Source organism: Citrobacter sp. CK180, assembly GCF_030333655.1.
Classification (GTDB): domain Bacteria; phylum Pseudomonadota; class Gammaproteobacteria; order Enterobacterales; family Enterobacteriaceae; genus Citrobacter_B; species Citrobacter_B koseri.
On sequence record NZ_JAOWFM010000033.1, the window covers coordinates 55,707 to 111,230 of the forward strand.

Below are 55,524 nucleotides of genomic sequence, written 5' to 3' on the forward strand. Positions count from 1 at the left end.
AGCGCCATCCGCGACTGCTCCATCATCGTTTTTGCCGCAGCAAAATCGCCCTGCTTGGCCTGTTTCAGCGCCGCATAAGCCAGGCTGCGCGCCTGACCGGAGTTGATGATAAGCCCCATCACCACTTCTTCGAGTTCTTCAGCCTCTGACGGCGTACCCGCTACGTTTTCGAGATCCAACATACGTTTTCCTCTGGTTCAGCCCGGCATGGGAAGACCATGCCGGATTAAATTTAAAATTTCAGTGCGTTAGCGATTTCTTCTTCGCTTTCTTCTTGCTCAATTGCATTCTGCGCTTTGTTGGCGACAACCACGAAAGGCAGATAAATCAGCGTCGCGACGCCCAGGTTGAACAGTGCGACCAGCAGAGCGGCAACGCTGCCGTTGGTGTTAAAGAACGCTCCCAGACCGGTTGGCATCGTCCACGGCGCGATGTTGGTAATCGGCGGGATAATCCCCAGGTAATACGCAATCAGCGTAATGGCGGCCAGAATCGGCTGAACCAGAATGAACGGGATAAACATCACCGGGTTCATAATAATCGGCAGGCCGAACAGAATCGGTTCGTTAATCTGGAAGATACCGGACGGCAGCGCCAGTTTTGCTACCTGGCGGTAATCCGCACGACGCGAGGCCAGGAAGATAGCGATAATCAGACCCAGCGTCGCGCCACTCCCCCCGAGGAAAATATAGGAATCGAGCATCGGTTTCGCCCAGACGTGGAACGTCTTCCCGGCTTCCAGCGCCGCATCCACGGAACCAAACTGCTGATAGATGGCGATGTTTTCCAGCGCCCACGGGGTCATAATACCGCTGTCCAGCGCGGTCAATGCCAACGAGCCGTGGATACCAAAGAACCACAGTAGCGGAACAAACAGCACATAGGCCCAGCCAACCACGCTGCCCAGCGATGCCAGCGGCGTAGAAATGGTATCCATAATGATCTGGTGGAAGTTAGAACCGTAGTTCGCCAGCGCCCACGCAATGATCCCCATAATGGAGAGAATAATAAAGCCAGGAATTAACGCCGAGAATGAACGGGAAACCGACGCCGGGACGCTGTCCGGTAATCTAATGACCCAGTTGCGGCGCACAATAAAGGTAAACATTTCCGCCACGACCAGACCGATAATAATACCGGAGATAATATTCGCACCGCCCAGCCAGTTCGCGCCAACCGCATAAGCTTCGCCTACGCTATATGGCGTAACGGTCATAAAGGCCGCCACGGATAACAGCCCCGCCGCCAGCGCATCAACTTTACGCTCTTCCGCCAGCGCCATTCCGATAAAGAACGGCGCCATTAACGACATAATACCGAGCGTACCGTTATAGACGTTTCCGCCAATGCCTTTTAAGCCATTCAATGTTTCAATGGTGGAAGCATCAAGCCGAATGCCTAAAGAATAAAAAAACGACCCCTCCCCAAAGCTCAGGAAAACGTTGTTGATTAATACAAACATGGCCCCCGCAAGGGTTAACGGCATTAAGCGAATAAAGCCGTTTTTGATTGCATTAACGTGCGGCTGCTTTCCTATTTTAACAGCAAAAGGAAGGAGTACCTTTTCAAGTGAAGCAATGACGTTACTCATAGAAAAATACCCTTAAATACCGCAATAAAATATTGCGGTGAATGTTTATGAAATAACTCTTTGACGGGAAAAATTAAAACAAAAAATTAATTTGCGGCGGCTTTTTTAATTGCTGCGACAGCAGCCTTAAGCACGCCTAAACCATCGACTTTGCCGTACAGCAGCGAGTCAATCACTTCCACAGGTTTATTGGGTAACAAACGCTGAATTTCGGGTAACATATAAGCAATTTGTGGGCCTAATAACACGACATCCGCTGAAAGACCTTTTTCTCCTGCCAGCGTCTCAGGAAATGCTTCAATAATAACCGGCACTTCATATTTCTCAGCCTGAGCGCGCATCTTCGATACCAGTAAAGAAGTCGACATGCCCGCAGAACAAAACAGATAAATGTGTTTCTTTTCCATAAAAACGATCCTCATATGCGATTATCTGTTAGCCAGCCATTCCGCAAGCCTTAACCTGCATCCATGCACTGGACAACTTGCGTAACCGAATTTACTTTTTTAGGTGGCTGAAATGAGTATACGGGATCGAACTGGCGGATGGTATTTCTTTGACTAACAAAATTGTCTCTCATTGACCTGGTGTTATGACCCCTCTCACATTTCAGGCAAATATTTCGCGACAATAAATAAGATTATCCCAGGAACAAAAAAACCGGCACACAGGCCGGTTCATACATATGCTCAGGCAATATACAGTTGTTACTGCTTCGGAGCCTGCGGATCGGTGTCATACTCTGCACAGCTCTGGTAGCCGGAGTTAATCACATGACCAGTGTCATCCAGCGCGACAAAATAGGTTTCAGCTTTACCATCACGTTGACCCAGGATGTAGGTCTGGCAAGTACCGCGCGCATGAATCATGCTCACTTCAGATGAAGGCTTACCGGCAATCTGCTCAACCTGCGACCGGCTCATCCCTTTTTTCACATCTTTTACTACAGGCTGGACAAATTGGTCTTTTGTACGATCGTACGCCGTACACCCTGCCAGCATAGTCATTACCGCCGCTGCACTCAGAATTCCTGCTATATTCTTGTTCATTTTCCGTCCTCTTGTTTATCAGCGTGTTATATAAGCCTGGAATACATCAGGGCTTTTTTCAAGCCCACAATCGATGCAACAAATCTTTCAGAAAATTCCAATTAAACAAAACGATGTCGTTTTAATGCCGTAAATTGCGCCACTCAGGCCGTGGAGTCTTGTCGTTTAGAGAGCAAAGCGTTAGCTTTAACGCAGTATATTTATTCTGAAAATCTTCGGAGGGGTTAAATGACGCTACAGCAAGAGATAATCCGGGCGCTTGGCGCAAAACCGCACATTAATGCAGAAGAGGAAATTCGCCGCAGCGTAGATTTCCTGAAAGCGTACCTGAAAACATATCCCTTCCTGAAATCCCTGGTACTGGGTATCAGCGGAGGGCAGGATTCGACGCTGACGGGCAAATTGTGCCAGACCGCAATTACTGAACTGCGTGAAGAGACAGGGAACGACGCCCTGCAATTTATTGCCGTGCGTCTGCCATTCGGCGTGCAGGCCGACGAGCAGGATTGTCAGGATGCGATCGCGTTTATTCAGCCGGACAGAGTCCTGACCGTCAATATTAAAGGCGCCGTTCTGGCCAGCGAGCAGGCATTGCGTGAAGCAGGCATTGAGTTAAGCGATTTTGTTCGCGGCAACGAAAAAGCCCGCGAACGCATGAAGGCGCAGTACAGTATCGCCGGAATGACCAACGGTGTGGTGGTCGGCACCGATCATGCCGCCGAAGCGGTGACGGGTTTCTTCACTAAATATGGCGATGGCGGTACCGATATTAACCCGCTTTTCCGTCTGAACAAGCGCCAGGGAAAACAGCTGCTCGCCGCGTTGGGTTGCCCGGAACATTTATATAAGAAAGCGCCAACGGCGGATCTCGAAGACGATCGCCCTTCTCTGCCGGACGAAGCGGCGCTTGGCGTCACCTATGACAACATTGATGATTATCTGGAAGGGAAAACGCTGGATGCCAGCATCGCGAAAATCATCGAAGGTTGGTATATCCGAACGGAACACAAGCGTCGCACACCCATTACGGTGTTTGACGATTTCTGGAAGAGATCATAATCGCCGGATGGCGACGTACCGCCTTATCCGGCCTACATCACTGCATAACGCCCGTAGGCCCGATAAGCGAAGCGCCATCGGGCGCTGTCCTGTTACACTTACTGGACGGTGTCCGGCGTATAACCCGGCAACCACGTAATCTCGCTAAACAACAGCTGTCCTTCTGGCTTCAACAACCGTAACGTGTGTTTCCCGTCATGCCAGCAGGCGCCCTGATCGGCGGTCAGGAGCTTGTCTCCCAGTTGCCAGGCGCCGCTAATAACAAACACAACGCCACCGCGCGAACCGAAGGTCGTAAACGTGCGATCGGCAACCCTGACCTTCGCCTTACAGCGATCGCGTCGGGTCATGATATTGAGATCCATCGACATTTGCCCTTCCGACAGCGTGGCTTTCACGACGCTATCGCCTGCAAACGTGAACGGCTGATGTCGCTTGAGGGTATGGGTAAACGCATTCACGCCTTCCAGCATCACCTCTCCGCCTTCCAGTAACGTAATAACGCGCTCAACCCCAGGAAAAAGGGAAAACTCCCCGTTCCCGGCGATAGACGCAATACTGGCGCGCCAGTGAAAATCCCGCGTCGCCGGAGGAAAACAACAAATCTCGCGCGTTTCGCCCGCACCATTGCGCCAGAGGTTTACCGGCATTTTACGGATATCAAAGTATTCCATTATCACTCCCGAGAAGGACGCAGCGCCATAATATGGCACATTGTTGTTATCGGCAGCAGTGAAGATTTACCTTAACGAGAAGAAAAGAAAAACCGCCGATCCTGTCCACATCGAGAAGAGATGTTGTGAACAGGACCGGCGGTCTTGAATGCGTTAGCGTAACGCTGAGGGATTACTCAGCAGGTGGTGTTGGCATTTTACCTTCCGGCGCCGGACGTTCTGTCAGACGCTTCTCAAAATTGGCATTAAACTGTTTTTTCTGTTCCGGCGTCAGAATGTTGTAGATCTTATTCTGCGTTTCCATGTGCGCCAGCATATTGGCTTTGCGCTGTTCTTCCATCTTCGCAATCTGCGCTTCAGCTTTCGCCTTATCGAAGCTGTCGCTGGCGATGATATCGTGCATTGCGCGGCGCTCTTCCAGCGGCGGACGTTTCATCTGGTCACGCTGACCTTTCATGATGTCGCGGATTTGCTGTTTCTGCGCGTCGGTCAGGTTCAAATCTTTGAACATCATGTCATGATGCGGACCGAATTTTCCTTTGTGGTGCATCATCGGCTTCGCATCTGCCGGAGCAGCGGTAGTGGTATCAGCCGCGTGAGCCAGGTTCGCAGCGCCCAGCGCCAGGGTAGAGGCAACAAACAGTGCAGTTAATTTACGCATAATCTATGTCCTTCCTTTCAGTTATTCTTTCGGCGTAGCGCCGTGTTGACGAGGTAAACTTTACCGCCTTAATCGTCAATTAGTCAGAGCAACGGTAAAACAATGAAAGTGTAAAAAACAATTTTTCGTCAATTATGAAGAAAAAAAGAATAAATCGAGGAGAGTTGCAATATTTTATTGCAAGCGGATGATTTTGCAGGAAATATGAAGAACTATACCTGACCGATGACTATTAATAAAGCAGTTTACCAGGATTAATCCGTAATAAATCGCGATAGCACACAAAAATAAGACCCTCAGACGTTCGCCTGAGGGAGAAAATAATTACGCGAGCTTTTCCAGCATCAGGCCAGCGCGTAAGCCACAGGCCACATTAGGGTTAGGAAAGAGAACATATTCAACATCATGGGTAGCGATCACCCGTTCATCGCCATCCTGCGCCAGTAGCGTTCCTTCTTTGAACGGCGTGAAATTCAGCGTCTGGTTATCCATATAGAGAACAAACGCATCGCTGCGGCGTGTAATTTGCGCCACCACGCGATAGCGAACTGGCCTCGTTCCCCCTTCCATCGGCTTTTCTCCCACCAGCAACGTCGCCAGCGCCTGCGCGGTAGGGGTAAATTGCGTCAGATCGTTGTGCCCAAACGGCAGCGCTTTGCCCAGTTCCAGCGTGCAGGACAACGCGCCAAAATGCTCACAGCTAAAATGCGTAAAGGTGCCGCCCGGCGTTTGATGAAAAACCAGCGCCTCCAGCCCTGCCGCCCCCAGCCATGACAAAAAGTGTTCATCCCAGGGGATCGGCCGTTGCGGCAAGACGCCAAACCGAACGTGGCGGGAGCCGCGAATCGCAGTATGCAGATCGAGATGCCAGCGTATCCGCGTTTTGCGGCGGGAATAAAAATCCTCCAGCAGTTGTTCCAGCTCGCGGGCGCGCAGCGTTTCCCCGCTCTCCTCGAACATCTGCCAGCGCCCGCCGAACATACGGTTCATATCGCTATGGCAATAGCGTACCCCCTCGGCCAGCGCCGGAGGATTCCCCAAAATCACCAGCAATCGCCAGCGCAGGGGGATTTTCCCTTCAAACAGCGCCGAAAGGAGTGCGTCCAGCATTTCCACAGGCGCCGTTTCATTGCCGTGGATGCCCGCAGAGAGCACCAGAGCGCGGTCAACCTCAACGGCAGGCGTAAGTTCAAGCACACCAGGCATCTGCCAGCGCCAGTGAAAGCTCTCCGTTTCCCCTTGCGTAATATCGGGGGATATTCCTGCCAGCGTCTGCGCCAGAAAGTTATCCATTCCCTGCGCCCTCCTGCTGGAAGGGATACACCGACCCCAGGTTAAGCAGTTGCGTCAGCATATCAAGCGCCTCCCGCCCTTCACGCAGCAATTGCGGATCGGCCAGATCGGCGGCGGTGAGGCGGTCGCGATAATAACGATCCACCCAGTCATTGAGCGTGCTGAACAGGGTATCGTTCATCATCACCGCCGGATTCACCGCCCGCAGCTCATCCTCGGTCAATACCACGCGCAAGCGTAAACAGGCCGGGCCGCCGCCGTTCGCCATACTTTCGCGCAGGTCGAACACGCGCAGATCGCTGATGGGGTTATCAGCCGCCAGCAACGCGTTCAGATACCGCCACACACCGGCATGTTCCCGGCACTCCTGCGGCAGAACCAGCGCCATCGAGCCGTCATCGCGGCTTAAAAGCTGACTATTAAACAGGTACGTGGCGACGGCATCCTGCACAGAAACCTCCCGGGCAGGCACCTCAAGCGGCATAAATCCCGCCACGCGCGACCGGAGCTGGCGCATCAGCTCGCCCTGCTTTGCGAATGCCTGTTCATGGCAGAACAGCACCTGGCGGTTCGACACCGCAATCACATCATTGTGGAACACGCCGAGATCGATAACGTCTGGATTCTGCCGGGCAAAGATAACCTGATGCGGATTCACCTGGTTAAGACGCGCCACCGCTTCACTGGCCTCGCGGGTTTGCCGCGCCGGATAGCGCACCGGACGCGTGTCGACGCCCTCTTCACGCCCATAGACAAACAGCTGAATGCCCGGTGCGCCATAATCACCGCCGAGCCGGTTATGGTTGGCAGCGCCTTCATCCCCCAGCAGCGCCACCTGCGGCAGCGCGTCATGCACTGCGAAAAACTGCGCGTCGCGGAAGATGGCCCGCAACAAAGACGCCGTGGTCGGCGCCTCCAGCGCGCGGTGAAATTTGTTGTTCAGGTTCGCCACCGTCAGATGCACTTTGCCGTCAAGCGCGTCCGCTGAAGGACATACCGTCGCCGCATTCGCCACCCACATCGGCGAGGCGGAGCTGACGCTGGAGAGCCAGTGAGGCGCCTGGCGCGCCACTTTCTCCAGCACCTGCTCGTCCTGCCCGCTAAAACCTAGCTGACGAAGCACGGGAATAAACGGCCGCTCGTGCGGGGGGATGACCGCCTGAGGGAACCCCGCATCCGCCAGCGCTTTCATCTTGAGTAAGCCCTGCTTCGCCGCCAGGCGGGGATTCGACACCTGAAAGCGGTGCTGTATCGACGCCTCATTACCAAATGACAGCCCGGCATAGTGGTGGGTTAACCCCACCAGGCCGTCAAAATTCACTTCATGCGCTTTCATACCGGTTCCTCGCGAGAGAAGTCCAGCCCCGGACTGAGCGAATCGGGCAGTACAAGCGTCGGCGATTCCAGGCTCGCTATCGGCCAGGCGCAATAATCTGCCGCATACCAGGCGCTGGGGCGATGGTTCCCCGACGCGCCAACGCCGCCAAACGGCGCCGTGCTGGCCGCTCCGGTCAGCGGTTTGTTCCAGTTAACAATACCCGCACGCGCCTCCAGCAGTAGCTGGTCGAACTGCTTACGATCGGGAGACACCAGCCCGCACGACAAACCGAAGCGGGTGTTATTCGCCATACGAATGGCTTCATCAAAGCGCTCATAGCGCCAGACGCTCAGTAACGGGCCAAACACCTCGTCATCCGGGACCTGTTTCACGCCGGTCATTTCGATAATGCCCGGCGTCAACAAGGACGTTCCCGCTTTCAGTATACGTGGGGCCAGCAGCGTTCGCCCGCCCATCGCCTCAAGACGCTGCCAGGCCTCATACACATGACGCGCAGCCGGTTCGGAAATCAGCCCGCCGATAAACGGCTGCGGTTCATCATCCCACTCACCCGGCGTTAAACGCTGACTCACCTCCAGCAGGCGCGCCAGAAACGCGTCGCCCTGTTCCCCACGTTTCACCAGCAAACGGCGGGCGCAGGTGCAGCGCTGTCCGGCGGTGACAAACGCCGACTGAATCGTGAGGTGTACCGCCGCATCAATGTCCTCTGGATTCTCAATGATGAGCGGGTTATTCCCTCCCATTTCCAGCGCCAGGATTTTTTCCGGTTGCCCGGATAACTGACGGTGCAACTGATACCCCGTATTCGCGCTGCCGGTAAAGAGCAGGCCGTCAAGCGCGTCCAGCGCGCTGAGCGCCTGTCCCGTTTCGCGCCCTCCTTGCACCAGGTTGAGTACGCCAGGCGGCAACCCCGCCTGTTGCCACAGTTTCATCACCGCTTCGCCAGTCCACGGCGTTAGCTCGCTCGGTTTAAAAATCAGGGTATTTCCGGCCAGCAGCGCCGGAACGATATGGCCGTTGGGTAAATGGCCGGGGAAATTGTACGGGCCAAACACCGCCAGCACGCCATGCGGACGATGGCGCAATGTCGCCGCCCCGTCCGGCAATTCGCTTTGTTGTTCTCCCGTCCGGGCATGGTATGCCTTCACCGAGATAGCGATTTTATTGATCATCGCCGTCACTTCCGTCGCCGCTTCCCAGCGAGGCTTCCCGGTTTCTCGCGCAATAATTGCCGTCAACTCCGCTTTATGAACCTCCAGCAAGGCGGCAAATTTTTCCACGATGGCCTGCCGCGCGGCGAAAGGCAGCCTGGCCCAGGCCGGAAACGCTGCACGCGCCGCACGCCCTGCCTCAGCGACCTGTATCGCATCCGCGTCGCTGCCCTGCCAGAGCACTTCGCCATTCACCGGATTCGTTTTGACCCGGCGCTCCCCCTGACCAGTTACCCAGTCGCCATTTATCCATAAAGTCATGCGGTTTTCTCCTCGGCGCAAAGACGTACCAGACGAACGCGATCTCCCGCGTGGCATTTGAGCGCATCAAGTTGCGCCGCAGTCAGCACCAGACGTTGCGTATCCGGGTCGGTACGAATCAGCATGGCGCGAAAGTGATGATAATTTTCATTGGCGACCAGACACGCCGGAAACTCGCCCGCTGCGGGCTGGCCTTCCACCACGTCCAGCAGGCGGCTTTTACGGATTGCCCGAACCCGATCAATGTCGCACTCCAGCGTCGGGCCGCCGTCGAAAATGTCGATATAGTTGCGGTAGCGGAAACCTTCTTTCTCCAGTACCGTTCTGGCCGGCGCCGTTTGCGGATGTACTTCGCCAATCACCGCCTGCGCTTCTTCCGATAAGAAATGGGTGTAAATAGGGTGCTTCGGCATCAGCTCAGCAATAAACGCCTTCTGCCCGGTGCCGCATAAATAGTCTGCCCGGCTGAATTCCATAGAAAAAAAGCGTTCTCCCAGGCTTTCCCAGAACGGCGAGTAGCCGTGTTCGTCGATCACGCCGCGCATTTCCGCCACAACCTTTTCATTAAATTTGTCGCGAAACGCCGCCATAAACATAAAGCGTGATTTAGAGAGCAAATAGCCGTTGCCCTCTTTACGCCAGTCGGGATCGAGGAACAGCGTGCACAGTTCGCTGCTCCCGGTATGATCGTTACTGAGAAACAGCGTCGGCAGCGCGTTATAGACATTCAGTTCTTTAGAAGCATGCACCAGCGTGCCAACGCGATAGTTGTACCAGGGATCGTTCAACCCCACGGCCACCTCAATCGCACAAATTCCCGCAACGCTTCCCGTATCGCTGTCCTCCAGCACAAACACGTAACCCTGTTCGCTTTTCGGCAGTTCGCCACGCCACGTTTTTAGCGCGCGCTCAATACGCGACGTCAGCGTTGCTTCATCTGCTGGCAGAGAGGTCAGGCCGCCGCCGGTTTTACTGGCAAGCTGCATCAACGCACTGACATCACGTCGTTCGACGGGGCGGATCACCATCATGACGAACCTCCTGCTTTGATGCGTTCACAGGCCAGCGCAAAGCGATCCAGCCCGGTTGCCACTTCCTCTTTGCTGACGTTTAACGCAGGTGCGAAACGCACCACGTTAGCGCCCGCAATCAACACCATCACTCCGGCTTTTGCGGCTTCCTGTGAAATAAGTTTAGCTTTTCCGGCAAACTCAGCCTCCAGAACGCAGCCAATAAGCAGCCCCAGTCCACGAATTTCACTGAACAATCCGAAGCGTTCATTTATGGCGTTCAAGCGTTCGACAAACCAGTCATGGCGTTGCTTAACGCCGTTCAGCATTTCCGGCGTATTGACGATCTCCAGCAGCTTTCCCGCCACCGCAGAAGCCAGCGGGTTGCCGCCGTAGGTGGTTCCGTGAGTGCCTACCGTCATCACGCTGGCGCATTTTTCAGTGGCCAACAGAGCCCCGATGGGGAAACCGCCGCCCAGCGCTTTCGCAGTGGTAAGCAGATCGGGGGTGACGCCATAATGCATGTAGGCATACAGCTCGCCGGTACGCCCAACCCCCGTCTGTACTTCATCAAAAATCAGCAAGGCATTGTGTCGGTCGCACAATTCGCGCAGCCCCTGTAAGAATGCTTTCGTGGCCGGGAGCACTCCCCCTTCGCCCTGCATGGGTTCCACGATCACCGCGCATGTCGAGTCATCAATCAGTTCGCTGGCCGCGTTGAGATCGTTATACACGGCATGGCGGATATCCGGCGGCAGCGGAGCGAAATCCTGTGAATACGCAGGCTGCCCGCCTGCGCTGACGGTAAACAGTGTGCGGCCATGAAAGGCATTTTTGAATGCCACAATCCCGCTTTTATGCGTGCCAAAATGATCGTGCGCATACTTACGCGCCAGTTTCAGCGCCGCTTCGTTGGCCTCCGCGCCGGAGTTACAGAAGAAGACGCGTTCAGCAAAGGTGGCGTCAATCAGCATCTTCGCCAGTCGCAGCACCGGCTCGTTGGTGTAGCCATTTCCGGTATGCCAGAATTTGCTCGCCTGCTCATTCAACGCCTCGCGTAAAGCCGGGTGCGCATGGCCAAGCGCATTCACCGCAATTCCCCCGGCGAAGTCGATATACTCTTTCCCCTGCTGATCCCACAGGCGTGAGCCTTCTCCACGAACAGGAATAAAAGGTGCCGGGGCATAGACCGGCATCATCCATTCATCAAAATTTTCACGCGTAATTGACAGAGACATAGCGACCTCTTCCGGTAAATAAAAAGTTATTTATATGTTAATAAAATGAGTGTTTGCGCTGTAAATGTAGATTGCACTGTTCGTGCCAGCCAGAGGAAAAAATGCATAAACCGGTTTTGGAAACGAAAAATCAACGGGTTACAACCCGCCGGTATTCACTATTGCTGCATGAAAAGTGAATATATTTGCGAAGAAAAGAACAAATAAGAGGAAAAATCGAAATATTATTCAGTCGCCAAATATAATTCTGGAATTGTGATCGTAGACGAAATTTATCGGAAATTATTGCATCGTTATGACGCACTCCGCCCTGAAACAGTGCAGTTTTTGCTCCATCGTTAAGACCATTGGCAGTTATCGTTTGATTCCCGCGACAAGTGGCAGTCAGCCCGTCTAATTTCTGCTACCATCCTTGCACTATTCACCTTGCAAAGTGGCAGCGACTATGAAATTTGTCTCTTTTAATATCAACGGCCTGCGCGCCCGTCCTCATCAACTGTCAGCCATTGTCGACAAGCACCAGCCTGACGTGATCGGCTTGCAGGAGACAAAAGTTCACGACGATATGTTTCCTCTCGAAGAGGTAGCAAAGCTCGGCTATAACGTCTTCTATCACGGACAGAAAGGCCATTACGGCGTCGCGCTACTGACCAAAGAGACGCCTGTTTCTGTGCGCCGTGGTTTTCCCGACGACGGCGAAGAGGCGCAGCGCCGTATCATCATGGCGGAGATCCCGTCACCGCTGGGCAGTATCACCGTCATTAACGGCTATTTCCCGCAGGGCGAAAGCCGTGACCACCCGCTGAAATTTCCGGCAAAAGCGCAGTTTTATCAGAACCTGCAAAACTACCTGGACAACGAACTGAAACGCGACAATCCGGTGCTGATCATGGGGGATATGAATATCAGCCCAACCGATCTGGATATCGGCATTGGCGAAGAGAACCGCAAACGCTGGCTGCGTACCGGTAAGTGCTCCTTCCTGCCGGAAGAGCGCGAGTGGATGGATCGCCTGATTAACTGGGGGCTGGTGGATACCTTCCGTCACGCGCACCCGGAAACGGTCGATAAATTTTCATGGTTTGATTACCGCTCAAAAGGTTTCGACGACAACCGGGGGCTGCGCATCGACCTGCTGCTGGCGAGCAATCCGCTGGCCGAACACTGCGTTGAAACCGGCATTGACTATGAAATCCGCAGCATGGAAAAACCGTCCGACCATGCGCCCGTCTGGGCAAAATTCCGGGTCTGATAAACGCAGGTGAACGCGAAAAAACGACTGCTCTCAGGTTTTTTAATCATCTGTATCGCCGGGGTGGTGTGGGCTTTGCCCCCCGGTTTTCTCTCCCTTGATACCCTGAAACGCTATCACACGATGCTGGCGGCCTGGCAGCAACAGTCGCCATTCCTGAGCGCCGGTCTCTATTTTCTGGTCTATACGCTGGTGGCGGCCTTATCGATTCCCGGCGCTGCGCTGCTGACGCTGCTCGGCGGCGCGCTATTCGGACTCTGGCAAGGAACGCTGCTGGTCTCCTTCGCGTCAACCCTCGGCGCTACGCTCGCCATGCTGGCCAGCCGCTACCTGTTGCGGGAGTGGATCTCCCGCCGGTTCGCACGCCAGATGCAAACCGTAAATCATGGTATGGCACGCGACGGCGCCTTTTATCTGTTTGCGCTACGCGTAATGCCGCTGTTCCCCTTTGTTCTCGTTAATTTACTCGCCGGGTTGACGTCAATCCGCGTACGTCAATACTGGTGGATCAGTCAGGCGGGCATGTTTCCGGCAACGGTGATTTATCTCAACGCCGGACGCCAGCTCAGCCAGTTGACATCAATACGCGACATCATTTCCCCCGGTATGCTGGCGGCCTTTGCCCTGCTGGGGCTGTTACCACTGGCCTCCCGTTGGCTGGTTAAGCGTTTTTTACGATCCTAATTTCAGGAGCGATCATGCGTCGTACTCTATTACTGGCGGGTCTGCTGTTGACGGGCCATGTGCAAGCCGTCGAAAACTGGCAGGCGGTGAAAGATGAAGCCAAAGGTCAGACCGTCTGGTTTAACGCCTGGGGCGGCGACAATGCCGTTAATCAGTATCTCGACTGGGTCAGCGGCGAGATGAAAACGCATTACGCCATTAACCTCAGGATTGTCCGGCTTGCGGATGCCACCGATGCCGTGAAACGCATTCAGACAGAGTCCGCCGCCGGGCGTAAAACCGATGGTTCCGTCGATCTGCTGTGGGTAAATGGCGAGAACTTCCGCACGCTGAAAGAAGCCGGACTGCTGCAAACCCACTGGGCGGAAACGCTGCCAAACTGGCGCTATGTCGATACGCGCAAACCGGTACGCGAGGATTTTTCCATGCCGACGCAAGGGGCGGAGTCACCCTGGGGCGGCGCGCAGTTAACCTTCATTGCTAACCGGGATATTACGCCACAGCCGCCGCAAAGCCCGCAGGCGCTACTCGCTTTTGCGAAAGCCCATCCCGGTACTGTCACCTACCCACGGCCGCCGGATTTTACCGGGACGGCGTTTCTGGAACAGCTGTTACTGGCGTTAACCCCTCAACCGGATGCGCTCAAGATCGCGCCGGATGACGCGACGTTCGATTCCGTCACCGCGCCGCTATGGGCATACCTCGATGCGCTGCATCCCAGCCTGTGGCGGAAGGGAAAAGACTTCCCTCCCTCTCCCGCCCGGATGGACGCGCTGCTGCAAGCCGGTTCGCTGCGCCTGTCTCTGACGTTTAATCCCGCTCATGCGCAGCAAAAGATCGCCAGCGGCGAACTGCCCAAAACCAGCTACAGTTTCGGTTTTTCACAAGGCATGATTGGCAACGTGCATTTTGTCACGATCCCGGCGAACGCCCGCGCCAGCGCTGCCGCAAAGGTGGTTGCCAATTTCCTGCTCTCCCCCGACGCGCAGTTGCGCAAAGCCGATCCAGCGTTCTGGGGCGATCCTTCCGTGCTTGACCCGCATAAGCTGCCCGCCGGGCAGCGGGAAGCGTTACGGTCGCGCATTCCTGACGGGTTGCCGCCTACGCTGGCGGAACCGCATTCCGCATGGGTGAACGCGCTGGAACAGGCATGGCTACGCCGCTACGGTACACAGTAACCCTGCTGGTCTGGGGCGTGATGGCGGTCATCTGGCTGCCGCTGGTTCCTGCCGCATTCACGCTTATCACGCCCGCGCTCTCCGCTACGCACTGGCTGGCGCTGTTTAGCGATCCGCAGCTTCCGCAGGCGCTGCGGGCAACGCTGGTCTCCGTCACCCTGGCGGCAACCGGCGCGCTGGCTATTGCGCTGACGATCGTCGTCGCGTTGTGGCCTGGCGCAAAATGGGCGCGTCTTTGCGCCCGCCTCCCCTGGCTACTGGCCATTCCCCATGTGGCCTTTGCCGCCAGCGCCCTGCTGCTTTTTGCCGAAGGCGGGATGCTTTATCGCCTTTTCCCCTCGCTCACACCACAGATGGATCGCTATGGCATCGGGCTTGGGCTCACGCTGGCCGTCAAAGAGAGCGCCTTTCTGCTCTGGGTCCTGTCGGCATTATTAAGTGAAAAACAGCTTTCGCAGCAGGTCATCGTGCTGGATACCCTGGGCTACAGCCGTCTGCAATGCCTGAGCTGGCTGCTGTTACCCGCCGTTGCGCCAGGATTAGGCGCGGTGATGCTGGCGATTGTCGCCTGGTCATTATCGGCAGTGGATGTCGCGATGATTCTGGGGCCGGGCAATCCACCTACGCTGGCAGTGTTAAGCTGGCAATGGCTGAGCCAGGGCGACGCCGACCAACAGGCCAAAGGCGCGCTCGCCAGTTTACTGCTCGTGGCGTTGCTTATGCTTTTTGCTCTGTTCGGCTATCTCATCTGGCGGGGATGGCAACGTACCCTTCCTGCCATCAACGGTCTTCGCCGCCAGCGCTTATCAGGCAGAAGCGGAAAAACGTTGGCGCTAACGCTGCCGTTAAGCGGCATACTATGCGTGGCGCTGCTGGCTTGTATGGCTGAACCCGCGTCGGTGAACCGCGAAGCGCTGGTGAACAGCCTGCAAATGGGGCTGGCGTCCGCCGTGCTGGGGTTGATGACGCTGTTCTTATGGCTGGAATGGGGGCCGCAAACCGGGCACCGCTGGGTCTGGCTGCCAATATTGCTGCCTGCGCTGCCGTTGGTCGCCGGGCAATACACTCTGGCGCTGCTCGCCGGGCAAGACGGCCAGTACGCTACCGTTATCTGGGGGCACCTGCTGTGGGTTATCCCGTGGATGTTATTCGTCCTCAAACCCGCCTGGCAGCGCATTGACCCACGGCTGGTGCTGATCGCGCAAACGCTGGGCTGGACGCGGGCTCGTATCTTCTGGCGCATCAAGTGCCCACTTTTACTGCGCCCCGCATTGTTTGCCTTCGCGGTCGGCTTTTCCGTCAGCATCGCCCAATATATGCCGACACTCTGGCTGGGCGCCGGACGCTATCCTACGCTCACCACAGAAGCCGTGGCGCTCAGCAGCGGCGGCAGTACCACAATTCTTGCGTCGCAGGCGCTATGGCAACTGCTGTTACCCCTGCTGGTTTTCGCGCTGACGGCGCTATGTTCACGCGTCATTGGCCACTATCGTCAAGGACTCCGCTAATGCTCATCGTTCAACATCTCACGCTGCGCCAGGGCAATCACCGCTTATTGAATCAGGTCGCCTTTCAGGTCAAAAAAGGTGACATTGTCACGTTGATGGGGCCTTCCGGTAGCGGAAAGTCTTCGCTGTTTTCGTGGATGGTCGGCGCACTGCCGTCTCAGTTTCAGGCCTCCGGCGAGCTTTGGCTCAACGAACGACGCATCGATACGCTCCCCACCGCGCAACGTCAAATCGGTATTTTGTTTCAGGATGCCCTGCTGTTTGACCATTTCAGCGTCGGACAGAACTTACTGCTGGCGCTGCCTGCCGCGATAAAAGGGGCGGCCAGACAAACGGAAGTGCGACATGCTCTTGAGCGCGCCGGGCTGGACGGGTTCAGCCACCGCGATCCGGCGTCATTGTCCGGCGGCCAGCGCGCCAGGGTGGCCCTGCTTCGCGCGTTACTGGCGCAACCGCAGGCATTACTGCTGGATGAGCCGTTCAGCCGACTGGACGCCGGGCGCCGCGACGCCTTCCGCCGGTGGGTCTTTGCCGAAGTACGGCAACAAAATATTCCGGTGGTACAGGTGACGCACGATATCCAGGATGTTCCTCCCGGCGGCACGGTGCTCCAGATGGAGGCGTGGGCGTGAATATGCCGACAAACTGCGTTAACGCAAAGTTTTTCCCTGCCAGCCAGCAGAGAATGGCGCCCTCTTATTTTAACGTCGGGCTATTCGATGAAACGTGTTTCTCAAATGACCGCGCTGGCACTGGCTTCAGGACTCGCCTGCGCTTCCTCCTGGGCTGCTGATATGGCGCAGTCGCTTACCTTCAGCCAGCTACAGCAAAAACAGGGCGCCGCAATTGATACGCGCCAGAGCGCTTTTTACAACGGCTGGCCGCAAACCCTTAATGGCTCTTCCGGTCACGAACCTTCCGCACTGAATCTGTCAGCCTCCTGGCTCGATAAAATGAGCGACGAGCAGCTCGCCGCCTGGCTGCAACTGCATCAGCTCAGGAAAGACGCCCCGCTGGCGCTGTATGGCAATGACAGTGGCGTACAGGCTGTGAAATCACGTTTACAGAAGGCAGGCTTCAGCCAGATTGCTACGCTGAGCGATGCACTGACCGATCCTTCCCGACTGCAAAAGCTCCCTCACTTCGAGCAATTAGCATACCCACAGTGGTTGCATGCCCTTCAACAAAACCAGCCGGTTACGGCTAAACCGGCGGGAGACTGGAAGGTGATTGAAGCAGGCTGGGGCGCGCCGAAATATTATCTGCTCAGCCACATTCCCGGCGCCGGATACATCGACACCAATGAGGTGGAAAGCGAACCGCTGTGGAATAAAGTCTCTGACGCGCAGTTGAAAGCGATGCTGGCGAAACACGGTATTCGCCATGACACGACGGTTATTCTGTATGGCCGCGACGTGTACGCTGCGGCGCGCGTTGCGCAGATTATGCTCTATGCGGGCGTGAAGGACGTTCGTCTGCTCGACGGCGGTTGGCAAACCTGGTCCGATGCGGGTCTGCCGGTTGAACGCGGCATGCCGGCTGACGTGAAGCCGGAACCCGACTTTGGCGTGGCGATCCCGGCGCAGCCGCAGTTAATGCTGGATATGGAACAGGCCCGCGCCCTGCTGCACCGTCAGGACGCATCGCTGGTCAGTATCCGTTCCTGGCCGGAATTTATCGGCACCACCAGCGGATACAGCTATATCAAGCCAAAAGGCGAAATTGCCGGCGCGCGCTGGGGACATGCGGGCAGCGACTCCACGCATATGGAGGATTTCCATAACCCGGACGGCACCATGCGCAGCGCAGAGGATATCGCCGCCATGTGGAAGCAGTGGGATATTCTGCCGGATCAGCACGTTGCCTTCTATTGCGGCACCGGCTGGCGCGCCTCCGAAACGTTTATGTACGCGCGGGCGATGGGCTGGAAAAACGTCGCCGTGTATGACGGCGGTTGGTACGAATGGAGCAGCGATCCGAAAAATCCGGTGTCCACCGGCGAGCGCGGCCCGGACAGCAGTAAGTAGTCGTAATGCGCCTGATGGCGCTGCGCTTATCAGGCCTACGGGAAAACGCCGTGCCATACTGATGCCTGATGGCGCTGCGCTTATCAGGCCTACGGGAAAGCGCCGTGCCATACTGATGCCTGATGGCGCTGCGCTTATCAGGCCTACAGGGAGGCTCTTTTTCCAGGCCGGATAACCTTCAGCGTCAGGTATCCACTCCAGACCCTTGTCAGGGTGGTCATCCAGCACAACGCGCCAAATACCCACGCCAGAACGGGAAAATAACGCGGAAACAGGCAGCTCAGGACAAAAAGCAATATTGTCTCGGTGCCTTCGGTCAACCCGCCCAGATAGTAAAACGATTTGTGCGCATAGCCCGGATTATCAATCTGATGCTTCGCCGCCAGCGCCGCAAACGCCAGAAAACTGCTGCCCGTACCGATAAACGCAAACAGCAGCCAGCCCCCTGCCAGCGCGTTTTGTTCCGGTGCGGCCAGAATAAAGCCAAACGGAACCAGTGCGTAAAACAGAAAGTCGAGGGTGATATCAAGAAATCCCCCCGCATCGGTTAACCCTCTGCGCCGCGCCAACGCGCCATCCAGCCCGTCGAACAGGCGATTCAGCACAATGGCCGCCAGCGCGGCCAGATACCAGCCCAGCGCCAGAAACGGCAGCGCCAGCACACCAATGGCAAATCCGAACAGCGTCAGGCCGTCCGGGGTGATCGCCGGTTTATCGAGATACGCAGCACCGCGGTGCAGGAGCGGTTTAACCCGTGGGTGCAGATGCCGATCAAACATGTGGCGCCCCTTTCAATGCGTCACACAGCCCTTGCGAAGGAATATCCAGCGCGGCATTAAAACGCGCCGACAGGTTCTGAAAGGCGATCAGCGCCGTCATTTCGGTAATCGCGTCGTCAGTAAAATAGCGTTTCATCATCGCCTTGAGCGCCTCATCAACCTGCGGCGGCGTGGCGGTCACGGCCTCGGCATAAGCCAGTGCGACACGCTCCTCCTCGCTGAATAGCGTGGACGATTGCCACCCGGCAACGGCCTGTACTTTATCCAGCGCCCCACACCGTTCGGCCAGACGTAAACTGTTGGCATCCACACAGAAGGCGCAATGGCACACCTGCGAAACGCGCGTCATCAACAACGCGCGCATCACCGGCGTTACCCGCGCGCGCTTACGTTCCAGAAACCCGACAAACAGCGCCACCAGCCAGAACAGAAACGGCATTCGCCCCCACCAGCGCGTGGGGTGCAGAACGTCGCCGTAATGTTTTTTCTGCGTAGCGACGAGAGGTTTCAGACTGGAAGGGATATGGGTCAATGGGCTAACCCAGGGTTGTGGATCGTTCAACGCTTGCTCCTGAAGACTTTAGGTCACGCAAAGATAAGGATAGTATGTCACTTTCCGTTGTTGAATCTTGATGAATATGATGAAAACCATTGATGTCGTCGCCGCAATCATTGAGCGTGACGACAACATATTGCTAGCTCAACGCCCGGAACACGCCGATCAGCCGGGTATGTGGGAGTTTGCCGGAGGCAAAGTGGAGTCCAGTGAGACACAGCCTCAGGCGTTGATTCGCGAACTGCGTGAAGAGTTGGGTATTGAGGCGGTTGTCGGGCGCTATATCGCCAGCCATCAGCGCGAAGTCTCTGGCCGGCTGATCCATCTGCACGCCTGGCACGTCCCGGCGTTTACCGGCGCCGTCACCGCGCATTATCACCAGAACATGATCTGGTGTTCGCCAAAAGAGGCGCTGCGTTACCCGCTTGCGCCTGCGGACATTCCGCTGTTAGAGGCGTTTATGGCTTTACGCGACGCCAGACCAACGGATTCGTACTGAGCGTTTTTTCGTCACGCTGGCATTGCAGCAGCACGCCTTCGGCTTTAATCACCGCCCCTTCCGAATAGTTTTGATCCTGGTAGACGCAGCACTGATTGCAGGGCTGCGCACGCTGCCCGCTGGAGCTGAACACTTCGGGCGGGACGTTAACCTCCACATCCGGGCGATAATGCTGATTCGCCAGCGCGGCAAAAGAGACCATCGCCGCTGCTGCCGCGATAAATAAACGATGCATAGCGTTTCCTTGTTATGAAGCCTACCTTCAGTATAACGGTCGTAAGCGACTGAAACTTTAGCCACTCCATCCATCGCTTTTTATTATGACGCGCGCGCCGTTATTAATTTCCCTGGCACGCCATTTTTTTTTCTTGCTTACCGTCACACTGCTGGTGGTATAGTCAAAAACTGCATAAACACGAAACACAACATTATAAATATAACCATATCAATACATAAGAGGTTCTTATATCTATGGATCAGACATGTTCTCTGGAGTCGTTTCTAAACCATGTTCAACAGCGTGACCCCAATCAGACCGAGTTCGCGCAGGCCGTTCGTGAAGTAATGACCACGCTGTGGCCTTTCCTTGAGCAAAATCCTCGTTATCGTCAGATGTCATTGCTGGAACGTTTGGTTGAGCCAGAACGCGTGATCCAGTTCCGCGTGGTGTGGGTGGACGATCGTAACCAGGTGCAGGTTAACCGTGCCTGGCGCGTACAGTTTAATTCCGCCATCGGCCCGTATAAGGGCGGGATGCGTTTTCATCCTTCCGTTAACCTCTCGATCCTGAAATTCCTCGGCTTCGAGCAGACGTTTAAAAATGCGCTGACCACGCTGCCGATGGGCGGCGGTAAAGGCGGCAGCGATTTCGATCCTAAAGGCAAGAGCGAAGGCGAAGTGATGCGTTTCTGTCAGGCGCTGATGACAGAGCTCTATCGCCATTTAGGGCCAGACACTGACGTACCTGCTGGCGATATCGGCGTGGGCGGACGTGAAGTGGGCTTTATGGCCGGCATGATGCGTAAGCTCTCCAACAACAGCGCCTGCGTGTTCACCGGGAAAGGCCTCTCGTTTGGCGGTAGCCTGATTCGCCCGGAAGCCACCGGTTATGGCCTGGTGTACTTTACCGAAGCGATGCTCAAACGCCACGGTCTGGGTTTTGAGGGTATGCGTGTGGCGGTGTCCGGTTCCGGCAACGTGGCGCAGTACGCTATCGAGAAAGCAATGGCGTTCGGCGCTCGTGTGGTGACGGCTTCGGACTCCAGCGGCACCGTCGTTGATGAGAGCGGCTTCACCGAAGAAAAACTGGCGCGCCTGTGCGAAATCAAAGCCAGCCGTGACGGGCGCGTGGCGGACTACGCCCGCGAGTTTGGCCTGCCCTATATGGAAGGCAAACAGCCGTGGTCAGTGCCGGTTGATATCGCCCTGCCGTGCGCAACGCAGAACGAACTCGACGTGGACGCCGCGCGCGTGCTGATCGCCAACGGCGTGAAAGCGGTGGCGGAAGGCGCCAATATGCCAACCACCATTGAAGCCACTGATCTGTTCCTCGAAGCCGGCGTGCTGTTCGCGCCGGGTAAAGCGGCCAACGCAGGCGGCGTGGCGACCTCCGGTCTGGAGATGGCGCAGAACGCCGCGCGAATGAGCTGGAAAGCCGAGAAAGTGGATGCGCGTCTGCACCACATCATGCTGGATATTCATCATGCCTGCGTGGAATACGGCGGCGAAAACAAACATACCAACTATGTTCGCGGGGCGAACATCGCAGGCTTCGTCAAAGTGGCCGACGCGATGCTGGCGCAGGGTGTGATTTAATTTTCCGTGGCATGCAGGCCTGATAAGCGTTGTAGGCCTGATAAGCGCAGCGCCATCAGGCATTGCCAGATGGCGGCGTAAGTGCCTTATCCGGCCTGTGCGTTATACGCTCGCCTCTTCTGACGGCGGGCTTTTTTTCGCCGCTCGCTTACGGGGCGCGCTCTTTTTCTTCTCGCCGCCACCGCCTGGCGCGACAATGCCCCGAAACTGACGTACCGGCGTGCGTTTAGCCTGATCGATCAACTGAAACAGCGTGCCGACCAGCGGCTGCATAAAATCCTGATAGCGGCACTGCTTTTCACTGATTTGCGTCAGGACAGACTCCCAGTGCGCCGTCATATCCGGTCGGGCAGCCATCTCCGGTAACGAGTGAATCAGGGCTTTCCCGGCATCCGTTGAATGAATGTAACGCCCTTTCTTGGTCAGGAATCCGCGCCTGAACAGCAGTTCGATAATGCCCGCGCGCGTCGCTTCGGTTCCCAGTCCGTCAGTCGCTCGCAGGATCTTTTTCAGATCTTTATCCTGCACGAAACGGGCAATCCCGGTCATGGCGGACAGCAGCGTAGCATCGGTAAAATGGCGTGGCGGCTGGGTCTGACGCTCAACGACCTCGCCCTTTTCGCACAGCAGTTCGTCGTCTTTCGCCACCACCGGTAACGGCGTACCGTCGTTCTCTTCGTCACGCTCTTTATTGCCCAACAGCGTTCGCCATCCGGCCTCCGCCAGAAAACGCGCTTTGGCGACGAATTTCCCCTTCGCAATCTCCAGTTCAATGACGCATTTGCGAAATACCGCGTCCGGGCAGAATTGCATCAGGTACTGGCGTGCGATCAGGTTGTACACCTTCGCTTCATTGTCGCTGAGGGAAATTGATGAACTGCGCGCAGTCGGGATGATCGCGTGGTGAGCGTCGACTTTTTTATCATCCCAGCAGCGGTTTCGCGTGTCCGGGTCAACCACCGGCTGCGGCAACAAATCCGCGGCATGTACGCCAATGGCATTCATCACCGCATGGCGTCCGGCAAAATGCTCTTCCGGCAGATAGCGGCAGTCGGAACGCGGATAGGTAATTAATTTGTGGGTTTCGTACAACTTCTGGCAGATATCAAGCACGTTCTGCGCGCTCAGGCCAAAGCGTTTTGCCGCTTCAATCTGCAACGCCGACAGCGAAAACGGCAGCGGGGCAGATTCTGATTCCCGTTTATCGTTATAGCTGGTGACGATCGCGGGCTGACCGTTAATACGATTTACCACATGCTCCGCCAGCGGACGATGCAGCAAACGCCCCTCTTCATCCTGATACGGTTCGCACGCTTCACTGGGTTGCCAGATGGCGGTAAACCGCTCCTCAGCTGGCGTGACGATATGCGCTTTCACTTCAAAGAAATCTTTGGCGACGAAGTTCTCGATCTCTTCATCGCGGCGAACCACCAGCCCGAGAACCGGTGTCTGAACACGCCCTACCGAGAGCACGCCCTGGTAACCCGCGTTGCGCCCGAGAAGGGTATACGCGCGGGTCATGTTAATGCCGTACAGCCAGTCGGCGCGCGCACGCGCCAGCGCGGAAACGCACAGCGGCACAAATTCGCTGTTGGCGCGCAGCCGGGAAATCGCACGCTCCACCGCCTGCGGGTTAAGATCGTTGATCAGGCAACGCTGCACCTGCTGGCGTTTTTCCGGGGACAGTTGCAGATAATCCAGCACCTCGTCCACCAGCAGTTGCCCTTCGCGATCCGGGTCTCCCGCGTGAATCACTTCGCTTGCGTCATGTAAAAAGCGCTTAATGACATTGAGCTGCTTCGTCACGGAAGGACGCGGCTGGAGCTGCCACTTTTCCGGCACAATCGGCAGATCGGCCAGATTCCAGCGCGCATAACGACCGTCATACGCGTCCGGCTGCGCCTGTTCAAGCAGATGGCCGATGCACCAGGTCACCACCTGTCCATTCCCGCATTCGATAAAGCCGTCGCCTTTGCGGTGCGGCTTTGGCAGCACATCCGCAATGGCGCGGCCCAGACTCGGCTTTTCGGCAATAAACAACCGCATCGAATTAACGGATCTCTACCATGGCGCGACCGCCACGGGCGTCAACCAGTTCACCAATCGCCGTCAGTTCAATACCAAACTCCGCCGCGGTGACTTTCACTTCCTCTACCGCTTCCGGCGTCACCGCCAGCAGCAGACCGCCAGACGTTTGCGGATCGCACAGCAGATCACGCACCTCGCGCGGCATGTCGCCCATCAGATGGCCGTAGCTGGCGAAATTACGTTCCGTCCCCCCCGGCACTGCGCCAAGTTTAATGTACTCTTCGACGCCCGGCAGTTTTGGAATGTCCTGATAGCAGATCCGCGCCTGCACGCCTGCGCCCTGGCACATTTCGCTAAGGTGCCCCAGCAGACCAAAACCGGTCACGTCGGTCATCGCTTTCACGCCGTCGATATTGGCAAACGACGCCCCCGCAATGTTCATCCGGCACATCACTTCTGTCGCCAGCCCCTGATGTTCCGGCTTGAGCAGTGATTTTTTCTCGGCGGTGGTCAACACGCCAATGCCCAGCGGCTTGGTGAGGAACAGTTTGCATCCGGCCTGCGCGGTGCTGTTTTTCTTCACGCGCTCGGTCGGCACCACGCCGGTGACAGCCAGACCGAAAATGGGCTCAGGCGCGTCGATAGAGTGCCCGCCCGCCAGCGCAATACCCGCCTGACGACAAGCAAAACGCCCGCCTTCGGTGACTTCCCGGGCAATTTCCGGCGACAGTTTGTTGATGGGCCAGCCCAGAATGGCGATCGCCATAATCGGTTTGCCGCCCATCGCGAAGATATCGCTGATGGCGTTGGTCGCCGCAATACGGCCAAAATCAAACGGATTATCGACAATCGGCATAAAGAAGTCGGTGGTGCTGATGATGCTGGTGCCATTACCCAGGTCGTATACCGCCGCGTCATCGCGGGTTTCATTGCCCACAAGCAGGTTCGGGTCGACAAACTTCGCCTGCTCGCTGTGCAGGATGGTTTCCAACACTTTAGGGGAAATTTTACAACCGCAACCGGCTCCGTGGCTGTATTGCGTTAAACGAATAGCGTGCTCGCTCATGGACATCTCCTGTCATTGCAATCGGGCTATGGTAGCGCTCATTCCATGACGTGGTAAGAGAGAGTGTCTGAATTCCGGCGTCTTTGCTCATAATCCAGACAGTTTTGCCGAATAATCGGCAGGCGCTCACCGAAAAAGCCGCCTGCCGGGGCCATGACGCTTAGAAATACGTCACGAAAGGCGTCGGGTCCGGTACGCTGATGGTCGTTGACGCTTTCAGCTGCGGCGTGCCCAGATAGAGGAAGCCCACAATTTTATCCTGTGCGCGACAGTCGAACGCCTCGCGAACCACCGGGCTTTCGGTTAACGCCCCGCTGCGCCAGATGCCGTTGAAGCCTTGCGCAATCGCCGCCATCTGCATCGCCATAACCGCACATCCTGCTGACATCTCCTGCTCCCACAGCGGCACTTTGTGGTTCTCCTCGCATTTCGCCACCACCGTGACGATCAGCGGCGCGCGAAATGGCGCGGTGCGCGCTTTCTCTATCGCTTTCTCATCGCCTTCCGCCGCAATGGCGCCCTGCTCCAGAACAGCGCTGAAGCGCTCACGCCCCTCACCTTCAATCACAAAAAAACGCCAGGGTTGCAAGGATTTGTGATCGGGTACGCGCATGCCCGCGCGCAGAATATTTTGTAACTGTTCACCCGCAGGCGCGGGTTCGGCCAGACGAGAGGCGCTACGACGGTTTACAAGTAATTCGAGTGCGTCCATTTGGTTAACTCCAGCAATGATATTTATTCACAAAATTAACACGAGAGGGGATTTAGTTACAGCACAGGCAGTGATTCCTGCTGACAAGTGCCTGCCTGGTCATTACGATACCCACATCTTATACGCTTTCTCTCTGAGTATGACGGAGATAGCGGAATGTTAATCTGGTAGGGAGAATACATGCGAACCCTGTGGCGATTTATTGCCGGATTTTTTAAGTGGACATGGCGACTGCTGAATTTCGTCCGGGAACTGGTGCTCAACCTGTTCTTCATCTTTCTGGTTCTGGTGGGCGTCGGTATCTGGATGCAGCTTAGCGATGGCAACACCAGCCAACAAACTGCACGCGGCGCGCTGCTGTTGGATATTTCCGGCGTGATCGTCGATAAACCGTCCAGCACCAACCGCCTGGGCGTCATTGGCCGACAGCTGTTTGGCGCCAGCTCTGACCGCCTGCAAGAAAACTCACTGTTTGATATCGTCAACACCATTCGTCAGGCGAAAGACGATCGCAATATCACCGGCATCGTGATGGATCTGAAAAACTTCGCGGGCGCCGATCAGCCTTCCATGCAGTACATCGGGAAAGCGCTGCGCGAATTTCGCGATAGCGGCAAGCCGGTCTTTGCCGTAGGCGACAGCTACAGTCAGGGGCAATATTACCTGGCGAGCTTCGCCAATAAAATCTGGCTTTCTCCGCAGGGTACGGTCGATCTGCACGGCTTCGCAACCAACGGCCTGTATTACAAATCCTTGCTGGATAAGCTGAAAGTCTCCACGCACGTCTTCCGCGTCGGCACTTATAAATCCGCCGTGGAACCGTTTATCCGCGATGATATGTCGCCTGCCGCGCGCGAAGCGGACAGCCGCTGGATTGGCGAGCTGTGGCAAAACTACCTGAACACCGTTGCGGCGAACCGTCAGATCCCCGCGCAGCAGGTCTTCCCTGGCGCGCAGGCTATGCTCGACGGGCTGAGCAAAGTGGATGGCGATACCGCGAAATACGCGCTCGACAACAAACTGGTGGATGCGCTGGCGTCTAACGCCGAAGTGGAAAAAGCGCTGACCAAGCAGTTTGGCTGGAGCAAAGCAGAAAACAACTATCGGGCCATCAGCTATTACGATTATTCGCTGAAAACGCCTGCGGATAGCGGTGACGGTATTGGCGTCGTGTTCGCCAATGGCGCGATTATGGACGGTGAAGAGACGCCGGGCAACGTTGGCGGCGACACGACAGCGTCGCAAATCCGCGATGCGCGCCTGGACCCGAAAGTGAAAGCGATTGTGCTGCGCGTAAACAGCCCCGGCGGCAGCGTCAGCGCCTCTGAAGTCATTCGCGCCGAACTGGCCGCTGCGAAAGCCGCAGGCAAGCCGGTTGTGGTGTCGATGGGCGGAATGGCGGCATCCGGCGGTTACTGGATCTCCACCCCGGCAAGCTACATTGTGGCGAACCCGAGCACCCTGACAGGCTCAATCGGCATCTTTGGCGTTATCAACACCGTTGAGAACAGCCTGGATTCGATCGGCGTGCATACCGATGGCGTCGCCACCTCGCCGCTGGCGGACGTTTCTGTCACCAAATCGCTGCCGCCTGAAGTGCAGCAGATGATGCAGCTCAGCATTGAGAATGGCTACAAACGCTTTATCACGCTGGTTGCCGATGCGCGTAAGAGCACCCCGGCGCAGATTGATAAAATCGCGCAGGGGCATGTCTGGACCGGTCAGGATGCAAAAGCGAATGGTCTGGTAGACAGTCTGGGTGACTTTGACGACGCCATCGCCAAAGCCGCAGAGCTGGCTAAACTGAAGCAATGGCATCTTGAGTATTATCAGGATGAACCGACATTCTTCGACAGAATCATGGACAGCATGCCCGGCTCCGTGCGCGCAATGCTGCCGGAAGCCATTCAGGCGATGCTCCCGGCGCCGCTGGCGACAGCCGCCAGCGCGGTAAAAGCAGAGAGTGATAAACTGGCTGCCTTTAACGATCCGCAAAACCGTTATGCGTTCTGCCTGACCTGCGCGAACGTGCGCTAAATTGCCATTGCCGGATGGCGATGCTATCGCGTCTTATCCGGCCTACGAGTTTCGCGTAATTTGTAGGCCGGATAAGGCGCAACCGCCTCCGGCAATATAAGAGACTTCACTTCGTAAGAACATTGCCATGCAGAAGAAATCGATTTACGTTGCCTATACCGGCGGTACGATTGGTATGCAGCGCTCGGAACAGGGTTACATTCCAGTATCAGGCCATCTCCAGCGCCAGCTGGCGCTGATGCCCGAATTTCACCGCCCGGAAATGCCGGACTTCACCATTCATGAATATGCCCCGCTGATGGACTCATCCGATATGACGCCGGAAGACTGGCAGCATATCGCAGAAGACATTAAAGCGCGTTACAACGACTATGACGGCTTTGTCATCCTCCACGGCACGGACACGATGGCGTTCACCGCCTCGGCGCTCTCCTTCATGCTGGAGAATCTGGGTAAGCCGGTAATTGTGACAGGGTCACAAATCCCGCTGGCGGAGCTGCGCTCCGATGGGCAGATTAATCTGCTGAATGCCCTGTATGTCGCCGCGAATTACCCCATCAATGAAGTCACCCTCTTTTTCAATAATCGGTTGTTTCGCGGCAACCGCACGACAAAAGCGCATGCCGATGGCTTTGACGCGTTCGCCTCCCCCAACCTTCAGCCGCTGCTGGAAGCCGGAATTCATATCCGTCGCTTAGGTACGCCGCCCGCGCCGCACGGCGAAGGCGAGCTGATTGTTCACCCAATCACGCCGCAGCCTATTGGCGTCGTCACCATTTATCCGGGAATTTCTGCCGAAGTGGTACGTAACTTCCTGCGCCAGCCGGTAAAAGCGCTGATCCTGCGTTCTTACGGCGTCGGCAACGCGCCGCAGAACAAAGAGTTCCTCAAAGAACTGGAGGATGCGAGTTCACGCGGTATCGTGGTGGTTAACCTGACGCAATGCATGTCCGGCAAGGTGAATATGGGTGGGTATGCCACCGGCAACGCGCTGGCGCATGCGGGCGTGATCGGCGGCGCGGATATGACCGTTGAAGCAACGCTGACTAAGCTGCACTACTTGTTAAGCCAGAATCTGGATACGCAGACCATTCGTACCGCGATGACGCAAAATCTGCGCGGTGAACTGACGCCAGACGAATAAGGAGTTTTTCATGACGACCCGGGCCTTACTGCTGGTTGATTTGCAGAATGATTTTTGCGCCGGCGGCGCACTGGCCGTCCCTGAAGGCGACAGCACCGTGGACGTAGCAAACCGTCTTATCGCCTGGTGTAAAGCGCGCGGCGACGCGGTGATCGCCAGCCAGGACTGGCATCCTGCCGGACACGGCAGTTTCGCCAGCCAACATCAGGCACAGCCCTACAGCCAGGGACAACTAGACGGTTTAGCGCAAACCTTCTGGCCCGATCACTGCGTACAAAATAGCGACGGCGCGGCCCTGCATCCCCTGCTCAGGCAGAACGCCATCGACGCGGTTTTCCATAAAGGCGAGAATCCGCAGGTGGACAGCTACAGCGCCTTTTTTGATAACGGACGCCGCCAGAAAACCGCCCTGGACGCCTGGCTTCGGGAGAACGGCGTACAGACGCTGATCGTTATGGGGCTGGCGACCGATTACTGCGTGAAGTTTACCGTGCTGGATGCGCTGCAACTGGGTTATACGGTGAATGTGATTACCGACGGCTGCCGTGGTGTGAATATTCAGCCGCAGGACAGCTCGCATGCTTTTATGGAGATGGCGGCCGCTGGCGCCACGCTGTATACGCTGGCTGACTGGGAAGAGACGCAGGGTTAGGTGTTCTTACTGCCTGATGGCGCTTCGCTTATCAGGCCTACTGGTCATCGCTTTGTAGGCCTGATAAGCGAAGCGCCATCAGGCTACCAATAAAAAAGCGCTACATTACAGTTTCAGCGTCGCAATCGATTTTGGCGCAATGCCAAAATCCTCTTTCAACTGTTGCTTACTTTTCATCACCATCTGACCGTTGGTATCAATGGTCATATGTTGCGCGTCGGTATTGTGCCGCGCCTGCCAGAGCATCACCAGTTGCATGCTGTTCTCTTTTTGCTCCGGCGTCAGCGCAACGCCGTCCGGCCATTTTCCCAGCTCAACGGCGGTAGATAAGCGCTGATAAACTTCCGGCGTCATGCTGTCGATCATCTCATCAAGATTCATGATAAGTCCGCTCCTGTGGAATAATTTGCTGAATCGTTTTTTCAGCCCTTAGTTTGTTCGCCGTTTTCATCATCGGTGAAGCTTAATGAGGCCGAATTGACGCAATAACGCTCACCCGTCGGCTGTGGGCCATCCGAAAAGACATGTCCCAGGTGCGCATCACAGTTGCCGCAGCGAATTTCTATACGCTGCATCCCGTGGGAAAAGTCCTTAATGTAACGGATAGATTCTTCACTGACCGGCTCGTAAAAGCTCGGCCAGCCGCAGCCGGAATCATACTTGGTTTGGGAATGAAACAGCGGCGCGTCGCAGACCAGACAGTGGTAGACGCCACCACGCTTATTATGCAGCAAACGCCCGGTAAATGGCGGTTCCGTACCGTGATTCTGCGTCACGTAGAATTGCATTTCGGACAACTTTTTTTTCAGATCTTCCGCAGAGGGTTGATTAGCCATTTGCTCACATCTCGCTTTAGCCATACTCACATTGCGTGACCGATTCTAACAAAACATTAACACCCCAGTGTGAACTTTTGTTCTAAACTTGATCCTTGCGAAATGGCAGCTTATGAATCGTGATCGGAATCACGTTTTTATCTCAGTTGCCCTTTAAAATTCGGGGCGCCGCCCCCATGTGGTTTCAAGCCGAAAGGAAGAGTGAGGCGAGTCAGCCGTGCAAAGCTTGTACAGAGGATTGATTTGTCGCAATGATTGACACGATTCCGCTTGACGCTGCGTAAGGTTTTTGTAATTTTACAGGCAACCTTTTATTCACTAACAAATAGCTGGTGGAATATATGACTATCAAAGTAGGTATCAACGGTTTTGGCCGTATCGGTCGCATTGTTTTCCGTGCTGCTCAGAAACGTTCTGACATTGAGATTGTTGCAATCAACGATCTGTTAGACGCTGAATACATGGCTTACATGCTGAAATATGACTCCACTCACGGTCGTTTCGATGGCACCGTTGAAGTGAAAGACGGTCATCTGATCGTTAACGGTAAAAAAATCCGTGTTACCGCTGAACGTGATCCGGCTAACCTGAAATGGGACGAAGTTGGTGTTGACGTAGTTGCTGAAGCTACCGGTATCTTCCTGACTGACGAAACCGCACGTAAGCACATCACTGCTGGCGCGAAAAAAGTGGTTCTGACAGGTCCGTCCAAAGACAACACTCCGATGTTTGTTAAAGGCGCTAACTTTGACAAATACGAAGGCCAGGACATCGTTTCCAACGCATCCTGCACCACTAACTGCCTGGCGCCGCTGGCTAAAGTTATCAACGACAACTTCGGCATCATCGAAGGTCTGATGACCACCGTTCACGCGACCACCGCTACTCAGAAAACCGTTGACGGCCCGTCTCACAAAGACTGGCGCGGCGGCCGTGGCGCGGCTCAGAACATCATCCCGTCCTCTACCGGTGCTGCTAAAGCGGTAGGTAAAGTACTGCCGGAACTGAACGGCAAACTGACTGGTATGGCGTTCCGCGTTCCGACTCCGAACGTATCCGTTGTTGACCTGACCGTTCGTCTGGAAAAAGCGGCTTCTTACGAAGACATTAAGAAAGCGATCAAAGCTGCTTCCGAAGGCCCGATGAAAGGCGTTCTGGGTTACACCGAAGACGACGTAGTCTCTACCGATTTCAACGGCGAAGTATGCACTTCCGTGTTCGATGCTAAAGCAGGTATCGCGCTGAACGACAACTTCGTGAAACTGGTCTCCTGGTACGACAACGAAACCGGCTACTCCAACAAAGTTCTGGATCTGATTGCTCACATCTCCAAATAAGTTGAGATGAGAAATTGATCCCAAAAGGCGACCTCCGGTCGCCTTTTTTTATGGCTAAGAGTTTTCAACTCCAAGGATTGCATCATGATTAACACAATTTTCGCTCTCCCGGTCATCGAACAAATTACCCCTGTCCTTTCCCGCCGCCAGCTCGACGAGCTTGACGTGATCGTCGTCGATCACCCGCAAGTTAAGGCGTCTTTTGCACTCCAGGGCGCACATTTGCTCTCCTGGAAACCAGCAGGCGCCGAAGAAGTGCTGTGGCTGAGCAACAACACGCCGTTTAAAACAGGCGTTGCGCTGCGTGGCGGCGTACCGATCTGCTGGCCGTGGTTTGGCCCCTCTGCGCAGCAGGGTCTGCCGTCTCACGGCTTTGCCCGTAATCTGCCGTGGGCGCTGAAAGCCCACAACGAAGACGACAACGGCGCGGTACTGACATTTGAGCTACAGAGCAGCGAGGCGACTCGCCAGTACTGGCCGCACGATTTCACCCTGCTTGCGCGCTTCAAAGTAGGTAAAACCTGTGAGATCGAACTGGAAGCCCACGGCGAATTCGAAACCACGTCTGCCCTGCACACCTACTTTAACGTCGGCGATATCGCCGCAGTTAAGGTCAGCGGTCTTGGCGACCGTTTCATTGATAAAGTGAACGACGCCAAAGAAGATGTGCTGGCAGACGGCGTCCAGACGTTCCCGGATCGTACTGACCGCGTTTACCTGAACCCGGAAGCCTGTAGCGTCATCCATGATGATGCGCTGAACCGCAACATTGACGTCATCCACCATCACAACATTAACGTTGTGGGATGGAACCCTGGCCCGGCACTCGCCGCCAGCATGGGCGACATGCCGGATGATGGCTACAAAACCTTTGTCTGTGTGGAAACGGCTTACGCCACCGCGCCGCAAAAAGCCAGCGAAGAAAAACCGTCTCGCCTGGTGCAAACAATTCGCGTCGCAAAACGTTAAGGCTTGACTGATGCCGGATGACGATGCTGACGCATCTTATCCGGCCTGCAACCTGTCGGAGCAGCTGTCTGCGTACATCTCTGCGCTGGCATTCTCACCCATGTACCACGTCCTGTCATCGCATCCTCCCCATCAATGCACCACCGTAAAGCAAAACAGAGCGCAAGCGCCCTGTTTTGATGCACGAATTGCACTGTAAAAATGCACAATCAGAACTTATAGGTGATCCCGGTTGAGATCAGGCCGGTCCAGGATTTATCAACCATCGGGCTGTCGGTCACTTCATCCGACAAACGGGTATAACGCGCTGTACCGTAAACGCTCCAGTCCCCGAGGAAGTTGTAGTTAGCGCTGATTTCCAGGTACGGGTTCCAGCCGCTTTCTGGATCGTAGCTACGCAGGCCGCTGCGCGAGGACTCTTTGCGCGAAACGCCATAGTAGTATTCGTTCTGGTTTTCGCTGTTCCACTGCACGCCAATACCCGGCGTCAGCGTCAGCGCGCCATTGGTATAGCGGTACAACCAGGCCAGATCCCACACGATGCCGTTGCTGTTATCCAGCGTATCGCCCGCCAGCGTGGTGCGCAGGAAACCGTATTCGGTATTGTGGATGTAAGACAGGCCCGCCATCATGGTGCTCTTACGCTTGTCGAGTTCGCGCAGTCGGCGATCGTCGCTGTCACCCGGCTTAAAGTACAGCGGAGACCAGTACGCGGTAATCGACAATTTATCCGCTTTGTCGTTCCACAGGTAGTATCCGCCGCCCAGGCCCCGGAACCAGAAGTTATCACTTTCATAGTTGATAACCGGCACCGGATACACATCAGCATCGTAATCTTTGTAAGGATGTTCAACCACACCAACGCCAGCGCCCAGCGTCAAGTCGTTTTCAGCTTGCGCTACGCCAGCTGATGTGGCGATAAGCACGCCAAATGCCAGAAGTTTGAGTTTGGTCACAATCCATATTCCTTATTCAAATGTTTAGCGCCAAAAGTGTAACTGCCAATACGTTTCAACCCAACTATTTTACTTATTCGTTTCACTCTCTGTAACCGGTTAATTTCTCAATAGTGGATGACAGTTTGCTTGCAGTCGGATGAACGCGGGATGACTTTCATCTCTTTTCTTTACATAACCATGCACTTTTAGCGGATGAGTTATTGATATGCCATTGAAATTCATTTATGCGCACAGGCAAGTTTTGCAAATGCCATCTACGCTTAATTTTAAGAAGGTGTATCACCGGGCACGTTGATCTCTTGCTCTGCGTTGTGGCATGAGAGTTGCTGTTTATCAGTAGAGACGTCGTTCAGTTACCTCTTCCGGGAGCCTCTACTATTCATATGAACGGCTCTTACCATGTGCTAAAAAACGAAAGGACGGCATACCATGAATATATTCGATCACTATCGCCAGCGCTATGAAGCTGCCAAGGACGAAGAGTTCACACTGCAGGAGTTTCTTACCACTTGTCGGCAAGATCGCAGTGCTTATGCCAACGCGGCAGAGCGGCTACTGATGGCTATTGGTGAGCCTGTCATGGTCGATACTGCCCAGGAACCTCGACTTTCTCGACTCTTTTCGAACCGGGTCATCGCTCGCTATCCCGCATTCGAAGAGTTTTACGGCATGGAAGACGCGATTGAACAGATTGTCTCTTATCTGAAACACGCGGCTCAGGGGCTGGAAGAGAAGAAACAGATCCTGTATCTGTTGGGGCCTGTGGGGGGCGGTAAATCGTCGCTGGCCGAGCGACTGAAATCTTTGATGCAGCATGTGCCTATTTATGTTCTGAGCGCCAACGGTGAGCGTAGTCCGGTAAACGATCACCCGTTATGCCTGTTTAATCCGCAGGAGGACGCGCAGATTCTGGAAAAAGAGTACGGCATTCCGCGCCGCTATCTCGGCACCATTATGTCGCCGTGGGCCGCGAAACGTCTGCATGAGTTCGGCGGGGATATTACCAAATTCCGCGTCATCAAAGTCTGGCCGTCCATTCTGGAACAGATTGCTATCGCCAAAACAGAACCCGGCGATGAAAACAACCAGGATATTTCCGCGCTGGTCGGCAAGGTGGATATTCGTAAACTCGAACACCACGCGCAAAACGACCCGGATGCCTATGGCTATTCCGGCGCGTTGTGCCGCGCTAACCAAGGGATCATGGAGTTCGTCGAGATGTTTAAAGCACCGATTAAAGTGCTGCATCCGCTGCTGACCGCCACTCAGGAAGGTAACTACAACGGGACGGAAGGTATCTCCGCCCTGCCGTTTAACGGCATTATTCTTGCCCACTCGAACGAATCCGAATGGGTGACTTTCCGCAACAACAAAAATAACGAAGCCTTCCTCGACCGTGTTTACATCGTGAAAGTACCGTATTGCTTACGCATTTCCGAAGAGATCAAAATCTACGAGAAGCTGCTGAATCACAGTGAGCTGACTCATGCGCCATGCGCGCCGGGTACGCTGGAAACCCTGTCGCGCTTCTCGATTCTTTCTCGTCTGAAAGAGCCAGAAAACTCGAGCATCTACTCGAAAATGCGCGTCTATGATGGCGAAAGCCTGAAAGATACCGACCCGAAAGCGAAGTCCTATCAGGAATACCGGGACTACGCCGGCGTCGATGAAGGGATGAACGGTCTGTCCACGCGTTTCGCGTTTAAGATCCTCTCCCGCGTGTTTAACTTTGACCATGCCGAAGTGGCCGCCAACCCGGTGCATCTGTTCTACGTACTGGAGCAGCAGATCGAGCGCGAACAGTTCCCGCAGGAGCTGGCTGAACGCTATCTGGAGTTCCTGAAAGGTTATCTGATCCCGAAATACGCCGAGTTTATTGGCAAAGAGATCCAGACCGCCTATCTGGAATCCTATTCCGAGTACGGACAGAACATTTTTGATCGTTATGTCACCTATGCGGATTTCTGGATTCAGGATCAGGAATATCGCGACCCGGATACCGGCCAGCTCTTTGACCGCGAGTCACTGAACGCTGAACTGGAGAAAATCGAAAAACCGGCGGGCATCAGCAACCCGAAAGATTTCCGTAACGAGATCGTCAACTTCGTTCTGCGTGCCAGAGCGAATAACAGCGGTCGCAATCCAAACTGGACCAGTTACGAAAAACTGCGCACGGTTATTGAGAAGAAAATGTTCTCGAATACCGAGGAGCTGCTGCCGGTGATTTCGTTTAACGCGAAAACCTCAACCGACGAGCAGAAAAAACACGACGATTTTGTCGACCGCATGATGGAGAAAGGTTATACCCGTAAGCAGGTTCGCCTGCTGTGCGAATGGTATCTGCGCGTACGTAAATCGTCTTAACAGCATAAATGGCCCGGAAAATTTTATCCGTTTACCGGGCCAACAATTCTTTTGTACGCGAAATCATTCAAGAGGTATCAAGGCGGCAAACGAGTGAATCCCCAGGAGCGTACATAAGTACGTGACTGGGGTGAGCGAATACAGCCAACGCAGAGACAACTTGAAGGATGAAGCGTAAGTTGGCAAATGCAGTACGGGGGGCTTATGACCTGGTTTATTGACCGGCGTCTTAACGGTAAAAACAAGAGCATGGTGAACCGCCAGCGCTTCTTACGCCGTTATAAAGCGCAAATTAAACAGTCGATCTCCGAGGCCATTAATAAACGTTCGGTGACCGATGTAGAGAGCGGCGAGTCCGTTTCAATCCCGACGGATGACATCAGCGAACCGATGTTTCATCAGGGACGGGGCGGCTTGCGCCATCGCGTACACCCCGGCAACGATCATTTCGTACAGAACGATCGCATTGAGCGTCCACAAGGTGGCGGCGGTGGTTCCGGGAGTGGGCAAGGCCAGGCCAGTCAGGATGGTGAGGGTCAGGATGAATTCGTCTTTCAGATTTCCAAAGATGAGTATCTGGATCTGCTCTTTGAAGATTTAGCGCTGCCTAATCTGAAAAAAAATCAGCAACGGCAGCTTACTGAGTATAAAACCCACCGCGCGGGTTTTACCTCCAACGGCGTTCCGGCCAACATCAGCGTGGTGCGTTCCCTGCAAAACTCTCTGGCGCGCCGCACGGCGATGACTGCGGGTAAACGTCGGGAGCTGCGCGCGCTTGAGGACGACCTGGACATCATCACCAAAAGCGAACCCGCTCAGTTGCTGGAAGAGGAGCGGCTACGTAAAGAGATTGCCGAACTGCGGGCAAAAATCGACCGTGTCCCCTTTATCGACACCTTTGATTTACGCTACAAAAATTATGAAAAGCGCCCTGACCCTTCCAGCCAGGCCGTGATGTTCTGCCTGATGGACGTATCCGGCTCGATGGATCAGGCCACCAAAGATATGGCCAAACGTTTTTATATCCTGCTCTACCTGTTCCTCAGCCGAACCTATAAGAACGTTGAAGTGGTCTATATCCGCCACCATACGCAGGCAAAAGAGGTGGATGAGCATGAGTTCTTCTACTCCCAGGAAACCGGGGGCACTATCGTCTCCAGCGCCCTGAAATTGATGGATGAGGTAGTGAAAGATCGCTACGACCCGGCGCAGTGGAATATCTACGCGGCGCAGGCTTCGGATGGCGATAACTGGGCAGATGACTCTCCGCTGTGTCATGAGATTCTGGCGAAAAAACTGCTGCCGGTGGTGCGCTATTACAGCTATATCGAAATCACCCGCCGCGCCCACCAGACCTTATGGCGCGAATATGAGCATCTGCAATCAACCTTTGATAACTTTGCGATGCAGCATATCCGCGACCAGGATGATATCTATCCGGTCTTCCGTGAACTGTTCCAGAAACAAAGTACGACAAGTAAAGACTAGAAATCAGTCCGTCAGGTCAGTAAAAAGCCAGAACCGTGTTCTGGCTTTTCTTTATTTCCCCTTAACCGAACAGCAGGCAATGTAATTCAACTGATGGCGCTGTGATTTAAAGAAGCGAAACATCTTGATAAAACGGCTGCGATTGTCACGGATGCACAGCCCGTTATAAACAATTTTAAGCGCCCCTTTCAGCCCTTCATCGCGAATCAACCCTCGCGGAGACATCAGCGACATTTCACCGTTCTGCTGTAAAACCTGCTCAAACCCGGAATCCAGCAACAGATCGCGCCAGCCTTGTTTGGTCATTGGGCTTACATTCGATTTCACCACATGCTGAAGCTGGTTCTGCTCACCTTCCGCCAGCTTCTGGCTGGTCAGCATAATATCGTGCGTTAAGAGACGGCCACCCGGCTTCAGAACCCGATAATATTCACCGATCAGCTTTGCTTTCGCTTTGTCGGCATACATGGTGAGCATGGCCTCGTTAATCACGACATCAAAACTGTTATCGGCAAAGGGTAAGCTGTTGGCATTGGCGGCCATGACATGGATGTGATTTTCCAGCCCGTGCGCCGCGACATTGTTCCGCGCGTTTGCCAGCGCGTTTTTATCCATATCGATGGCGTAGACCGAACAACCAAAACGTTGCACCAACTCAATGGCGGTCGTCGCCATATTGCATGCCACTTCCAGCACCTGGCTGCCCGGCGTCAGCTGAGACTGGCTGAACAGCCACTCCGTCGCCTCAATGCCGCCCGGACGCAGACGGGTTTTGCCCAGGCTTGCTAAAAATGTATGGCCCGCTTTTTCATTCGCACTCATCGCGCACCTCCTTCCTGATAAGTTGCATTATAAATACAACATTAAGAGAAAAAGGGGAAGTATGAGAATGATTTTTATTTCATAACACAAAAGAGGACGAAGGCGCTGTTAGAGAGAACATCGCCACTGTGATAAACTGAAGCGTCGCCCTTTGAAAACTGTTATTCATCATGAAATTGCATCATAAAGCGCTCAGGCTCTTTATCTCCGCAAGCGTCATTGTACTGACGTCCTCTTTTCTGGCTTATGAACTGATCGCCAGTGACAGGGCGATGAATGCCTATATGGGCTATATCATCGAAAAGGCAGACTCTTCATTTTTGTATGACAAGTACCAGAATCAGAGCATTGCAGCTCATTTAATGCGCACGTTCACGGAGCCCAAAACACCGCCATCCGATGAACAACAATATGCGTTATGCCGCGGATTTGAAACAGGTCGCAATACCCACGGCATCAATCTCACCACTCATAATAACCCATCGCTACATGGAACACTGCAAACCGCCGAGGCAAACTGCGCGATCGTAGCTGACGACGCTCCTCTGTTGTTCGCTTTTGATCAGGCGGTGGCCGCGAATCGTAACCAGAAGGATTATGGTAAAGGGCTGGGCACTGTAGAAGATAAATTCCACTACTATCTGGATATTAAAAAACGCTACGTCTATTTTTATAACCTGATTGACTCCAGACAATTTTTTATGCACCACTGGTCTTTTCTGCGAAAAGGAACGCTGGGAATCAACCGTAACGATATTGATGGTCAATTCACAGGGCGAACAGTGCTCTCAAGCATTTATCAGGACGATCTTACTGAAAAAAATGTGATGAGTTTTTTAACTCCCGTTTATCTGCATGGAAAGTTAAAAGGCATAGTAATGGTGGATATTAACCAGGATAACCTGAAGAATATTTTTTACACTCAGGATCGTCCACTGGTCTGGCGCTATCTGGACGCGACTCTGTTCGACCTGAATTCAGAGAAAAAAATCATTGTCCATCAGAGCGAAAATAACCTCTTTAATTATGTTAATTATGTTCACGACCTGCCAGGCGGAATCCGTGTCACATTATCTCTCGACATCCTGTATTTTATTGTCTCATCGTGGAAACTGTTCGCCTTTTACCTGCTCGTTACCGCTACGTTACTGAACATGGTCAGAATGCATTTTCGCCTTTACCATAATGTCAATCGTGAAAATATCAGCGATGCGATGACCGGCCTCTATAACCGTAAAATCCTGACACCGCAGCTTGAACAGCGTTTGCAGCGACTGGTCAACACAGGCACCTCCGTGACGTTTATCGCCATCGATCTGGATAGGTTGAAAGTCATTAACGACACGCAGGGGCATCAGGAAGGCGATCGCACAATTACATTGCTGGCAAAAGCCATTGAAGCATCGGTGCGTAAAACTGATTACGCAATAAGACTGGGAGGTGATGAATTTTGTGTAATTCTTATCGATTCAGTTGTACCGGCAACAACTTTACCTGAGCGTATTGCCAATAAGTTGCGAATCATCGCGCCAGATAAGGTGATTAGTTTTTCCGCTGGACTTTATCATATGCAACCTGAGGATACGATCCAGGACGCATACAAGGCCTCTGATGAGCAACTCTATCTCAACAAACAACAAAATCATGCACGTTTGTGATACCCTTTTGCCGTTGAAACTTCATCGCAATATTGGGAGTGAATAATGAATGAAGTCGCTAAGGGAATCACGGCTCACCAGCGTTTGATTACCCTTTTATCGCAGGAAGGCGCCACTTATCGTGTACTCAGTCACGAGGCGGTCGGTAAGTGCGAAGCGGTTTCGGAAATTCGCGGCACCGCACTAGGCCAGGGGGCAAAAGCGCTGGTGTGTAAAGTGAAAGGCAATGGCGTCAATCAACATGTCCTGGCGATCCTTTCCGCTGACCAGCAGGCCGATCTCGCCCAACTCGCAAACCATCTCGGCGGACTAAGAGCTTCGCTTGCCAGCCCTGCCGAGGTGGATGCGCTGACCGGCTGCGTCTTTGGCGCGATTCCCCCTTTTAGCTTCCACCCTAACCTGAAGCTGGTGGCCGATCCGCTGTTGTTCGAGCGCTTCAACGAAATCGCGTTTAACGCCGGCGTGCTGGAAAAATCGGTCATTATGAATACCGACGATTACCTGCGCATTGCGCAGCCGGAACTGGTCAACTTTCGCCGAGCGCAATAACGGCTCAGAAACGTCTTTCCAGCACCAGTACGGAAATCACAATCACCGCGGCAATAGCGAAAAATGATGAGGTAATGATCAGCGTTTCAATCAGCATATGATCGTTCATGGTTTCACCCCGTTGCGACAGAGAAAACGGCTCACCTGTTATTGATAAATCGAATTAATGGCAATTTAATGACAGCAAGCCTGGCCTGCCCGGAAAATTCTCCTCAGGCATTCGCCTGAAAATGTGCCGTTATTGATAAAAAAGCCTGTTCACTCACGTATTTGCGCGTACAGTAAGCAGGCTTATCTTTCTCTGGCAAGGAAACCACGATGTTTGATGTCACTCTGCTGATCCTGCTTGGACTGGCAGCGCTGGGCTTTATCAGCCATAACACCACTGTCGCCGTTTCAATTCTGGTGTTGATCATTGTCCGCGTTACCCCACTCAATACGTTTTTCCCGTGGATTGAGAAACAGGGGCTTACCGTCGGGATCATTATCCTGACTATCGGCGTCATGGCGCCGATCGCCAGCGGTTCGCTGCCTCCCTCTACGCTCATTCACTCCTTCGTCAACTGGAAATCACTGGTTGCCATCGCCATTGGCGTCTTCGTCTCCTGGCTGGGCGGGCGCGGCGTTACGCTGATGGGAAGCCAGCCACAGCTGGTCGCGGGTTTACTGGTGGGGACGGTACTGGGCGTCGCGCTGTTCCGGGGCGTGCCGGTCGGCCCGCTCATTGCCGCAGGCCTGGTGTCGCTGATTATTGGGAAGCAGTAAGCCCGGCCAGATAACGACCCGGCGTTTGCCCCAGCCCCTTTTTAAACATGGTGATAAACGCGGTCGTTGAATCATAACCCAGCGTTTGGGCGACGTGCTGCACGCTGTGTCCGTCAATCAGCGCCTGCAACGCCAGAATAAGCTGCAACTGGTGACGCCAGCGACGAAAGCTCAGGCCGGTTTCCTTTACCACCAATCGGGCAAGATTGCGTTCGCTCATGGCGAACAGGCTCGCCCACTGCCCCAGCGTTTGCCAGCGGGCTGGTTCACGCGCCATCGTCTCCACCATTTGACGTATTTTGGGATGCCCGGAAACCGGAAGCTGCATCTGCTCCTGTGGTTGTTGCGGAAGCTCATCAAACAAGACCTGTGTCAGGCGCTGCGTCATTGGCTCGGTACGCTGAATATCCGTTCTCGCGGCAAGCGCCAGAATCAGCTCCCGGCACAATGGCGTTATTTTTAGCGTACAGCAGCGATCCGGCATCACGACCGCATCCGGCTCAATAAACAGAAAACATAATTCCGCCCCCGCCGTGACGTGGTTACTGTGGGGAATTTCGCCGGGAACCCATACCGCATACTGTGGCGGCACCATCCACATGGCGCTTTCTACTTCGCAGGTAATAGCGCCATGCAGCGCCAGGATCAGTTGCCCTTTTCGATGGTGATGCAGCGGACTGAAAAGCTCATCTTCGCGAGCGCGAATGCAAAAGGCCACAGCCGCATCATGGTGAAGGTCAGGCTCGTAGCCATCCAGTCTCAGGCCAATCATCATATTGTCCGATTTTAGCGATAAACTGTCATTTTAGCTTGATTGATCCAGAGAGTAAAAACGGTAAGGTATCGCCTCGCCTGTTGATATGAGAAAACAATGACTATTTCCCCTTCATTACGCGGCAAAAACGGTGCATTACTGATTGCCGGTATCCTGATGATTGCGACGACGCTGCGCGTTACCTTCACTGGCGCTGCGCCGTTACTAGAGACGATTCGTGCGGATTACGGGCTAACTACCGCACAAACGGGCCTCCTGACCACGCTTCCCTTGCTGGCTTTCGCGCTGGTCTCTCCGCTGGCGGCAAACATTGCGCGCCAGTTCGGCATGGAACGCAGCCTGTTTGCCGCCATGCTGTTGATTTGCTTTGGTATTGCCGTGCGCTCGCTGCCTTCTGCTGGCTTCCTGTTTACCGGCACAGCCATTATTGGTTGCGGTATCGCGCTGGGAAACGTGCTGCTCCCCGGGCTGATTAAACGCGATTACTCACAGCATGTGGCAAAACTGACCGGCGCCTATTCATTGACGATGGGCGCCGCAGCAGCGGTGGGTTCGGCAATGGTCGTACCGCTGGCGTTGCATGGCTTTGGCTGGCGCGGCGCGCTGTTAATGCTGATGCTGTTTCCCCTGCTGGCCTTTCTTATCTGGCTGCCGCAGTGGCGCAACACGGCTACCGCCAACCTGAGCAACTCCCGCGCGCTACACTCGCGCGGCATCTGGCGATCCTCCCTCGCCTGGCAAGTCACCTTATTCCTCGGCATTAACTCGCTTATCTATTACGTTATCATCGGCTGGCTACCCGCGATTTTAATCAGCCACGGCTACAGTGAAGCGCAGGCCGGATCGCTACACGGCCTGCTGCAACTGGCGACGGCTGCGCCGGGACTGTTGATTCCGCTCATCCTGCACCGATTCAAGGATCAGCGCAGTATTGCCGCGCTGGTATCGCTCATGTGCGCTCTCGGCGCGGCCGGATTCTGGTTTGTGCCAGAACAGGCGGTGCTGTGGACGATTCTGTTTGGATTTGGCTCTGGCGCGACAATGATTTTGGGTCTGACGTTTATTGGGCTGCGCGCCAGTTCCGCACACCAGGCGGCGGCGCTTTCGGGCATGGCGCAATCTGTCGGCTATCTGCTGGCGGCATGTGGGCCGCCGTTGATGGGTAAGATTCATGATGCCAACGGCGACTGGCACATCCCGCTAATTGGCGTGGCGGTTCTGGCGGTCGCGATGGCGATATTCGGCCTTTATGCCGGACGCGATCGGGAGATCGCAGCAAAATAACCGAACGGGCAGGCATTGACCTGCCCTTGTTTTTATCCCCGTGCGGCTCGCAGCATCGCCTGCACCAGGGGAACGGGTTTTCCCGCCAGCGCGCCACGTTCATGCTGAAAAAGCGTACCAACGAAAAAGGGATGCGTTACCAGTTCCACGGCACGGATGTCTCCCGCCTCATCCCACCCGGTAACCCGCAAATCGCCATTCTCAAGTTCAGCGGCAAAATCTTCTGATACCCCGTAGTTGCAGTGATACCCTTCGGAGATAACGTCCTGCCCGTAGGCTTTGGCGACCAGCGTATTCGCCCTCAGTTCGATATCATCCGTTTTTTCCACCAGCGAGCAGCTCAACGGGGCGATAACCATCCGACCGGAAGCATCAGTTTCGGCGTGCGCCGCATCGCGCCAGCCCAGCACATTACGGGCATACTCGAGGATCGCGTGCTGGAATCCGCCGCAGGTTCCCAGAAAAGGAATGCTGTTTTCACGGGCATAGCGAATAGCAATCAATGCCCCTTCGGTATTTTTATAGGGGCTGCCGGGAACAACCCAGATGGCATCATAGCCCACCAAATCTTCGTCACTATTGATGTCAGGCGTCGTCAGCCAGTCATAGTCCGCCATTAACTCCAGCACGGCGGCCGCATCATCAATAGCAAGGGGAATGGCCTGGTGCGCCACAATATCGGGGTTGTAATCACCCACCAGCGCAATACGTAGCGTGTCTTTAACAGGGGAAAGTTCCATGAGGCGTTCCTTATGTCAATGCAATGAGGGACAACATAAGGAACCTCAGACTACCGATCTTTTACTGTTATCACAATCCCTTAAATTGAGGAGGTTCGAAGTGCTATAGTGATGACGTTCTACGTTTCAGAAACAGCCTGCTACGTCAGCATGACGCGGCACGATTTTCCGGCAATCAGATTAATGAAGTCATGGCCTGGATTGAGGAGAGGAAAGGATGAAAATTCAGTGTAAACGTGTCTACGACCCGGCAGAAAAAAGCGACGGCTACCGTGTACTGGTTGACAGGCTGTGGCCGCGAGGGGTCAAAAAAACCGAGCTGGCCTTTGACGAGTGGGATAAAACGCTGACGCCTTCATCTGAATTACGCAAGGCCTTTCACTCTGAAGTGATTGATTTCAAGAACTTTACTGCGCAATACCGGAGTGAACTCGACCAACAGAAGCAAGAAGGTAAACGGCTGGCGGACATTGCCCGCCAGCAGACGCTGACCCTGCTATATGCGGCAAAGAACACAGAGCAGAACCACGCACTTGTCCTGGCCGACTGGCTACACGGATTGTGATTCGCACACAAAATCCGCCAAAACACGGCGCACGCGCAAAGCGATGCGCCAGGTATCACTTATCGCTGGCAGGATGATCTCTGCGCCAGAGATCCCACTCTTCGATCACTTCTCCGCCGGGCAGTTTGCATTCCGTGCGTACCCCTTGCGGGCTTTGAACGGGCACTCGCGTACCGCCCTTCTGTTCGCAATAGACGGCAGCCGGGTTTGCCATACCTATTTGCGGGGGTTTCGGCGCCTCGGGCTGGGATGACGACGAACAGGCGGAGAGCGCCAACGCGCACGGCAGCGCGACAAACATGAATCTCATATGAACTCCCGTTAACATTACACCCCGACAGGTTAACCCGCCTGCCGTTGTATCTCCATGTTTTCTTGCGATGCGTATCAGAATGAAAAGCGTGACGTTAAAACATCTTTTGTCACGCACGACGCCCTGCTATCCTTGCTCGTCTTCCTATAACGAGAACGGGTGATAGCATGAAATTAGGCATTATTTTTCCTGTCGTAATTTTCATCACGGCGGTGACTTTTTTGGCATGGTTTTTCATCGGCGGCTACGCCACGCCGGGGGCGTAACGATGAAGAAAACGACGCTCATCATGATTGGCATTGCGATTATCGCGGTGGCAGGAACCAACCTGGGCTGGTGGTAACGGGCTTATCAAAATAATAAAGGCCACCAACGGTAGCCTTTTAGTCTTACGAACTACTTCGCTTAACTTTTGATTTTTCTGTAGATAAACAGAACGACAATCGCGCCGATAACCGCTACGGCAAAGCTGCCAAAGTTGAAGCCGTCAACTTTGCCAAACCCGAAGAACGTGCTGATCCATCCCCCTACCACGGCACCGACGATCCCCAGGATGATCGTCATGAAGAATCCGCCGCCATCCTTACCAGGCATAATCCACTTCGCCAGAATACCTGCAATAAGCCCAAAGATAATCCATGAAATAATGCCCATTTTTTCCTCACTTATGTTTGTACGTTAGCGGTTTACTCGCCGTTAAAAAGAATAGCACATCATCAGAGAATTGAAATTTGTGATAAATGTCACTTTTATTATTTTTTCTTTACTCCCATAAAAGTTGGGGTTGCAAGTTTAGATGATAAAGATTATCTTTCTCATTACTGAATAGTTGAGCAAATCACTCAGGTATTCAGCACGACATTGCTCACATTGCTTCCAGTATTTTTGCCCGCCTCACTGAGTGCGGGCTTTTTTTTGACGTTTACTCGTCATTTATGACGAATCCGCTGTCATTTTCTTCATCTTTTCGCAGGCAAGCCCCGCCGCGCCTGAGTTTCTGTTTCTGGCACGGTTTGTGCTTTAACAGCCCGTCGCTACGACAAACCGAAGCCAGCGCCATGCCGCGCGTCGGCTTCGACTACAATTCGCGCTATTTCAGCTTTTAACAGGTCTGTTATTGATGAAAAAAATCACCAGTGTGTGCCCGTACTGTGGGGCCGGGTGCAAGCTCAAGCTTGTTGTTGAAAATAACAAAATTATCCGTGCCGAAGGCGCAGAGGGTGTAACCAACCAGAACCAGTTATGCCTGAAAGGCTACTATGGCTGGGACTTCCTTAACGACACGCGGCTTCTGACGCCACGTCTGACCCGCCCGATGATCCGCTATCAAAAAGGCGGAAAATTTACCCCCGTCAGTTGGGATGAAGCAATCCGCTATACCGCACAACGCTTATCCGCCATTAAAGAAACCTTTGGACCCCGCGCCATTATGACGACAGGCTCTTCCCGTGGGACAGGGAATGAGACCAACTACGTCATGCAGAAATTCGCCCGCGCCGTACTCAATACCAACAATGTCGATTGCTGCGCCCGCGTATGCCACGGCCCTTCCGTCGCCGGGTTGCAGGAGACGCTGGGTAATGGGGCGATGAGTAACTCCATCAGTGATATAGAGAACTCCAAATGCCTGCTGATTTTCGGCTATAACTGCGCAGACTCTCACCCTATTGTCGCGCGCAGAGTCATTAAGGCCAGGCAGAACGGCGCCAAAATTATTGTGTGCGATCCCCGGCGCATTGAGACCGCCCGTATTGCCGATCAGCACCTGCAACTGAACAACGGTTGCAATATGGCGCTGGTTAACGCCTTTGGCTACGTTCTGCTTGATGAACACCTTTACGACACGGAGTACGTACAAAAGCACACGGAAGGACTGGAGGCCTACCGGGAGACCGTAAAAGATTACGCCCCGGAATCCGTCGAACATTTAACCGGCGTCCCTGCCCAGCAGGTACGTCAGGCGATGCGAACGTTCGCCGCCGCCCCTTCCGCTACGGTCATGTGGGGAATGGGCGTGACCCAGTTTGGTCAGGCTGTCGACGTCGTGCGCGGTTTGTCGAGCCTGGCGCTGCTGACGGGCAATCTGGGGCGTCCTGACGTCGGCGTCGGCCCGGTACGCGGTCAGAACAACGTCCAGGGAGCGTGCGATATGGGCGTTCTGCCTAACCAGTTCCCCGGCTACCAGGACGTGACGGATGCAGCCGCCAGAGAGAAATTCGCGCAAGCCTGGGGAATCGATGCCAGCCTGATGGATGACAAAGTCGGCACGCGTATTACCGAGGTGCCGCACCTGGCGATGGAAGGCAAAATTAAAGCCTACTACATCATGGGGGAAGATCCGCTGCAAACAGAGGCCGACCTGGGGCTGGTGCGGGCCGGTTTCGAGGCGCTGGACTTTATCGTGGTACAGGATATTTTCATGACCAAAACGGCAGAAATGGCGGATGTTCTCCTGCCCGCGACCTCATGGGGCGAACACGGCGGCGTCTTCACCTGTGCCGACCGTGGCTTCCAGCGGTTTGAAAAAGCCATCGACCCCACCGGAGATGTGAAGCGCGACTGGGAGATTATCAGTCTGCTGGCGACCGAAATGGGCTACCCGATGCATTATGAAAGTAACCAGCACATCTGGGATGAGATGCGCGAACTGTGTCCGCTTTTCTACGGCGTCACCTGGGAGAAAATGGGCGATATGGGGCATGTGCAGTGGCCGTGCCCGGATCTTGACCACCCCGGCACACCGTATCTTTACGCACATAGTCAGTTTGATACGCCCAGCGGCAAAGGCAAGTTATTCGCCGCACCGTGGCGGGCTCCGGCGGAAGTTCCTGATGATGCGTTCCCGATGGTGCTCTGTACCGTTCGCGAAGTGGGACACTATTCCTGCCGCTCAATGACCGGCAACTGCGCTGCGCTACAGGCGCTGGCAGATGAACCTGGCAACGTGCAAATCAACACGAACGACGCGGAAAAACTGGGGATTCGTCATCGCGAACTGGTGTGGGTGAGTTCACGTCGCGGTAAAGTCATCAGCCGGGCCGATGTTTCAGATCGCATTAACCAGGGGACGGTCTATATGACCTATCAATGGTGGATAGGCGCCTGTAACGAACTGACTCAGGATAATCTTGATCCGATTTCGAAAACGCCTGAAACCAAATACTGCGCCGTGAAGGTCGAAGCCATTACCGATCAGCGCTGGGCGGAAAACCATGCTGCCCAATCGTACAGCGATATGAAGTCGCGTTTATGCGAGGCAATTACATAAGCCGCGCTGTGCCTGTTAGCCCGGGTTCGGGAAAAGGAACCCGGGCGTTTTCATCAGCGAACCTCAATATTCCGCATGCTGCGGTTCCGCCGTCTGCAACGCAATATATTCATCTTGTTTATCGCGTTTCATAAACGTCAGCGTAACCAAAAAAAGCCCGATCATGAACGGCAATTCGTACAGTTCTTCAATCAAATCGGTGTATTGCTTACTGTGCAGGAACAGCGGCGCCAGTAAACGATGATGCTCCACCGTATCGGAAATTAAAAACGCGCAGGCAGTAACAGTTAGCAACCACAGCGGCAGGGATTCTTCACGCAGCCGACGCGCAATTTCCTGGCGCAAAGTCTTTGAGATCAATACCGGAAGCACAAGCGCGGCGATCAGGACGACGGAAATCCCCCGGAAGATCATTTTGGGATGATCAGGAAAGTAGTCGCGCCCCCAACTGGTGCTTCGCCCTAACAACACCAGCCACCACACCACCGCCCAAAGCCAAAACTGCTTTGCGCCGTCAGGGCGAGACAACGGCCTGATATACCAGGCGGTAAATAGCGCACCAAACAGTAGCCATAGCGCCTGCCCATTTTCAATCCATAACACCACGACGCCATTTAGCAGAGGTACGTGCCAGTTCGCAGTGAAAGGAATAACCAACGCAACAAGCGCAAGGACGAGAGCCGACGAGGTTAATCGAGTATCAAATTTCATGGTGGTCATTTTCTGTTCAGTGTTTGATGCTCAATCATATATTTTATGAATGCCAGAGCATTAACAAACAATGCGATGTTCTTAAGGTTTCCTTAATATTTCTTTTCAATTAATTTCAGTTGTCAGGTACATGCTGATATCAGGCGAAAAAAAAACCGCCCAGCGTCGTGATAGCGCTGTGCGGTTTAGCGTAACGGTTAAAAAATCGCGGTCGCAGGCTTCCCGAACGGGATCACCAGCCGCAAACGTCGTGCTCGTTTTCGGTGTCGTATGAGCGCACAGTGTTCACCAGATCTTTCACCACTTCTGCCGCAACGTCCGGGACCAGCAGTGTCATCGGCGCTTCAGTTTCATAATCAACTGAAACACCGTTGCTGTTATTGGTTACGGTAACGGTATAGGTCGCTTTGCCCATGATTTACTCCTTCCCGGTATGAATGACTTTTCGTTGGCTGGCGCTTTCCATCAGCACTTCCGGTGCAACAAAAAAGTCGATGTTAAAGTAGGTATCGTCGCTCATCACTTCGATGTTGTGCCATTTTTCCGGGGGAAAAACACCGAACTGACCGGCTTCAATGATCATCACTTTTTCCGGTTCCGGGCTGTGTTCATCTGCGTATCCGAGATATTTGACCGCCCCCTGCATAACCGACAGGCGAGGATAAACCCCTGGTCGGGTTCCTTTATCAAGGTGGCGTTCGAAAATTCCGGCTGGCGCGGTGTCTTTATTCCAGAACGGAGTGGAGCGTGTATGGATATGATTTTGTGGAATTTGAAGCATTTTATTCCCTCTTCCAGTAACAACCAGCGATCTTACTGAACCGCTGCTGTAAAAAGGGTACGCCTCATAAGATGTGTTTTAAATACCATTTATTGGTTATTTTTTTCCGTCGCGCGTGGCGGTGAGCATCATCTTTAAGCAAAAAGTAAAAACGGAAGGCCCACAGAGTGCGCGGGCCTGATGGCGTTATGACTGAAGCGTCGCCAGACGTGCGGCAAAACCAACGAAAATCAAACCGATAAGGGAATTCCCCACCTTCGCCAGTTTCTTTTTCGTGCGAATGTACTGCGTTACAAAAGCGCCCGAAATAATCAGGAAGCTCAGATAGAAAAAGCTCACCACTTCAAGCGTTGTCGCCAGGATAAAAAATGACAGCCCCGCGTGTGGCGCATTGACGTCAATAAACTGGACGAAAAATGAAACGTAAAAAAGGATGGCTTTGGGATTGGTCAGGCTCAGAATTAAGGCACGTTTAAAGATTGCGCCAAACGGAACCTCATCATGCGCCACTTCGCTCCCTTTCGATTTAAGCGTGGCGTAAAGGATCTTCGCACCAAGATACAGCAGATAAAAAGCGCCGAGATAACGAACGATATTAAACAGCACCGGCGTTGTTTTTATTAATGTTGCGACGCCCGCGTACGCCAGAAACATCAGCACCGCATCGCCAATGAACACCCCGCTGGCGGCGAGATACCCGCCTTTCATCCCTCGCCCGACGCTGTTTTTCAGCACAAATATCGTATTAGGCCCCGGCACCAGCACGATAAAAATGGCCCCAACCAGATACGTCCAGTAGTTCAGAACTCCATACTCTGCGAACACGTTAACCTCTTCCTGAAAAAAACAGATACGCTTTACTGCGAAACAATATGCTAACGAATGAACTGAATGATGGGAAGGGAAATCATAGCGTTGCGTTATATCATGATATTTATCGGCAAAGGCACCTTACTTATGACAGATATCGCTCTTTTGGGACACCATCACAACACGATGGCGGGTCCTGCCGGACCCGCCATAATGACAACATATTAGTGGTGCAACATCTCGTCGACGACCTCTTCGGCCTTCAGCTGGTACGGATAATAGGTTGGCCAGTTATCCATTTCTTCAAGCAATGCCTGCTGGGAAGTGTTCCCCATAAAGATATGGAAATGGCTCGACTTACGCGGCGCGATAATATGATCGCTGAACTGCACATATTTAGGCGCGTTGCTCTTCGCATCTTTACACTCAAACAGATAGCGAACGCCTTTTTTACCGGATGCGTAGGTCAGGATTTTGTGTCCGGCATAATCGTATTGGCAGGACTCAACCTGATTACCGGTGTGAAATTCCATGACACCATTCTCAATGCCGATAGTATCCACATTGGTGGCGTAGCCTTTACGGTAATAGGCCTTAATCTCCTCGGCCGTTTTGCTGTTATCTTTCTCCGCTTTCTTTTTAAATACCGGATCAAGCTCCCCGCTTACCAGATACGGATAAACAGACTGCCACATACCGTCCCAGTCCGTTAGCGCCCTGTCCTTCACGTTTTTATCGTCAAAAACGCCTTCTGCCGCCTTTTGCTCCATCTCCGTTAGCGGTGCGCCATGTGAATGGTGCCCATGCGCAAGCGCGTGTCCGCTAACCAGAAGCATTCCCAGAGCTACTGCTAATTTTTCAAAATGAATCGCCAAAATATCACCCTCAATCAGTGCGTAAAGATAAAATGTTATAATATAACATCACCATTAATTCAACTCTGAATGAGAAGCATAAAAAACGGGAGCACACAGGCTCCCGCTTATTCCAACAAACTGACAGTCCCCGGCGTTACAGAGTGACAATCTCTGGCTCATCAAATACCGTGAGCGTTGGGGCTTCGCCGGTAAATTTCTCTGCGTATACCAGGGTCGTATTCCCCGCGCAGCCGTTCGCCAGTCTTGACGTCGGGATGTCCGCCGTCAGCACGTTGGCGCCGCCGTTTTTACAGATGCCATTCTCGATATCAGGCCAGGCGCCTTCATGGATACAGATGATCCCCGGCTTGATCCCGTCGCTGACGTGCGCCCCGACCAGAACCTGACCACGACCATTCCATACACGTACCAGGTCGCCCTCGACAATGCCCCTTGCCTTCGCATCATCTGGATGAATCGTCACCGGCTCGCGATCGGCAATGGCATACTCTTTTCGCAACGACGCATAGTTCAACTGACTGTGTAGACGGTGCGCCGGATGGGCGGTCAGCAACTGTAGCTGATCCTTATCCGCAGACCCTTTCCACTCATCTGGTTCAATCCATGAAGCATGAGGCGGACAGTCTTTGTAGTGATAACCTTCAATGGTTTTTGAATAGATCTCGATCTTACCGCTTGGCGTACCGAGCGCATTCATGACCGGATCATGGCGGAAATCGGCATAACGCACATACTTGTTGTTCTTTTCGTTCTCGCGCATTTCAATCAGCTTATTCTGCTGCCAGAACGCATTGAACTGAGGCATTGCCACACGTTGAGCGCGAGCCGCCTTTTGCGCGGCGTCGTAGAATTGCTTCAGCCACGCCATCTCATCTTTACCTTCGGTATAGACCGCTTTGCCGCCGGGTTTGAGCATCTCAGCTAAATCAGCAAAGACGTCAAAGTCATTACGGGCCTCAAACTGCGGCGCAATCACCTGCTTCATAGGCACCAGATGCTGGTTGCTGTAGTCTCCGGTCATCGTGAGATCGTTACGTTCAAACGATGTGGTGATCGGGAGAACAATATCGGCATGTTTCGCCGCCGCCGTCCAGTAACACTCGGAAATCACCACCAACTCAGGCTTCTGCCACGCTTTGATTAAGCGGTTGGTATCCTGATGATGAGTAAAGTTCGCGCCGCCTGCCCACCAGATCATTTTGATATCCGGGAAGGTCTGCTCTTTACCATTATGCTGATATTTTCCTCCCGGGTTTTCCAGCGCCTCCACAATTCGCGCCACAGGCAGGTTCACCACCGCATCCGATACCGCCCAGTCGTTCCCTGCCGACGATCCCCCCTCAATTTGCGCCGATATCGCAGGCAGTACACCACCGGTACGCGTCGGGTTCCCGCCGTTGGAATAGTGATAGGAGAAACCGAAACCGCCGCCTTCCGTCCCAATTTGCCCCAGCATCGCGGCCAGCGTCACCAGCATCCAGTGTTTTTGCTCACCGTATTGCTGACGTTGAATCCCCCAGCCCGCCATCAGCATGGTTTGGTTGCTGGCAAAAATTTCCGCCAGTTTCTCAATCTGTTCTGCGGGTACGCCACAGACGCCGGATGCCCATTCAGCGGTTTTCTCAACGTTGTCGCTCTTGCCGAGCAGATACTCTTCAAACTGCGGATAACCGGTGGTGTATTTTTCCAGGAACGCTTTATCGTGACGCTCTTTTTTCACCAGCGTATGCGCAATCCCCAGCATCATCGCCACGTCAGTTCCCATATGCGGGGCGATCCACGTTGCATTGCCGCCAAAAAACTCAATGGTTTCTGAGCGCATTGGGTCGATCGCGATAACGGTTTTTCCCGATTTCTTCAGCAGATTAAAATACTCAAGCCCCTGCTCATCCGTACTGCTCCAGGCAATTTTTAACGTGTTGAGCGGGTTCATCCCCCACAGCACCACCACCTGGCTGTGCTCAAGCACCATCGGCCATGTCGTCTGTTGTTCGTATACCTCAACCGATCCCACAACATATGGCATGATAACCTGCGCCGCCCCGGTGGAATAATCCCCGGTATGGCCTGCATATCCCCCGGCCATACTCATATAGCGTTGCAGCAACGTTTGCGCTTTATGCAAGACGCCGCTGGAGCGCCAGCCATAGGAACCCGCAAAAATGGAGGACGGGCCATAGCTGCTACGAATACGGCTATGCTGCTCATGAATGAGTTTCAGCGCCTGTTCCCAGCTCACCCGCACAAAGGGATCGCTTCCCCGTTTACCGTCCGCTTTACCTGGATTTTCCAGATAGCTTTTACGCACCATTGGGTATTTTACTCGGGCGTTGGTATGTACCTGATCCGGCGCGGTTTGCTGCAATGAGTTCGGTATGGTTTTAGGTAATGCGCCTTTTGAAGAGACAACTTTGCCGTCTTTGACCTCCACATATACGGCCCCCCAACGTGCGGCAGTCAGGATGGCGCCGCCATTTTGGTTTTCGGCCCAGGCAGGCATTGGGATCACCGAAGAAATCGCCATAGTCCCGGTTGCCGCTCCAGCCGTCTTGATAAAGTCACGTCTTGTGAGTTTCATGATTTCTCCTGGTATTATCACTATTCATGCATGTCTTTCGCGTTGTACTGGAAGTAACGGCTCAGGATATCCAGTTCGTTTTCACTGATGTTGGTACGAGCCCCCATCCCTTTCGCCACAGAGGGCCAGGCATTGAGGGTAAAATGCTTCGCAGGAATCGGCGCATGGCAGCCTGCGCAATACACATTGTCGAGTTTGCGCGCGTAGTCCCACATCGGTTCGCGGCTGGCGAGCGCAGAGCCACTCCACTCGCCCTGTAGCGCCACATCCCGCCACGCGTTACCGTAATCATCTTTTTTCCAGTCAGAGAGAATGTTGAGTGATTGCTGCCCTTTCTCACTCAGACTGGCAAGGATCAACCGCTGGCCTGCCGCGTAGTAAATAACCTGCTCGCTCCCCTGCATCTGGCTCCCGCGAATCTCCACCAGCCGTGACGTTCCCGTCGATTTCAGGACATGCATTTGCGTGGCCGGATAGACCGTTGCCAGATCGCCAAGTGCGGTATTGCTTACGGCATAGAGCGTTTTTGCAGATGCGGGGGTGGATGCAGACTGGGCCTCAAGCGCTTTGAGGGCGCTGTCGTCCATTGTTATTTCGGGTGGGAAGTGGGCGACGCCTTTGTGGCAATCAATACAGGTTTGTTTTTCCTGAATGCCCATTTGGTGCATTTTGCGGGCATCAGCGCTTTGCGCGTCAAGATCCATCGCATCCATGCTATGACAGCTACGACAGGTTGCGGAGTCGCTGGCTTTCAACTGCGCCCAAACGGTTTGCGCCATCTCCAGACGATGTTCTTCAAACTTCTCTGGCGTGTCGATTTTTTTGGTGATGAACTGATGATAGACATCTTTCGAGGCAAGGAGCTTGGCTACCAGGTAATCCACCCCGCCCTCCGGGATATGGCAATCCGCGCATTCCGCACGAATCCCCTTCTGATTCTGGAAGTGAACCGAGCCCGTATACTCCTCATAAGGCGCCTGCATCGTATGGCAAGACAGACAAAATTCAGTGCTCGATGTTTTATGTAACGTCCATTGCCCCGCTAAAACAATTACTGCGCCGAGAACGATGCAAAGCAGCATCGTCCATAAAATGGTTTTATTTATTTTTCTCATTCTTCATTCTCGTCAGACAACTACCCTTTTAGGGAAGGTGCGAACAAGTCCCTGATATGAGATCATGTTTGTCATCTGGAGCCATGGAACAGGGTTCATCATGAGTCATCAACTTACCTTCGCCGACAGTGAATTCAGCAGTAAGCGCCGTCAGACCAGAAAAGAGATTTTCTTGTCCCGCATGGAGCAGATTCTGCCATGGCAAAACATGGTGGAAGTCATCGAGCCGTTTTACCCCAAGGCTGGTAATGGCCGGCGACCTTATCCGCTGGAAACCATGCTACGCATTCACTGCATGCAGCATTGGTACAACCTGAGCGATGGCGCGATGGAAGATGCTCTGTACGAAATCGCCTCCATGCGTCTGTTTGCCCGGTTATCCCTGGATAGCGCCTTGCCGGACCGCACCACCATCATGAATTTCCGCCACCTGCTGGAGCAGCATCAACTGGCCCGCCAATTGTTCAAGACCATCAATCGCTGGCTGGCCGAAGCAGGCGTCATGATGACTCAAGGCACCTTGGTCGATGCCACCATCATTGAGGCACCCAGCTCGACCAAGAACAAAGAGCAGCAACGCGATCCGGAGATGCATCAGACCAAGAAAGGCAATCAGTGGCACTTTGGCATGAAGGC

55 protein-coding genes and 2 pseudogenes (1 of these 57 cut by a window edge) are annotated in these 55,524 nt (G+C 54.2%); 24 read left to right on the forward strand and 33 right to left on the reverse strand.

Annotated elements, in window-relative coordinates; all coding sequences use genetic code 11:
- From chbA to osmE, 4 genes are all read right to left on the reverse strand, one after another.
- Positions 1-182, reverse strand: the 5' portion of a protein-coding gene (gene chbA, locus OGV50_RS04365) for a PTS N,N'-diacetylchitobiose transporter subunit IIA (protein WP_012132627.1). Its footprint begins 169 nt before the window's first position; only the first 182 of its 351 coding nucleotides appear in the window; it begins with the start codon at positions 180-182; its stop codon lies off the left edge, out of view.
- Positions 183-232: 50 nt separating this feature from the next.
- Positions 233-1,591: a PTS N,N'-diacetylchitobiose transporter subunit IIC gene (gene chbC / locus OGV50_RS04370; protein ID WP_012132628.1), complete on the reverse strand. Its 1,359-nt coding sequence runs from the start codon at positions 1,589-1,591 to the stop codon at positions 233-235.
- A gap of 86 nt (positions 1,592-1,677) precedes the next feature.
- A complete protein-coding gene (gene chbB, locus OGV50_RS04375; protein ID WP_024130389.1) occupies positions 1,678-1,998 on the reverse strand; it encodes a PTS N,N'-diacetylchitobiose transporter subunit IIB in 321 nt (106 codons plus the stop codon).
- A 300-nt stretch (positions 1,999-2,298) separates the two neighbouring features.
- The gene (gene osmE / locus OGV50_RS04380; RefSeq protein ID WP_012132630.1) at positions 2,299-2,640 is read right to left on the reverse strand and encodes an osmotically-inducible lipoprotein OsmE; all 342 of its coding nucleotides are present in this window, start codon (positions 2,638-2,640) and stop codon (positions 2,299-2,301) included.
- Positions 2,641-2,868: 228 nt separating this feature from the next.
- Between osmE and nadE the strand changes: the two genes are divergently transcribed.
- Entirely contained in the window at positions 2,869-3,699 is an 831-nt protein-coding gene (gene nadE, locus OGV50_RS04385; RefSeq protein ID WP_012132631.1) for an NAD(+) synthase, read from the forward strand.
- Positions 3,700-3,797: 98 nt separating this feature from the next.
- On the opposite strand, the gene ves is transcribed toward nadE, so the two are convergent.
- The 7 genes from ves to astC form a co-directional block, all read right to left on the reverse strand.
- Positions 3,798-4,373 (reverse strand): environmental stress-induced protein Ves, encoded by a 576-nt coding sequence (gene ves, locus OGV50_RS04390; RefSeq protein WP_012132633.1) that lies wholly within the window; start codon positions 4,371-4,373, stop codon positions 3,798-3,800.
- Positions 4,374-4,545: 172 nt separating this feature from the next.
- Complete coding sequence (gene spy / locus OGV50_RS04395; protein WP_047457387.1) at positions 4,546-5,034, reverse strand: ATP-independent periplasmic protein-refolding chaperone Spy; 489 nt, start codon at positions 5,032-5,034, stop codon at positions 4,546-4,548.
- A gap of 324 nt (positions 5,035-5,358) precedes the next feature.
- A complete protein-coding gene (gene astE / locus OGV50_RS04400) occupies positions 5,359-6,327 on the reverse strand; it encodes a succinylglutamate desuccinylase (RefSeq protein ID WP_200092553.1) in 969 nt (322 codons plus the stop codon).
- On the reverse strand, positions 6,320-7,663 hold the full coding sequence (gene astB, locus OGV50_RS04405) for an N-succinylarginine dihydrolase (protein WP_200092550.1): 1,344 nt from the start codon (positions 7,661-7,663) through the stop codon (positions 6,320-6,322). Before astB ends, astE begins: the two co-directional genes overlap by 8 nt.
- On the reverse strand, positions 7,660-9,138 hold the full coding sequence (gene astD, locus OGV50_RS04410) for a succinylglutamate-semialdehyde dehydrogenase (RefSeq protein WP_286488360.1): 1,479 nt from the start codon (positions 9,136-9,138) through the stop codon (positions 7,660-7,662). Before astD ends, astB begins: the two co-directional genes overlap by 4 nt.
- The gene (gene astA / locus OGV50_RS04415; RefSeq protein WP_112002376.1) at positions 9,135-10,169 is read right to left on the reverse strand and encodes an arginine N-succinyltransferase; all 1,035 of its coding nucleotides are present in this window, start codon (positions 10,167-10,169) and stop codon (positions 9,135-9,137) included. Before astA ends, astD begins: the two co-directional genes overlap by 4 nt.
- Complete coding sequence (gene astC / locus OGV50_RS04420) at positions 10,166-11,386, reverse strand: succinylornithine/acetylornithine transaminase (RefSeq protein ID WP_115614846.1); 1,221 nt, start codon at positions 11,384-11,386, stop codon at positions 10,166-10,168. Before astC ends, astA begins: the two co-directional genes overlap by 4 nt.
- 445 nt (positions 11,387-11,831) lie before the next feature.
- On the opposite strand from astC, the gene xthA reads away from it, so the two are divergent.
- The 6 genes from xthA (at position 11,832) to OGV50_RS04450 (ending at position 18,035) form a co-directional block, all read left to right on the forward strand.
- Positions 11,832-12,638: an exodeoxyribonuclease III gene (gene xthA, locus OGV50_RS04425; protein ID WP_012132643.1), complete on the forward strand. Its 807-nt coding sequence runs from the start codon at positions 11,832-11,834 to the stop codon at positions 12,636-12,638.
- 9 nt (positions 12,639-12,647) lie between these two features.
- Entirely contained in the window at positions 12,648-13,322 is a 675-nt protein-coding gene (locus tag OGV50_RS04430; protein WP_012132644.1) for a TVP38/TMEM64 family protein, read from the forward strand.
- Between the two features lie 14 nt (positions 13,323-13,336).
- Positions 13,337-14,500 (forward strand): ABC transporter substrate-binding protein, encoded by a 1,164-nt coding sequence (locus tag OGV50_RS04435; protein ID WP_286488361.1) that lies wholly within the window; start codon positions 13,337-13,339, stop codon positions 14,498-14,500.
- Positions 14,473-16,008 carry an ABC transporter permease family protein gene (locus OGV50_RS04440; RefSeq protein ID WP_200092541.1) on the forward strand — a complete coding sequence of 512 codons (1,536 nt, stop codon included), beginning with the start codon at positions 14,473-14,475 and terminating at the stop codon, positions 16,006-16,008. Before OGV50_RS04435 ends, OGV50_RS04440 begins: the two co-directional genes overlap by 28 nt.
- Positions 16,008-16,640, forward strand: coding sequence for an ATP-binding cassette domain-containing protein (locus OGV50_RS04445; protein ID WP_110494321.1), 633 nt, complete (start codon positions 16,008-16,010; stop codon positions 16,638-16,640). Before OGV50_RS04440 ends, OGV50_RS04445 begins: the two co-directional genes overlap by 1 nt.
- Before the next feature lie 87 nt (positions 16,641-16,727).
- Positions 16,728-18,035 (forward strand): rhodanese-like domain-containing protein, encoded by a 1,308-nt coding sequence (locus OGV50_RS04450; protein ID WP_200073760.1) that lies wholly within the window; start codon positions 16,728-16,730, stop codon positions 18,033-18,035.
- Between the two features lie 143 nt (positions 18,036-18,178).
- Here OGV50_RS04450 and OGV50_RS04455 read toward each other — a convergent pair whose 3' ends face one another.
- Together OGV50_RS04455 and OGV50_RS04460 are read right to left on the reverse strand one after the other, a co-directional pair.
- Entirely contained in the window at positions 18,179-18,814 is a 636-nt protein-coding gene (locus tag OGV50_RS04455) for a CDP-alcohol phosphatidyltransferase family protein (RefSeq protein WP_104868741.1), read from the reverse strand.
- Positions 18,807-19,376, reverse strand: coding sequence for a carboxymuconolactone decarboxylase family protein (locus tag OGV50_RS04460; RefSeq protein WP_047457415.1), 570 nt, complete (start codon positions 19,374-19,376; stop codon positions 18,807-18,809). The genes OGV50_RS04455 and OGV50_RS04460 overlap by 8 nt, the downstream gene beginning before the upstream one ends.
- A 79-nt stretch (positions 19,377-19,455) precedes the next feature.
- On the opposite strand from OGV50_RS04460, the gene OGV50_RS04465 reads away from it, so the two are divergent.
- The gene (locus tag OGV50_RS04465; protein WP_114848583.1) at positions 19,456-19,869 is read left to right on the forward strand and encodes a pyrimidine (deoxy)nucleoside triphosphate diphosphatase; all 414 of its coding nucleotides are present in this window, start codon (positions 19,456-19,458) and stop codon (positions 19,867-19,869) included.
- Here the strand turns inward: OGV50_RS04465 and OGV50_RS04470 are convergent.
- Positions 19,829-20,071 (reverse strand): YnjH family protein, encoded by a 243-nt coding sequence (locus OGV50_RS04470; protein ID WP_172773950.1) that lies wholly within the window; start codon positions 20,069-20,071, stop codon positions 19,829-19,831. The genes OGV50_RS04465 and OGV50_RS04470 overlap by 41 nt on opposite strands.
- 269 nt (positions 20,072-20,340) lie before the next feature.
- On the opposite strand from OGV50_RS04470, the gene gdhA reads away from it, so the two are divergent.
- Positions 20,341-21,684 (forward strand): NADP-specific glutamate dehydrogenase, encoded by a 1,344-nt coding sequence (gene gdhA, locus OGV50_RS04475; RefSeq protein ID WP_012132655.1) that lies wholly within the window; start codon positions 20,341-20,343, stop codon positions 21,682-21,684.
- A gap of 102 nt (positions 21,685-21,786) precedes the next feature.
- Here gdhA and topB read toward each other — a convergent pair whose 3' ends face one another.
- The 3 genes from topB to OGV50_RS04490 all read right to left on the reverse strand — a co-directional run bounded on the left by topB (position 21,787) and on the right by OGV50_RS04490 (position 25,490).
- Positions 21,787-23,730, reverse strand: a complete 1,944-nt coding sequence (gene topB, locus OGV50_RS04480) for a DNA topoisomerase III (protein WP_012132656.1) — start codon at positions 23,728-23,730, stop codon at positions 21,787-21,789.
- A gap of 4 nt (positions 23,731-23,734) precedes the next feature.
- Positions 23,735-24,778, reverse strand: coding sequence for a selenide, water dikinase SelD (gene selD, locus OGV50_RS04485; protein ID WP_200075381.1), 1,044 nt, complete (start codon positions 24,776-24,778; stop codon positions 23,735-23,737).
- Positions 24,779-24,938: 160 nt separating this feature from the next.
- Positions 24,939-25,490 (reverse strand): NAD(P)H nitroreductase, encoded by a 552-nt coding sequence (locus OGV50_RS04490; RefSeq protein WP_200092537.1) that lies wholly within the window; start codon positions 25,488-25,490, stop codon positions 24,939-24,941.
- A gap of 180 nt (positions 25,491-25,670) precedes the next feature.
- Here OGV50_RS04490 and sppA point away from each other — a divergent pair, with 180 nt between their 5' ends.
- The 3 genes from sppA (at position 25,671) to pncA (ending at position 29,323) form a co-directional block, all read left to right on the forward strand.
- Positions 25,671-27,527 (forward strand): signal peptide peptidase SppA, encoded by a 1,857-nt coding sequence (sppA, locus tag OGV50_RS04495; protein ID WP_286488362.1) that lies wholly within the window; start codon positions 25,671-25,673, stop codon positions 27,525-27,527.
- A 127-nt stretch (positions 27,528-27,654) separates the two neighbouring features.
- Positions 27,655-28,671, forward strand: a complete 1,017-nt coding sequence (ansA, locus tag OGV50_RS04500) for an asparaginase (protein WP_115609364.1) — start codon at positions 27,655-27,657, stop codon at positions 28,669-28,671.
- Positions 28,672-28,681: 10 nt separating this feature from the next.
- The gene (gene pncA, locus OGV50_RS04505) at positions 28,682-29,323 is read left to right on the forward strand and encodes a bifunctional nicotinamidase/pyrazinamidase (RefSeq protein ID WP_200092525.1); all 642 of its coding nucleotides are present in this window, start codon (positions 28,682-28,684) and stop codon (positions 29,321-29,323) included.
- A gap of 105 nt (positions 29,324-29,428) precedes the next feature.
- Here pncA and OGV50_RS04510 read toward each other — a convergent pair whose 3' ends face one another.
- Both OGV50_RS04510 and msrB read right to left on the reverse strand, forming a co-directional pair.
- The gene (locus OGV50_RS04510) at positions 29,429-29,704 is read right to left on the reverse strand and encodes a YeaC family protein (RefSeq protein WP_012132664.1); all 276 of its coding nucleotides are present in this window, start codon (positions 29,702-29,704) and stop codon (positions 29,429-29,431) included.
- 41 nt (positions 29,705-29,745) lie between these two features.
- Positions 29,746-30,159, reverse strand: a complete 414-nt coding sequence (gene msrB, locus OGV50_RS04515; RefSeq protein WP_153259126.1) for a peptide-methionine (R)-S-oxide reductase MsrB — start codon at positions 30,157-30,159, stop codon at positions 29,746-29,748.
- Positions 30,160-30,500: 341 nt separating this feature from the next.
- On the opposite strand from msrB, the gene gapA reads away from it, so the two are divergent.
- Entirely contained in the window at positions 30,501-31,496 is a 996-nt protein-coding gene (gene gapA, locus OGV50_RS04520; protein ID WP_012132666.1) for a glyceraldehyde-3-phosphate dehydrogenase, read from the forward strand.
- A gap of 84 nt (positions 31,497-31,580) precedes the next feature.
- Positions 31,581-32,465, forward strand: coding sequence for a D-hexose-6-phosphate mutarotase (locus OGV50_RS04525; RefSeq protein ID WP_047457434.1), 885 nt, complete (start codon positions 31,581-31,583; stop codon positions 32,463-32,465).
- Between the two features lie 209 nt (positions 32,466-32,674).
- Here the strand turns inward: OGV50_RS04525 and OGV50_RS04530 are convergent, their stop codons facing one another.
- On the reverse strand, positions 32,675-33,421 hold the full coding sequence (locus tag OGV50_RS04530) for a MipA/OmpV family protein (RefSeq protein ID WP_012132670.1): 747 nt from the start codon (positions 33,419-33,421) through the stop codon (positions 32,675-32,677).
- 432 nt (positions 33,422-33,853) lie between these two features.
- On the opposite strand from OGV50_RS04530, the gene yeaG reads away from it, so the two are divergent.
- Both yeaG and OGV50_RS04540 read left to right on the forward strand, forming a co-directional pair.
- Positions 33,854-35,788 (forward strand): protein kinase YeaG, encoded by a 1,935-nt coding sequence (gene yeaG, locus OGV50_RS04535; protein WP_012132672.1) that lies wholly within the window; start codon positions 33,854-33,856, stop codon positions 35,786-35,788.
- 204 nt (positions 35,789-35,992) lie between these two features.
- Positions 35,993-37,276 (forward strand): YeaH/YhbH family protein, encoded by a 1,284-nt coding sequence (locus OGV50_RS04540; protein WP_058669020.1) that lies wholly within the window; start codon positions 35,993-35,995, stop codon positions 37,274-37,276.
- Positions 37,277-37,327: 51 nt separating this feature from the next.
- On the opposite strand, the gene OGV50_RS04545 is transcribed toward OGV50_RS04540, so the two are convergent.
- Complete coding sequence (locus OGV50_RS04545) at positions 37,328-38,098, reverse strand: class I SAM-dependent methyltransferase (protein WP_049008788.1); 771 nt, start codon at positions 38,096-38,098, stop codon at positions 37,328-37,330.
- Positions 38,099-38,268: 170 nt separating this feature from the next.
- Between OGV50_RS04545 and dgcJ the strand changes: the two genes are divergently transcribed.
- Positions 38,269-39,756 carry a diguanylate cyclase DgcJ gene (gene dgcJ, locus OGV50_RS04550; protein ID WP_012132675.1) on the forward strand — a complete coding sequence of 496 codons (1,488 nt, stop codon included), beginning with the start codon at positions 38,269-38,271 and terminating at the stop codon, positions 39,754-39,756.
- A gap of 45 nt (positions 39,757-39,801) precedes the next feature.
- On the forward strand, positions 39,802-40,305 hold the full coding sequence (locus OGV50_RS04555; protein ID WP_012132676.1) for a YbaK/prolyl-tRNA synthetase associated domain-containing protein: 504 nt from the start codon (positions 39,802-39,804) through the stop codon (positions 40,303-40,305).
- Positions 40,306-40,309: 4 nt separating this feature from the next.
- On the opposite strand, the gene yoaI is transcribed toward OGV50_RS04555, so the two are convergent.
- Positions 40,310-40,414 carry a small membrane protein YoaI gene (yoaI, locus tag OGV50_RS04560; protein WP_096753847.1) on the reverse strand — a complete coding sequence of 35 codons (105 nt, stop codon included), beginning with the start codon at positions 40,412-40,414 and terminating at the stop codon, positions 40,310-40,312.
- 209 nt (positions 40,415-40,623) lie between these two features.
- Here yoaI and OGV50_RS04565 point away from each other — a divergent pair, with 209 nt between their 5' ends.
- On the forward strand, positions 40,624-41,070 hold the full coding sequence (locus OGV50_RS04565) for a DUF441 domain-containing protein (protein WP_012132677.1): 447 nt from the start codon (positions 40,624-40,626) through the stop codon (positions 41,068-41,070).
- Here OGV50_RS04565 and OGV50_RS04570 read toward each other — a convergent pair.
- Positions 41,053-41,842: pseudogene (locus OGV50_RS04570) on the reverse strand (AraC family transcriptional regulator); the annotation flags it as partial. The gene OGV50_RS04565 and the pseudogene OGV50_RS04570 sit on opposite strands and share 18 nt — an antisense overlap.
- A gap of 99 nt (positions 41,843-41,941) precedes the next feature.
- Between OGV50_RS04570 and OGV50_RS04575 the strand changes: the two are divergent.
- Positions 41,942-43,129, forward strand: a complete 1,188-nt coding sequence (locus tag OGV50_RS04575; protein ID WP_198448245.1) for a CynX/NimT family MFS transporter — start codon at positions 41,942-41,944, stop codon at positions 43,127-43,129.
- 32 nt (positions 43,130-43,161) lie between these two features.
- Here the strand turns inward: OGV50_RS04575 and OGV50_RS04580 are convergent, their stop codons facing one another.
- Positions 43,162-43,869 (reverse strand): CTP synthase C-terminal region-related (seleno)protein, encoded by a 708-nt coding sequence (locus OGV50_RS04580; RefSeq protein ID WP_012132680.1) that lies wholly within the window; start codon positions 43,867-43,869, stop codon positions 43,162-43,164.
- 217 nt (positions 43,870-44,086) lie between these two features.
- On the opposite strand from OGV50_RS04580, the gene OGV50_RS04585 reads away from it, so the two are divergent.
- Entirely contained in the window at positions 44,087-44,434 is a 348-nt protein-coding gene (locus tag OGV50_RS04585; protein WP_200092515.1) for a DUF488 domain-containing protein, read from the forward strand.
- 55 nt (positions 44,435-44,489) lie between these two features.
- On the opposite strand, the gene OGV50_RS04590 is transcribed toward OGV50_RS04585, so the two are convergent.
- Positions 44,490-44,744: a putative hemolysin gene (locus tag OGV50_RS04590; RefSeq protein WP_114848558.1), complete on the reverse strand. Its 255-nt coding sequence runs from the start codon at positions 44,742-44,744 to the stop codon at positions 44,490-44,492.
- A gap of 170 nt (positions 44,745-44,914) precedes the next feature.
- Here OGV50_RS04590 and OGV50_RS04595 point away from each other — a divergent pair, with 170 nt between their 5' ends.
- Positions 44,915-45,013: a YoaK family small membrane protein gene (locus tag OGV50_RS04595; RefSeq protein WP_024130398.1), complete on the forward strand. Its 99-nt coding sequence runs from the start codon at positions 44,915-44,917 to the stop codon at positions 45,011-45,013.
- Between the two features lie 139 nt (positions 45,014-45,152).
- On the opposite strand, the gene OGV50_RS04600 is transcribed toward OGV50_RS04595, so the two are convergent.
- Positions 45,153-45,401, reverse strand: a complete 249-nt coding sequence (locus OGV50_RS04600) for a GlsB/YeaQ/YmgE family stress response membrane protein (RefSeq protein WP_012132684.1) — start codon at positions 45,399-45,401, stop codon at positions 45,153-45,155.
- Between the two features lie 466 nt (positions 45,402-45,867).
- On the opposite strand from OGV50_RS04600, the gene fdhF reads away from it, so the two are divergent.
- Positions 45,868-48,015: a formate dehydrogenase subunit alpha gene (fdhF, locus tag OGV50_RS04605; RefSeq protein WP_200092512.1), complete on the forward strand. Its 2,148-nt coding sequence runs from the start codon at positions 45,868-45,870 to the stop codon at positions 48,013-48,015.
- 63 nt (positions 48,016-48,078) lie between these two features.
- Here fdhF and OGV50_RS04610 read toward each other — a convergent pair whose 3' ends face one another.
- The 7 genes from OGV50_RS04610 to OGV50_RS04640 all read right to left on the reverse strand — a co-directional run bounded on the left by OGV50_RS04610 (position 48,079) and on the right by OGV50_RS04640 (position 54,888).
- Positions 48,079-48,726 carry a hypothetical protein gene (locus OGV50_RS04610; RefSeq protein ID WP_058669016.1) on the reverse strand — a complete coding sequence of 216 codons (648 nt, stop codon included), beginning with the start codon at positions 48,724-48,726 and terminating at the stop codon, positions 48,079-48,081.
- Between the two features lie 232 nt (positions 48,727-48,958).
- Complete coding sequence (locus OGV50_RS04615) at positions 48,959-49,141, reverse strand: DUF1869 domain-containing protein (RefSeq protein ID WP_012132688.1); 183 nt, start codon at positions 49,139-49,141, stop codon at positions 48,959-48,961.
- Positions 49,142-49,144: 3 nt separating this feature from the next.
- On the reverse strand, positions 49,145-49,507 hold the full coding sequence (gene yeaR, locus OGV50_RS04620; RefSeq protein WP_024130400.1) for a DUF1971 domain-containing protein YeaR: 363 nt from the start codon (positions 49,505-49,507) through the stop codon (positions 49,145-49,147).
- A gap of 186 nt (positions 49,508-49,693) precedes the next feature.
- Complete coding sequence (gene leuE, locus OGV50_RS04625; protein WP_012132690.1) at positions 49,694-50,332, reverse strand: leucine efflux protein LeuE; 639 nt, start codon at positions 50,330-50,332, stop codon at positions 49,694-49,696.
- Positions 50,333-50,541: 209 nt separating this feature from the next.
- Positions 50,542-51,192 carry a metal-binding protein ZinT gene (gene zinT, locus OGV50_RS04630; RefSeq protein ID WP_024130401.1) on the reverse strand — a complete coding sequence of 217 codons (651 nt, stop codon included), beginning with the start codon at positions 51,190-51,192 and terminating at the stop codon, positions 50,542-50,544.
- Positions 51,193-51,328: 136 nt separating this feature from the next.
- Complete coding sequence (locus tag OGV50_RS04635) at positions 51,329-53,773, reverse strand: trimethylamine-N-oxide reductase 2 (RefSeq protein WP_200092508.1); 2,445 nt, start codon at positions 53,771-53,773, stop codon at positions 51,329-51,331.
- Between the two features lie 20 nt (positions 53,774-53,793).
- The gene (locus tag OGV50_RS04640; protein WP_200024326.1) at positions 53,794-54,888 is read right to left on the reverse strand and encodes a NapC/NirT family cytochrome c; all 1,095 of its coding nucleotides are present in this window, start codon (positions 54,886-54,888) and stop codon (positions 53,794-53,796) included.
- 100 nt (positions 54,889-54,988) lie between these two features.
- Here OGV50_RS04640 and OGV50_RS04645 point away from each other — a divergent pair.
- Positions 54,989-55,524 (forward strand): annotated as a pseudogene (locus OGV50_RS04645) (IS5-like element IS5B family transposase); the annotation flags it as partial.

Coding starts and splice junctions, on each gene's coding strand:
- astC (WP_115614846.1), bottom strand. CDS start 11,386: ATGTCTCTGTCAATTACGCGTGAAAATTTTGATGAATGGATGATGCCG.
- OGV50_RS04525 (WP_047457434.1), top strand. CDS start 31,581: ATGATTAACACAATTTTCGCTCTCCCGGTCATCGAACAAATTACCCCT.
- OGV50_RS04465 (WP_114848583.1), top strand. CDS start 19,456: ATGAAAACCATTGATGTCGTCGCCGCAATCATTGAGCGTGACGACAAC.
- astD (WP_286488360.1), bottom strand. CDS start 9,138: ATGACTTTATGGATAAATGGCGACTGGGTAACTGGTCAGGGGGAGCGC.
- spy (WP_047457387.1), bottom strand. CDS start 5,034: ATGCGTAAATTAACTGCACTGTTTGTTGCCTCTACCCTGGCGCTGGGC.
- yoaI (WP_096753847.1), bottom strand. CDS start 40,414: ATGAACGATCATATGCTGATTGAAACGCTGATCATTACCTCATCATTT.
- pncA (WP_200092525.1), top strand. CDS start 28,682: ATGACGACCCGGGCCTTACTGCTGGTTGATTTGCAGAATGATTTTTGC.
- OGV50_RS04445 (WP_110494321.1), top strand. CDS start 16,008: ATGCTCATCGTTCAACATCTCACGCTGCGCCAGGGCAATCACCGCTTA.
- ves (WP_012132633.1), bottom strand. CDS start 4,373: ATGGAATACTTTGATATCCGTAAAATGCCGGTAAACCTCTGGCGCAAT.
- OGV50_RS04590 (WP_114848558.1), bottom strand. CDS start 44,744: ATGAGATTCATGTTTGTCGCGCTGCCGTGCGCGTTGGCGCTCTCCGCC.
- gapA (WP_012132666.1), top strand. CDS start 30,501: ATGACTATCAAAGTAGGTATCAACGGTTTTGGCCGTATCGGTCGCATT.
- xthA (WP_012132643.1), top strand. CDS start 11,832: ATGAAATTTGTCTCTTTTAATATCAACGGCCTGCGCGCCCGTCCTCAT.
- topB (WP_012132656.1), bottom strand. CDS start 23,730: ATGCGGTTGTTTATTGCCGAAAAGCCGAGTCTGGGCCGCGCCATTGCG.
- OGV50_RS04545 (WP_049008788.1), bottom strand. CDS start 38,098: ATGAGTGCGAATGAAAAAGCGGGCCATACATTTTTAGCAAGCCTGGGC.
- OGV50_RS04615 (WP_012132688.1), bottom strand. CDS start 49,141: ATGGGCAAAGCGACCTATACCGTTACCGTAACCAATAACAGCAACGGT.
- OGV50_RS04565 (WP_012132677.1), top strand. CDS start 40,624: ATGTTTGATGTCACTCTGCTGATCCTGCTTGGACTGGCAGCGCTGGGC.
- fdhF (WP_200092512.1), top strand. CDS start 45,868: ATGAAAAAAATCACCAGTGTGTGCCCGTACTGTGGGGCCGGGTGCAAG.
- OGV50_RS04490 (WP_200092537.1), bottom strand. CDS start 25,490: ATGGACGCACTCGAATTACTTGTAAACCGTCGTAGCGCCTCTCGTCTG.
- OGV50_RS04610 (WP_058669016.1), bottom strand. CDS start 48,726: ATGAAATTTGATACTCGATTAACCTCGTCGGCTCTCGTCCTTGCGCTT.
- yeaR (WP_024130400.1), bottom strand. CDS start 49,507: ATGCTTCAAATTCCACAAAATCATATCCATACACGCTCCACTCCGTTC.
- osmE (WP_012132630.1), bottom strand. CDS start 2,640: ATGAACAAGAATATAGCAGGAATTCTGAGTGCAGCGGCGGTAATGACT.
- OGV50_RS04435 (WP_286488361.1), top strand. CDS start 13,337: ATGCGTCGTACTCTATTACTGGCGGGTCTGCTGTTGACGGGCCATGTG.
- astE (WP_200092553.1), bottom strand. CDS start 6,327: ATGGATAACTTTCTGGCGCAGACGCTGGCAGGAATATCCCCCGATATT.
- OGV50_RS04470 (WP_172773950.1), bottom strand. CDS start 20,071: ATGGTCTCTTTTGCCGCGCTGGCGAATCAGCATTATCGCCCGGATGTG.
- yeaG (WP_012132672.1), top strand. CDS start 33,854: ATGAATATATTCGATCACTATCGCCAGCGCTATGAAGCTGCCAAGGAC.
- chbB (WP_024130389.1), bottom strand. CDS start 1,998: ATGGAAAAGAAACACATTTATCTGTTTTGTTCTGCGGGCATGTCGACT.
- astA (WP_112002376.1), bottom strand. CDS start 10,169: ATGATGGTGATCCGCCCCGTCGAACGACGTGATGTCAGTGCGTTGATG.
- OGV50_RS04635 (WP_200092508.1), bottom strand. CDS start 53,773: ATGAAACTCACAAGACGTGACTTTATCAAGACGGCTGGAGCGGCAACC.
- OGV50_RS04580 (WP_012132680.1), bottom strand. CDS start 43,869: ATGGAACTTTCCCCTGTTAAAGACACGCTACGTATTGCGCTGGTGGGT.
- OGV50_RS04575 (WP_198448245.1), top strand. CDS start 41,942: ATGACTATTTCCCCTTCATTACGCGGCAAAAACGGTGCATTACTGATT.
- ansA (WP_115609364.1), top strand. CDS start 27,655: ATGCAGAAGAAATCGATTTACGTTGCCTATACCGGCGGTACGATTGGT.
- OGV50_RS04455 (WP_104868741.1), bottom strand. CDS start 18,814: ATGTTTGATCGGCATCTGCACCCACGGGTTAAACCGCTCCTGCACCGC.
- chbC (WP_012132628.1), bottom strand. CDS start 1,591: ATGAGTAACGTCATTGCTTCACTTGAAAAGGTACTCCTTCCTTTTGCT.
- OGV50_RS04555 (WP_012132676.1), top strand. CDS start 39,802: ATGAATGAAGTCGCTAAGGGAATCACGGCTCACCAGCGTTTGATTACC.
- OGV50_RS04595 (WP_024130398.1), top strand. CDS start 44,915: ATGAAATTAGGCATTATTTTTCCTGTCGTAATTTTCATCACGGCGGTG.
- OGV50_RS04640 (WP_200024326.1), bottom strand. CDS start 54,888: ATGAGAAAAATAAATAAAACCATTTTATGGACGATGCTGCTTTGCATC.
- astB (WP_200092550.1), bottom strand. CDS start 7,663: ATGAAAGCGCATGAAGTGAATTTTGACGGCCTGGTGGGGTTAACCCAC.
- nadE (WP_012132631.1), top strand. CDS start 2,869: ATGACGCTACAGCAAGAGATAATCCGGGCGCTTGGCGCAAAACCGCAC.
- gdhA (WP_012132655.1), top strand. CDS start 20,341: ATGGATCAGACATGTTCTCTGGAGTCGTTTCTAAACCATGTTCAACAG.
- sppA (WP_286488362.1), top strand. CDS start 25,671: ATGCGAACCCTGTGGCGATTTATTGCCGGATTTTTTAAGTGGACATGG.
- OGV50_RS04510 (WP_012132664.1), bottom strand. CDS start 29,704: ATGAATCTTGATGAGATGATCGACAGCATGACGCCGGAAGTTTATCAG.
- OGV50_RS04450 (WP_200073760.1), top strand. CDS start 16,728: ATGAAACGTGTTTCTCAAATGACCGCGCTGGCACTGGCTTCAGGACTC.
- OGV50_RS04600 (WP_012132684.1), bottom strand. CDS start 45,401: ATGGGCATTATTTCATGGATTATCTTTGGGCTTATTGCAGGTATTCTG.
- OGV50_RS04440 (WP_200092541.1), top strand. CDS start 14,473: ATGGCTACGCCGCTACGGTACACAGTAACCCTGCTGGTCTGGGGCGTG.
- OGV50_RS04585 (WP_200092515.1), top strand. CDS start 44,087: ATGAAAATTCAGTGTAAACGTGTCTACGACCCGGCAGAAAAAAGCGAC.
- msrB (WP_153259126.1), bottom strand. CDS start 30,159: ATGGCTAATCAACCCTCTGCGGAAGATCTGAAAAAAAAGTTGTCCGAA.
- OGV50_RS04540 (WP_058669020.1), top strand. CDS start 35,993: ATGACCTGGTTTATTGACCGGCGTCTTAACGGTAAAAACAAGAGCATG.
- dgcJ (WP_012132675.1), top strand. CDS start 38,269: ATGAAATTGCATCATAAAGCGCTCAGGCTCTTTATCTCCGCAAGCGTC.
- selD (WP_200075381.1), bottom strand. CDS start 24,778: ATGAGCGAGCACGCTATTCGTTTAACGCAATACAGCCACGGAGCCGGT.